Annotated in this window: 67 protein-coding genes (2 of these 67 running past the window's edge); 23 read left to right on the forward strand and 44 right to left on the reverse strand. The window is 58.8% G+C overall.

Annotation, left to right across the window (positions count from 1 at the left end):
- The 33 genes from LOY38_RS18300 to LOY38_RS18460 form a co-directional block, all read right to left on the reverse strand.
- Window positions 1-227, reverse strand: the 5' portion of a protein-coding gene (locus LOY38_RS18300) for a cell wall hydrolase (protein WP_258700751.1). It extends 199 nt beyond the left edge of the window; only the first 227 of its 426 coding nucleotides appear in the window; the start codon lies at window positions 225-227; its stop codon lies beyond the left edge, outside the window.
- Between the two features lie 75 nt (window positions 228-302).
- On the reverse strand, window positions 303-857 hold the full coding sequence (locus LOY38_RS18305) for a tail fiber assembly protein (RefSeq protein WP_258696430.1): 555 nt from the start codon (window positions 855-857) through the stop codon (window positions 303-305).
- A 7-nt stretch (window positions 858-864) separates the two neighbouring features.
- On the reverse strand, window positions 865-2,019 hold the full coding sequence (locus tag LOY38_RS18310; RefSeq protein WP_258700752.1) for a phage tail protein: 1,155 nt from the start codon (window positions 2,017-2,019) through the stop codon (window positions 865-867).
- Window positions 2,020-2,030: 11 nt separating this feature from the next.
- The gene (locus LOY38_RS18315) at window positions 2,031-2,630 is read right to left on the reverse strand and encodes a YmfQ family protein (protein ID WP_258696431.1); all 600 of its coding nucleotides are present in this window, start codon (window positions 2,628-2,630) and stop codon (window positions 2,031-2,033) included.
- Window positions 2,621-3,658 carry a baseplate J/gp47 family protein gene (locus LOY38_RS18320; protein WP_258696432.1) on the reverse strand — a complete coding sequence of 346 codons (1,038 nt, stop codon included), beginning with the start codon at window positions 3,656-3,658 and terminating at the stop codon, window positions 2,621-2,623. Before LOY38_RS18320 ends, LOY38_RS18315 begins: the two co-directional genes overlap by 10 nt.
- Window positions 3,648-4,046, reverse strand: coding sequence for a phage GP46 family protein (locus LOY38_RS18325; RefSeq protein ID WP_258696433.1), 399 nt, complete (start codon window positions 4,044-4,046; stop codon window positions 3,648-3,650). Before LOY38_RS18325 ends, LOY38_RS18320 begins: the two co-directional genes overlap by 11 nt.
- Window positions 4,046-4,552, reverse strand: a complete 507-nt coding sequence (locus LOY38_RS18330) for a phage baseplate assembly protein V (protein WP_258696434.1) — start codon at window positions 4,550-4,552, stop codon at window positions 4,046-4,048. Before LOY38_RS18330 ends, LOY38_RS18325 begins: the two co-directional genes overlap by 1 nt.
- The gene (locus LOY38_RS18335; protein ID WP_258696435.1) at window positions 4,549-5,664 is read right to left on the reverse strand and encodes a phage baseplate assembly protein; all 1,116 of its coding nucleotides are present in this window, start codon (window positions 5,662-5,664) and stop codon (window positions 4,549-4,551) included. Before LOY38_RS18335 ends, LOY38_RS18330 begins: the two co-directional genes overlap by 4 nt.
- 3 nt (window positions 5,665-5,667) lie before the next feature.
- Window positions 5,668-6,927 (reverse strand): DNA circularization protein, encoded by a 1,260-nt coding sequence (locus LOY38_RS18340; protein ID WP_258696436.1) that lies wholly within the window; start codon window positions 6,925-6,927, stop codon window positions 5,668-5,670.
- Window positions 6,928-6,931: 4 nt separating this feature from the next.
- Window positions 6,932-8,986, reverse strand: coding sequence for a phage tail tape measure protein (locus LOY38_RS18345; RefSeq protein WP_258696437.1), 2,055 nt, complete (start codon window positions 8,984-8,986; stop codon window positions 6,932-6,934).
- A 130-nt stretch (window positions 8,987-9,116) separates the two neighbouring features.
- Window positions 9,117-9,413 (reverse strand): phage tail assembly protein, encoded by a 297-nt coding sequence (locus LOY38_RS18350; protein ID WP_258696438.1) that lies wholly within the window; start codon window positions 9,411-9,413, stop codon window positions 9,117-9,119.
- Entirely contained in the window at window positions 9,410-9,757 is a 348-nt protein-coding gene (locus LOY38_RS18355; protein ID WP_258696439.1) for a phage tail tube protein, read from the reverse strand. The genes LOY38_RS18350 and LOY38_RS18355 overlap by 4 nt, the downstream gene beginning before the upstream one ends.
- A gap of 60 nt (window positions 9,758-9,817) precedes the next feature.
- The gene (locus LOY38_RS18360; RefSeq protein WP_258696440.1) at window positions 9,818-11,314 is read right to left on the reverse strand and encodes a phage tail sheath subtilisin-like domain-containing protein; all 1,497 of its coding nucleotides are present in this window, start codon (window positions 11,312-11,314) and stop codon (window positions 9,818-9,820) included.
- On the reverse strand, window positions 11,314-11,520 hold the full coding sequence (locus tag LOY38_RS18365) for a DUF2635 domain-containing protein (RefSeq protein ID WP_258696441.1): 207 nt from the start codon (window positions 11,518-11,520) through the stop codon (window positions 11,314-11,316). The genes LOY38_RS18360 and LOY38_RS18365 overlap by 1 nt, the downstream gene beginning before the upstream one ends.
- Complete coding sequence (locus LOY38_RS18370) at window positions 11,517-12,107, reverse strand: hypothetical protein (protein WP_258696442.1); 591 nt, start codon at window positions 12,105-12,107, stop codon at window positions 11,517-11,519. Before LOY38_RS18370 ends, LOY38_RS18365 begins: the two co-directional genes overlap by 4 nt.
- A 59-nt stretch (window positions 12,108-12,166) precedes the next feature.
- Complete coding sequence (locus LOY38_RS18375; protein ID WP_258696443.1) at window positions 12,167-12,562, reverse strand: hypothetical protein; 396 nt, start codon at window positions 12,560-12,562, stop codon at window positions 12,167-12,169.
- 53 nt (window positions 12,563-12,615) lie between these two features.
- A complete protein-coding gene (locus LOY38_RS18380; protein ID WP_258696444.1) occupies window positions 12,616-13,137 on the reverse strand; it encodes a hypothetical protein in 522 nt (173 codons plus the stop codon).
- The gene (locus LOY38_RS18385) at window positions 13,130-13,492 is read right to left on the reverse strand and encodes a phage head closure protein (RefSeq protein WP_258696445.1); all 363 of its coding nucleotides are present in this window, start codon (window positions 13,490-13,492) and stop codon (window positions 13,130-13,132) included. The genes LOY38_RS18380 and LOY38_RS18385 overlap by 8 nt, the downstream gene beginning before the upstream one ends.
- A gap of 2 nt (window positions 13,493-13,494) precedes the next feature.
- Window positions 13,495-14,046 (reverse strand): hypothetical protein, encoded by a 552-nt coding sequence (locus tag LOY38_RS18390; RefSeq protein WP_258696446.1) that lies wholly within the window; start codon window positions 14,044-14,046, stop codon window positions 13,495-13,497.
- 3 nt (window positions 14,047-14,049) lie between these two features.
- The gene (locus LOY38_RS18395) at window positions 14,050-14,337 is read right to left on the reverse strand and encodes a hypothetical protein (RefSeq protein WP_258696447.1); all 288 of its coding nucleotides are present in this window, start codon (window positions 14,335-14,337) and stop codon (window positions 14,050-14,052) included.
- Between the two features lie 48 nt (window positions 14,338-14,385).
- Window positions 14,386-15,705, reverse strand: a complete 1,320-nt coding sequence (locus LOY38_RS18400; RefSeq protein ID WP_258696448.1) for a phage major capsid protein — start codon at window positions 15,703-15,705, stop codon at window positions 14,386-14,388.
- A gap of 62 nt (window positions 15,706-15,767) precedes the next feature.
- On the reverse strand, window positions 15,768-16,712 hold the full coding sequence (locus LOY38_RS18405) for a S49 family peptidase (protein ID WP_258696449.1): 945 nt from the start codon (window positions 16,710-16,712) through the stop codon (window positions 15,768-15,770).
- Window positions 16,709-17,980, reverse strand: a complete 1,272-nt coding sequence (locus LOY38_RS18410) for a phage portal protein (RefSeq protein ID WP_258696450.1) — start codon at window positions 17,978-17,980, stop codon at window positions 16,709-16,711. Before LOY38_RS18410 ends, LOY38_RS18405 begins: the two co-directional genes overlap by 4 nt.
- A 2-nt stretch (window positions 17,981-17,982) precedes the next feature.
- Window positions 17,983-18,168 carry a PGPGW domain-containing protein gene (locus tag LOY38_RS18415; RefSeq protein WP_258696451.1) on the reverse strand — a complete coding sequence of 62 codons (186 nt, stop codon included), beginning with the start codon at window positions 18,166-18,168 and terminating at the stop codon, window positions 17,983-17,985.
- Entirely contained in the window at window positions 18,165-19,979 is a 1,815-nt protein-coding gene (locus LOY38_RS18420) for a terminase large subunit (protein ID WP_258696452.1), read from the reverse strand. The genes LOY38_RS18415 and LOY38_RS18420 overlap by 4 nt, the downstream gene beginning before the upstream one ends.
- Entirely contained in the window at window positions 19,942-20,475 is a 534-nt protein-coding gene (locus LOY38_RS18425; RefSeq protein ID WP_258696453.1) for a phage terminase small subunit P27 family, read from the reverse strand. Before LOY38_RS18425 ends, LOY38_RS18420 begins: the two co-directional genes overlap by 38 nt.
- A 154-nt stretch (window positions 20,476-20,629) precedes the next feature.
- Window positions 20,630-20,998 (reverse strand): HNH endonuclease, encoded by a 369-nt coding sequence (locus LOY38_RS18430; protein ID WP_258696454.1) that lies wholly within the window; start codon window positions 20,996-20,998, stop codon window positions 20,630-20,632.
- Window positions 20,979-21,323: a phage holin family protein gene (locus tag LOY38_RS18435; protein WP_258696455.1), complete on the reverse strand. Its 345-nt coding sequence runs from the start codon at window positions 21,321-21,323 to the stop codon at window positions 20,979-20,981. The genes LOY38_RS18430 and LOY38_RS18435 overlap by 20 nt, the downstream gene beginning before the upstream one ends.
- A gap of 258 nt (window positions 21,324-21,581) precedes the next feature.
- On the reverse strand, window positions 21,582-22,070 hold the full coding sequence (locus tag LOY38_RS18440) for a hypothetical protein (RefSeq protein WP_258696456.1): 489 nt from the start codon (window positions 22,068-22,070) through the stop codon (window positions 21,582-21,584).
- Window positions 22,071-22,398: 328 nt separating this feature from the next.
- Window positions 22,399-25,098 carry a bifunctional DNA primase/polymerase gene (locus LOY38_RS18445; RefSeq protein ID WP_258696457.1) on the reverse strand — a complete coding sequence of 900 codons (2,700 nt, stop codon included), beginning with the start codon at window positions 25,096-25,098 and terminating at the stop codon, window positions 22,399-22,401.
- Window positions 25,095-25,298 carry a TraR/DksA C4-type zinc finger protein gene (locus LOY38_RS18450; RefSeq protein WP_258696458.1) on the reverse strand — a complete coding sequence of 68 codons (204 nt, stop codon included), beginning with the start codon at window positions 25,296-25,298 and terminating at the stop codon, window positions 25,095-25,097. Before LOY38_RS18450 ends, LOY38_RS18445 begins: the two co-directional genes overlap by 4 nt.
- A complete protein-coding gene (locus tag LOY38_RS18455) occupies window positions 25,291-25,779 on the reverse strand; it encodes a phage regulatory CII family protein (protein WP_258696459.1) in 489 nt (162 codons plus the stop codon). The genes LOY38_RS18450 and LOY38_RS18455 overlap by 8 nt, the downstream gene beginning before the upstream one ends.
- A 318-nt stretch (window positions 25,780-26,097) precedes the next feature.
- Window positions 26,098-26,325 carry a helix-turn-helix domain-containing protein gene (locus LOY38_RS18460; RefSeq protein WP_258696460.1) on the reverse strand — a complete coding sequence of 76 codons (228 nt, stop codon included), beginning with the start codon at window positions 26,323-26,325 and terminating at the stop codon, window positions 26,098-26,100.
- Window positions 26,326-26,424: 99 nt separating this feature from the next.
- On the opposite strand from LOY38_RS18460, the gene LOY38_RS18465 reads away from it, so the two are divergent.
- The 13 genes from LOY38_RS18465 (at window position 26,425) to LOY38_RS18525 (ending at window position 34,520) form a co-directional block, all read left to right on the forward strand.
- Window positions 26,425-27,075, forward strand: coding sequence for a LexA family transcriptional regulator (locus LOY38_RS18465; RefSeq protein WP_258696461.1), 651 nt, complete (start codon window positions 26,425-26,427; stop codon window positions 27,073-27,075).
- A 135-nt stretch (window positions 27,076-27,210) separates the two neighbouring features.
- Entirely contained in the window at window positions 27,211-27,405 is a 195-nt protein-coding gene (locus LOY38_RS18470; protein ID WP_258696462.1) for a hypothetical protein, read from the forward strand.
- Window positions 27,402-27,974: a deoxynucleotide monophosphate kinase gene (locus LOY38_RS18475; RefSeq protein WP_258696463.1), complete on the forward strand. Its 573-nt coding sequence runs from the start codon at window positions 27,402-27,404 to the stop codon at window positions 27,972-27,974. Before LOY38_RS18470 ends, LOY38_RS18475 begins: the two co-directional genes overlap by 4 nt.
- A 10-nt stretch (window positions 27,975-27,984) precedes the next feature.
- Window positions 27,985-28,260 (forward strand): phage antirepressor KilAC domain-containing protein, encoded by a 276-nt coding sequence (locus tag LOY38_RS18480; RefSeq protein WP_258696464.1) that lies wholly within the window; start codon window positions 27,985-27,987, stop codon window positions 28,258-28,260.
- Window positions 28,257-28,640, forward strand: coding sequence for a hypothetical protein (locus LOY38_RS18485; RefSeq protein WP_258696465.1), 384 nt, complete (start codon window positions 28,257-28,259; stop codon window positions 28,638-28,640). Before LOY38_RS18480 ends, LOY38_RS18485 begins: the two co-directional genes overlap by 4 nt.
- A complete protein-coding gene (locus LOY38_RS18490) occupies window positions 28,637-28,882 on the forward strand; it encodes a pyocin activator PrtN family protein (protein ID WP_258696466.1) in 246 nt (81 codons plus the stop codon). Before LOY38_RS18485 ends, LOY38_RS18490 begins: the two co-directional genes overlap by 4 nt.
- Before the next feature lie 59 nt (window positions 28,883-28,941).
- Window positions 28,942-29,286: a hypothetical protein gene (locus LOY38_RS18495; protein ID WP_258696467.1), complete on the forward strand. Its 345-nt coding sequence runs from the start codon at window positions 28,942-28,944 to the stop codon at window positions 29,284-29,286.
- A gap of 51 nt (window positions 29,287-29,337) precedes the next feature.
- Complete coding sequence (locus LOY38_RS18500) at window positions 29,338-30,159, forward strand: YfdQ family protein (RefSeq protein ID WP_258696468.1); 822 nt, start codon at window positions 29,338-29,340, stop codon at window positions 30,157-30,159.
- Window positions 30,160-30,234: 75 nt separating this feature from the next.
- A complete protein-coding gene (locus tag LOY38_RS18505; protein ID WP_258696469.1) occupies window positions 30,235-30,882 on the forward strand; it encodes a hypothetical protein in 648 nt (215 codons plus the stop codon).
- On the forward strand, window positions 30,879-32,126 hold the full coding sequence (locus tag LOY38_RS18510; protein ID WP_258696470.1) for a DHHA1 domain-containing protein: 1,248 nt from the start codon (window positions 30,879-30,881) through the stop codon (window positions 32,124-32,126). The genes LOY38_RS18505 and LOY38_RS18510 overlap by 4 nt, the downstream gene beginning before the upstream one ends.
- A complete protein-coding gene (locus tag LOY38_RS18515) occupies window positions 32,126-34,078 on the forward strand; it encodes a DNA cytosine methyltransferase (protein WP_258696471.1) in 1,953 nt (650 codons plus the stop codon). Before LOY38_RS18510 ends, LOY38_RS18515 begins: the two co-directional genes overlap by 1 nt.
- Entirely contained in the window at window positions 34,075-34,248 is a 174-nt protein-coding gene (locus LOY38_RS18520) for a hypothetical protein (RefSeq protein ID WP_258696472.1), read from the forward strand. The genes LOY38_RS18515 and LOY38_RS18520 overlap by 4 nt, the downstream gene beginning before the upstream one ends.
- On the forward strand, window positions 34,245-34,520 hold the full coding sequence (locus LOY38_RS18525; protein WP_154501318.1) for a pyocin activator PrtN family protein: 276 nt from the start codon (window positions 34,245-34,247) through the stop codon (window positions 34,518-34,520). The genes LOY38_RS18520 and LOY38_RS18525 overlap by 4 nt, the downstream gene beginning before the upstream one ends.
- Here the strand turns inward: LOY38_RS18525 and LOY38_RS18530 are convergent.
- The gene (locus tag LOY38_RS18530) at window positions 34,495-35,646 is read right to left on the reverse strand and encodes a site-specific integrase (RefSeq protein WP_258696473.1); all 1,152 of its coding nucleotides are present in this window, start codon (window positions 35,644-35,646) and stop codon (window positions 34,495-34,497) included. The genes LOY38_RS18525 and LOY38_RS18530 overlap by 26 nt on opposite strands.
- 103 nt (window positions 35,647-35,749) lie before the next feature.
- On the opposite strand from LOY38_RS18530, the gene dusA reads away from it, so the two are divergent.
- The 3 genes from dusA (at window position 35,750) to LOY38_RS18545 (ending at window position 39,152) form a co-directional block, all read left to right on the forward strand.
- Window positions 35,750-36,760, forward strand: coding sequence for a tRNA dihydrouridine(20/20a) synthase DusA (dusA, locus tag LOY38_RS18535; protein WP_258696474.1), 1,011 nt, complete (start codon window positions 35,750-35,752; stop codon window positions 36,758-36,760).
- A 178-nt stretch (window positions 36,761-36,938) separates the two neighbouring features.
- The gene (gene tal, locus LOY38_RS18540) at window positions 36,939-37,865 is read left to right on the forward strand and encodes a transaldolase (protein WP_258696475.1); all 927 of its coding nucleotides are present in this window, start codon (window positions 36,939-36,941) and stop codon (window positions 37,863-37,865) included.
- Between the two features lie 339 nt (window positions 37,866-38,204).
- Window positions 38,205-39,152, forward strand: coding sequence for a transposase (locus tag LOY38_RS18545; protein WP_258696476.1), 948 nt, complete (start codon window positions 38,205-38,207; stop codon window positions 39,150-39,152).
- A 113-nt stretch (window positions 39,153-39,265) separates the two neighbouring features.
- On the opposite strand, the gene rssC is transcribed toward LOY38_RS18545, so the two are convergent.
- Window positions 39,266-39,748: an anti-sigma factor antagonist RssC gene (gene rssC, locus LOY38_RS18550; RefSeq protein ID WP_007935262.1), complete on the reverse strand. Its 483-nt coding sequence runs from the start codon at window positions 39,746-39,748 to the stop codon at window positions 39,266-39,268.
- Window positions 39,748-40,929, reverse strand: coding sequence for a two-component system response regulator RssB (gene rssB, locus LOY38_RS18555; protein WP_258696477.1), 1,182 nt, complete (start codon window positions 40,927-40,929; stop codon window positions 39,748-39,750). Before rssB ends, rssC begins: the two co-directional genes overlap by 1 nt.
- Before the next feature lie 276 nt (window positions 40,930-41,205).
- On the opposite strand from rssB, the gene LOY38_RS18560 reads away from it, so the two are divergent.
- Complete coding sequence (locus LOY38_RS18560; RefSeq protein ID WP_258696478.1) at window positions 41,206-41,505, forward strand: PilZ domain-containing protein; 300 nt, start codon at window positions 41,206-41,208, stop codon at window positions 41,503-41,505.
- A 72-nt stretch (window positions 41,506-41,577) separates the two neighbouring features.
- Here the strand turns inward: LOY38_RS18560 and LOY38_RS18565 are convergent, their stop codons facing one another.
- Entirely contained in the window at window positions 41,578-42,267 is a 690-nt protein-coding gene (locus LOY38_RS18565; protein WP_258696479.1) for a VacJ family lipoprotein, read from the reverse strand.
- A 199-nt stretch (window positions 42,268-42,466) separates the two neighbouring features.
- Here LOY38_RS18565 and LOY38_RS18570 point away from each other — a divergent pair, with 199 nt between their 5' ends.
- Window positions 42,467-43,087 carry an HAD family phosphatase gene (locus tag LOY38_RS18570; RefSeq protein WP_258696480.1) on the forward strand — a complete coding sequence of 207 codons (621 nt, stop codon included), beginning with the start codon at window positions 42,467-42,469 and terminating at the stop codon, window positions 43,085-43,087.
- 109 nt (window positions 43,088-43,196) lie between these two features.
- On the forward strand, window positions 43,197-43,460 hold the full coding sequence (locus LOY38_RS18575) for a DUF4404 family protein (RefSeq protein WP_019649409.1): 264 nt from the start codon (window positions 43,197-43,199) through the stop codon (window positions 43,458-43,460).
- Between the two features lie 171 nt (window positions 43,461-43,631).
- On the opposite strand, the gene queF is transcribed toward LOY38_RS18575, so the two are convergent.
- Together queF and LOY38_RS18585 are read right to left on the reverse strand one after the other, a co-directional pair.
- Window positions 43,632-44,462 carry an NADPH-dependent 7-cyano-7-deazaguanine reductase QueF gene (gene queF / locus LOY38_RS18580; RefSeq protein WP_258696481.1) on the reverse strand — a complete coding sequence of 277 codons (831 nt, stop codon included), beginning with the start codon at window positions 44,460-44,462 and terminating at the stop codon, window positions 43,632-43,634.
- A 61-nt stretch (window positions 44,463-44,523) separates the two neighbouring features.
- Entirely contained in the window at window positions 44,524-45,060 is a 537-nt protein-coding gene (locus LOY38_RS18585; protein ID WP_258696482.1) for a plastocyanin/azurin family copper-binding protein, read from the reverse strand.
- Window positions 45,061-45,214: 154 nt separating this feature from the next.
- Between LOY38_RS18585 and LOY38_RS18590 the strand changes: the two genes are divergently transcribed.
- Window positions 45,215-45,895, forward strand: coding sequence for a heavy metal response regulator transcription factor (locus LOY38_RS18590; protein ID WP_258696483.1), 681 nt, complete (start codon window positions 45,215-45,217; stop codon window positions 45,893-45,895).
- Entirely contained in the window at window positions 45,895-47,244 is a 1,350-nt protein-coding gene (locus LOY38_RS18595; RefSeq protein ID WP_258696484.1) for a heavy metal sensor histidine kinase, read from the forward strand. The genes LOY38_RS18590 and LOY38_RS18595 overlap by 1 nt, the downstream gene beginning before the upstream one ends.
- A gap of 140 nt (window positions 47,245-47,384) precedes the next feature.
- Here the strand turns inward: LOY38_RS18595 and LOY38_RS18600 are convergent, their stop codons facing one another.
- The 3 genes from LOY38_RS18600 to LOY38_RS18610 form a co-directional block, all read right to left on the reverse strand.
- Entirely contained in the window at window positions 47,385-48,629 is a 1,245-nt protein-coding gene (locus LOY38_RS18600) for a lipoprotein-releasing ABC transporter permease subunit (protein WP_258696485.1), read from the reverse strand.
- A gap of 65 nt (window positions 48,630-48,694) precedes the next feature.
- Entirely contained in the window at window positions 48,695-49,378 is a 684-nt protein-coding gene (gene lolD, locus LOY38_RS18605) for a lipoprotein-releasing ABC transporter ATP-binding protein LolD (RefSeq protein ID WP_258696486.1), read from the reverse strand.
- A 7-nt stretch (window positions 49,379-49,385) separates the two neighbouring features.
- Entirely contained in the window at window positions 49,386-50,636 is a 1,251-nt protein-coding gene (locus LOY38_RS18610) for a lipoprotein-releasing ABC transporter permease subunit (RefSeq protein WP_258696487.1), read from the reverse strand.
- A 94-nt stretch (window positions 50,637-50,730) separates the two neighbouring features.
- Here LOY38_RS18610 and LOY38_RS18615 point away from each other — a divergent pair, with 94 nt between their 5' ends.
- Window positions 50,731-51,312 carry a PilZ domain-containing protein gene (locus LOY38_RS18615; RefSeq protein ID WP_258696488.1) on the forward strand — a complete coding sequence of 194 codons (582 nt, stop codon included), beginning with the start codon at window positions 50,731-50,733 and terminating at the stop codon, window positions 51,310-51,312.
- Between the two features lie 13 nt (window positions 51,313-51,325).
- Window positions 51,326-52,048, forward strand: coding sequence for a glycerophosphodiester phosphodiesterase (locus LOY38_RS18620; protein ID WP_258696489.1), 723 nt, complete (start codon window positions 51,326-51,328; stop codon window positions 52,046-52,048).
- 42 nt (window positions 52,049-52,090) lie between these two features.
- On the opposite strand, the gene sthA is transcribed toward LOY38_RS18620, so the two are convergent.
- Both sthA and LOY38_RS18630 read right to left on the reverse strand, forming a co-directional pair.
- Window positions 52,091-53,485 carry a Si-specific NAD(P)(+) transhydrogenase gene (gene sthA, locus LOY38_RS18625; protein ID WP_258696490.1) on the reverse strand — a complete coding sequence of 465 codons (1,395 nt, stop codon included), beginning with the start codon at window positions 53,483-53,485 and terminating at the stop codon, window positions 52,091-52,093.
- Between the two features lie 208 nt (window positions 53,486-53,693).
- Window positions 53,694-53,762 carry the end of an FAD:protein FMN transferase gene (locus tag LOY38_RS18630; RefSeq protein WP_258696491.1) on the reverse strand. 918 nt of this gene lie beyond the right edge of the window, so the window shows 69 of its 987 coding nt (coding positions 919-987); its start codon lies beyond the right edge, outside the window; its stop codon occupies window positions 53,694-53,696.

Here is a 53,762-nt window from a genome sequence, read left to right on the forward strand (position 1 = left end):
CCGCTGAGGTAGGCGTAGTTCGGGTCGTTCTTGTTCCAGCAGCTGAACTGGTACGGCTTCTGACACACGCCGCCATAGCCCTCCCCCCACCATGACTTGGCGCTGCCATCGTTCACACGGTTGCGAATTGTCCAGGCCACGGCGATCTGACCGGCCAGGGTTTCGCCGCGAGCCTCGCCCCATAGCGTGCGTGCAAGGATGTCGCGGTCTTTCTCGGTTATGGTCATCATTTGCTCCGGGCAAAAAAATGCCCGCTCAATGGCGGGCTGGTTAGATCAGGAGATAGTCTCGGCGTACTGCAACTAGCGAGGCGATGTAGGCCAGGTGATTTCGGCCGGGAACCCCGCCTGCTGCTCGATCCGATTCAGGGCAACACGGTGGCGTTTCCAGGCTAACAAGGCCGCCTCCTCCACAGGCGTCGCTTCGCCAAGATCTTGTGCATCCTGCAAAGGGGCAATTCGCGTTGCAGCTTCCCCCAAACGAATGTCCCGCTCGAACAACGCAGTAGCCGCTTGATCCGCCAGCAGCGCCTCCTGATCCAGTTGCCAGCCTCCATCCAGCCAAACGCAGAATCGATCCGGTGGGGCCTCTGTTGTGTAGCCATCCGGCAACTGACCTAACTGTGACCAAGCGACCTGCGCGCCAGTATCTGTTCGATAAACCGTACTCCGTAGGTCGGCCGTCTCTAACGGAATGCCATCGACGAGGGCCCAGACGAAGCCAGGCGGACACGAAGGCAAAGTATCTACTAACTCAACCGCGTTATCGGGTAGCTGTACGCCAACACCTGGCACCACAGGCAAAATGACTGGACCCGAAAGGGCGCCAGCAGAATCCACAAGATAGATAGAACTCATAAACACCTCAGATCAGTTTCAACCGGCTCGGATACGCGATGTTGCGGGGACGTGTTTCAGCGCCGCCGTAAAGCTCGGAACCAGGCAGACCAGAAGTATCGGAGCGGTTGCCCCGGGCAATTTTCCCCGAACCAAAAGCCGTCGGGTTGCTTGGAGAGTCGATGTTGTGGCCGTGCGCCCGAATCAAATCGGTTTGCCAGGAGCCCGCAGCACGGCCCGAATCAACGCTTCTGCCTTCATCAAGTGACCGGACAAACTCGCCACGCATTTCTGGTACTCGGAAAGTCAGCGCGCCATCACCTGAAGTCCAAGCGCCCTCCATCCCCACGCGAGCTGCTTCAGTGGTCAACATCCCCGACTGCTGCGCGTGATCCCATGCCCACGGCCAGTCGGCACGGTTGTAAATCAAACCGTTATGCCCGACCCAGCCTCCGGGAGAAAACGCCGTCGTCGTCTCGAACACCACGCGCCCCATGGGCGTACTGTCCTGTCGTGCAACAGGCCACCAGTTACCTGCTGCATCGCTGCGTAACTTCCACCAGTCACCCGCCCCCATCAGCACAAAAAAGGAATATCCCGTAGGTGAGAGATGGGTATGGAATTTGATTTTGTCTGCACCGGCGGCTGCGACCATCAATCGATTCCCGCCGTTATCGACGCGTCGGATAATCACTTCTCGGATGCCAAGTGCAGCATTCGACGCGGGCAAGGTAATGGTCGTAGCACCGGCCGTACTATCAACCAAAACAAGACCAAGCTCGTTGGCCGCCAATACCTTGGAGACAGCGGTGGAAACCACTACCGGGTTATTCAGGGCAATCTTTGAAATTGCTTGACGGACGCGCAGCGCCGTCATGATCTTGGCATTGTCAGCCCCGCCCTCTGCTTCCTGTTGAGACGCGAGCGGTGCTTTGCCCGCAACTACTTCCGTAGCCTCTGGCACAGCGGCGCCGATAATGGAACTGATCGCCTGCTGTAACTGAGTGGTATCACCTTCGTCCGGAACCAGACCAGCCCCCTCAATCACATTGAGAACTTCAAGCGTCACCGAATTGCCCCACACTGCCGGAATCAGAGAGCCCGGCGTCCCGCCCAACGGGTCTTCATCTACAAACTTGCCATCCACCAACCCAACACTGGGCACACTTTTAGGAAAATCCACGTTCAAACCCCTCAGTCATAATTGATGTGCACGACGGTGTGCGCCGGCGCTGGCCGGCGGATTGAGCATTCCAGCGGGTCGCCCGGGTTTGTGCCGAAACGCTCCCCCCAGTAGCTGACGCCGAAGCGTCTGCCCTGCCGCTGCCGACCACCGGTGTTCAGCGTCCACATGAACTGCGCATACCAGGTACCGAAATGCGCCGAGCCAAACCGAGAACGCCCCATACGGGGCGCTCGATGTTCAGTGATGGTGGCGTTCGGGTAGCCCTGGCTCACGGCTATCTCGATGAAATACGCACGACTCTGGCCACCGACTTCAACCAGACGCCGACGCACCGCCAGGCGTCGATCCTCAAAGGCTGGATTCGGCCCAAGACAAGGATCTGGCAGATTCATCAGCACCTCCCAGTCGGGCACCAGCTCGCTGACACCGGAGGGATCCATTTCATTCAGAAGATCCACAGCGCGGGCATCGAGGCGCGAGAACTCTACGGAGACGCCCGACAACACAAGGTCGATTTCAGGTACCAGTTCCGGGTCCCAGGCCGGGCCAGCGGGCAGTAACCCGCGCAGTTGCCGGCGGTACTGATCTGCGGTTCGCGCTACAGCCATGTGATACCCCCAAAGGTCAGCAGCTGATTGGCCGCAGCGGGAACGTCGGCAGACGGCACGGTCAATGAGTGATCGGTTTCGCCGGCGGCGCCGCTGATGGCTTCGCGGATATGGCTGATCAGCAGCTTGTCACCCAGACCGGCCTCCCGCTCATGAAGATCGATCAGGTTCGCCTGAATCGCCGCGCGCACCGCGCTGGTGTCTGGTACGGGGTGAACGCTGTATGGAACCGGCACTTTCACAGGAGGCAGCACGTACAGTTCAGCGGTGACCGGCCTGAGCGGTTCGATGTAGTCCTTCACTTCCGCCAGCTGCACCGGATTGGGCACCGGCTCCGGATCGTCATCGCGCATAACGAACAACCCCACGGTGCCCGGCCCCATATAGTTGCCTCGACACCATGCGCGGGTGACGCCTGGCACCTCCAGCGCCCAGGTTTCATAGTCGTCAGCGGAGCCGCCGTGCGGAATCACACGGTAGGAACGGATCACCCGTGCACGCAATGACTCGAGGCTTTCCGTGGCGATACCTCCAGTGATGCCTGGGGCAATGACAGTGAATGCGTTGGTCACCCCGGGCACCGGCTGCACCAGCGTCAGCCCCAACCCCGCATCAGCGTTGCCCAGCGCGCCAGCGTCGACCGCTGCAATCGTCGCCGTATTGAGCCCCGCCACCGTGGTGACACTTGCTTTCACTCGATACATGCGCCCATCACCGGCCTGCAAAACAACATCCTGATCAAGCACCGCTCCAGCGGCAGCGGTGAAACTGACTCCGCCCTCGGCGGATTGCGCCGGCTTGCGCGGTTGATTCAGCCGAAGCGTGGCGATCCGCTCCAACGTTTCTTCGTCGGCCTTGTCGGGCAGGACCTGATCGGCGATCCAGTCGAGGTAGCCGTACAGACCATAGGCCGCACCGCTGAGCGTGCGGGCCAGCACCTGGGCGTCCGATCGCCGAAGCGAATCGCCGGCGAGATCGCTCTGGGTTCGGTTGATCAGCACCGGCAGTGAAGGCGTTTCAAACGGCATAGATCACCTGCCAGGAAGAGATGGGTTTGATTTCCACCCGGGCACCGCCGGGCACGGTCAGGATGACGCTCAGGTTCAGCCGGTTGATGTCGCGCTTCTCGCTGCTGATTTCGATGTCGATCACGTGGCCGTCATCGAGCAACCAGCGCAGCGCCTCGGTGGCGTAGAACTCGGCGTCACGTTGCGTGGCGTCCGTCAGCTTTACCCGGCGCAGCAACCAGAGGCGTGAACCAATGCGGTCGTCGGCAATGACCGGGTAACTGTCGCCCCACCATCCGAACAGTTCGTCATCGTCCACCGGATCATCCGTGGCAGCGCGACGCCAGGTAAACAGGCTGATCAATACCGCCCGGGTCAGGGCAGCTTCACGGGTTTGCGAGATGATCATCAGGCCTCCATAGCGGGAGGCCCGCTGTTGCTCGGCCCAGCCAGCACGCCGGTATGCACGTGTTCAATCTGGCTGATGCCACCGGCCACCTGGTCGCCTTCCGAAACGATCTGCCCAGTCTGGGTGATCAGCGGCGTGTCAAAGTTCACGGCGGTGGTGGCCTTGATGTTCAGCGTCTGGGTTTCGATGTCGATGATCCGCCCGCGCTTGAAGTGCACCTTGTCACCTTCATCGGTGTAGATGGCAACCTCGCCCGGCTTCAGTTCCTTTATCCGGTACCGGCGATCAGCGGCGACCAGCACCACCGCGTGTGACCGGTCGCCGCCGAGGAACATCGTCAGCACCTCGGCACCAGGCAACGGGTTACTGGTGATGCCGTAGGGTTCGAAATGCTCGGCGCCGTCCTTCAGTTCACCGGCGGTCAGCTTGACCTGCAGCGTTTGCATCATCTTGCCGGCAGCCGCCAGCACCACGGTGCCGCGGGCCATCATGCTTTTCAGGCTCATTTTTTGGGCTCGTAGTCTGCGGGGATGAGGTATTCGAAGTTGTCGCCCTTGCCGCCCTTCTTCAGCTTGCGGTTCTTGTGCGGGTCATGCGGTTCAGGCTCGAAGCCATCCGGCGGGCCGACCTCCAGCTTGGTGATCATGCCGTTCTCAGCGAGGGTGTACGTAATCCGGGCAATGAGCATCATTCGGTCGAAGCCGATGATGGGATCGATGACCCGCACCAGGGCGTTGTGCCGCCAGAGCGCGCCGTTGGACTGTCGCCAGCCCTGCACGGTGTAGGTCGTGGTGAGCGCCTTGCCCATCCGGGTTCCGCGCTCCCAGTTGGCCCGGGCTTGGGCCAGTTCGTTCGTCATCTGCCCGGATTCCTGGATGATCATCACCCGCTTGCGCGTGGCGCGCGGATCGGTAACCACCGCTGAAACCTCGGCCGCCTGCTCACCGAACTCTTCGTCCGTGCCACTCTTCTGGCCCAGCACCCGGTATTCGGAAAACACCGCCGAGAAATCCAGCGGCGCATCACCGGTCAGGATGTTCTTGCCCACCTCCAACGCATCGAAGGCGTGCACCTCGCTGCCCGGTTTGGCCAGCACAGCCATACCTCGTGCATCGTCCGTAGAGAACACCCGAAATAACGTCAGCAAGCGGTCGATGGATTCGAAGACAGTTTCGCCGGGCTCGAGCGTGTGATCCGACAGCTTTGCCCCTTCCGGGATCTCGCTGCGCACCTTGATTCCATAGGGCGCCGCCAGAGCGCTGACAATTGCCAGCACGCTCTGATTGTTCCACTGCCCGGGATTGTTGATCGCGGCGCAGTCCACGAGGTCGGCCGTTAAAGATCGACCACTGATGCTTCTGCTGACCTGCTGGTGGTCGTAGCTAATGGGCGGAGCGAATACCCACCCGGTCAGCACCAGTTCATCACCGATACGAACTTGGCACTTCGCGCCCTCCCTGATTGGGATCGCAACGTCCTGCCCCGGCCACTTCCGGGTGATACTCAGATTGAAGGATCGGGCTTGATCCTCAAGCCCCGCGGTGATCTCTACGGTTTTCCAGCCGTAGTAATCCAGACCGTCAACCGTAAGGGTGACGGTGTTTTGGTCTTCAACCATATGCTACCTCTGGGCGATCTTGATCGGCCGCGCGGGGACAAAGCCCGGGTGCCGCAGGCGATTGCGCTGCACCACCTCGGATTCGCGGGTGGCATCGCCGAAGCGGCGGTAAGCCAGCACTAAGGCCGAAAGCGTTTCGGGCGGGGTGAAATCCATCAGCCGCACGCCGGACTCTGCGACGGCGGTCAGGTGCTTCACCAGGGTCTGGCGAAGCGTGTTGAGCACCATGTAGTGACCGGGATCCGCCTTCAGTGACGCCTCGAAGATGGCTTCATTGAGGCTGTCGCGCAGCTGTATCACGTCGTCAGCCACTGGCACCTCCGGCCGCACCAGCGGTTGGATAGCCTGCTGTTCTACAGACGGAGCGGTGACCGAGGAAATCGGCTGAGACACGATCGGCATTTCACTGATGATCAACGCGACCTGCACCAGAAGCGCGTCTTGCACCAGGTTGGCCGTAGCCTGCGAGGCCGCCGCAGCATCAACGCCGCCGGCCTGACTGACGGTGTTGATGCTGGACACCGCTTCAGTCTGTTGCGTCGCGGTGGTCACCGTGTTGCGATAGGTCGAACCAGAGTCGTCGCCCAGATAGTCCTGCACCGAAAACTCGCTGAAGTAGCTGGAGAACAGCGACGACAGAGAATCTGGCGCGTTCATCAGCGACTGGACGAAGCCGGTCAGATTGGTGAACACGCCGACAATCGATGAAAACTGTTGCTGGATCACCGTGTATACGCCCGACAGGCTGTTGCGTAGCCGAGCCAGACCCAGACGGGCCTGATCCACTTTCACCATCGCCGCCTTGTACCGGGCCAGCGCCGAGTCCAGCAGACTGTCGGAGGCTTTCACCACCTGCTGCTGGCTGTTGACCTTGGCGGTCGGAAACTTCAACGGGGTGTCCGGATAGAAGGTCACCGAGAAGCTGACCATCCCCCCCTGCTGGAAGTCGTGGGTCATGTCGCCTTCGCCGGCCTTGACCTGCATGCGGCCGAGCCAGGGATGAACCAACTCCCCAGCGCCTGGGGTTTGAATCGCCTCAAGGAACTTGTCACGCCGCTCGAAGCAATCATCCCCAATGATCCAGCACGTCAGCCGATGCACCTGAGACTGCTTGCCCAATTGCTCGAAGAACGGTTCGTCACGCTGCGGGAATTCGTGCAGCTGACCCTTCATGCCGATCGGTACCGATGCCTGGGGAATCAAAAAGCTGATCCCCCGGAACGAGGCCGGCAGCAAATCATCACGCCATGTTCTGTCAGCCATGTGCTTATCCCTTCATGACGCCAACGGTGCGGGTACCGACGTTGGGTTTTATTTTCAGCCCGGCCTGACTGGACTGCGGCTGATCCACGGTGGTGCCCGCCGGCGCACCTTTGATGTTGACGTTGATTTCGCCATTCAGTTTTTGCGCATTGTTTGCGGCGGTCTGCTGGAGCAGACTGCCTGATGGAGGCAACTGACCTGGGGCGCTCAACAACCGGTTGTTGTTGATGCCAAAGGCTTGGTTGTTCCCCGCCTGCCGCGCCTGTGCCGCCTTCGTCGCATCGGCCTGCAACAGCTCACCTGTTCCCCCACCGACGCCGGCATTTCGTTTTTGCTGGGCTTCCGTGAACGCGTTGACCTTGTTGGTTGCCGTCTGGATGATCCCTTCACCGCCCTCCCCGCCGCCGAACCATTTCATGATTGGCTCGATGATGGGTTTCAGCTTTGCCCATAGTTCTTGGAACCATGCAGTGATTGGCCCCCAGTGCTTGATGATCAAACCCAGCGGCGACCAGTCGAACATGGTCTTCAGGAAGTCCATGACCGGCACCGACAGCGCCATCAGCAGGTCCCACACGGCGCCGAAGAATTCGGTTAGCGGGCCCCAGTTCTCGACGATGCGCCCAAGCGGTGTCCAACTCACAAAAGACTTGAACCATCCCCACGTCGCCAGCACCGGCTCGCGAATTTTCTCCCACAGTTTTTCGAAGTACGGCGCAACGACCGACCAGTTGGCAATCAGGATCCCGGCGGCCAGGGCTATCCCGCGGACAAGCAGGCCAACCGGTGACATCGCCATGACGGCGCTCAGGATTTTGGTAGCCACGATTGCGCCCATTACGGCAACGCGCAGCACACCGAAGGCGATACCGGCGCCGAGTACCCCCCTGATGACTCCAGGATGCGCCGCTGCCAGTTTGGAAAGCTGGGAAACAAGCGGGCCAATCTGGGTAAGGACGTCGTTGAACGGCGGCAGCAGTGCGCTACCGATATCGATACCCAGCCGGGTTACTTTGTTGTTCATCAGTTGCAATGCGTTGGCCGTGGTCTTCGACCGGGCCGTGTATTCGGCTTCCATCGAGCCAACAAACTTGCCCTCTTTGCCAACCGCCGAGAAGCTGGTTTTCAGCAGGCCCAGGTTCGTCAGCAACGGGGCAATCGCCGAAACCGACTCGCTACCAAAAAGTTGGGTCAGCAGGCCAGCCTGCTTGGCCGGATCAACCTTTGCGATGCGCTCAAGTACATCCTCGATCGTTCCTTGAGCATCTTTCTGCATGCTCTTGGCGACCTGGCTCGTATCGAGACGTAGCGACTTGAATGCTTGCGACTGCTCTTTCGTTGCTGCCTTACCTTTGGTAAGAGCCAGCATGAAGTTCTTCATACCGGTAGCAGCAACTTCGCTGGGCACACCGACGCCAGCCAGCGTCGCGCCCATGGCGGCAATCTGGCCCGAAGCCAAGCCGGCAATGGAGCCAAGCGGGCCAATGCGAGTGACGATGTCAGAAATCTGTGCTGCCGAGGATGGACCGACGTTGCTCAGGTAGTTGATCTTGTCAGCCAGCGCGACCACTTCGGGCTGGGTCATTTTGAAGGACGTTCGCCACTTCGCCATCATGTCGCCTGATTGCTCGGCAGTCTGGTCAAAGGCGATGCCCATCTTCACCGCGTCCTCGGCGAACTGTTTGAGTTCGCCGCGAGCGAAGCCAGCCTGGCCACCTGCGGCCACGATGGCAGCAATACCACTGGCTGCCATCGGCATCTTTTCCGACATATCAAGGACGTCCTGTCCCATTTGCTTGAACTGCTCGGGGGTTTCGAACGTGACGACCTTCTTCACATCAGCCATCGACGACTCAAACTCAATCGCCGCCTTGGCACCAGCAATAAACGGCGCCGCAAATGCACCGCCCTGCAGGACATCCTGAAATCCGATCTTGCCCAAGCCTGAACTGTTCATCTGCTTGCGGAAGCCCGCAACGTTCTTCGCCGCCCCCTTCAGCGTCGGCGACAGCTTGTCGACGCCGGTGATCAACGCCTTGAGCTGGAACTTGTCCGCCATCACTGCACCTGCTGGGATTGGTTGATACGTTGAGCGTGCTCCAGTGATTCAAGGAGCACATCCAGCGGCCGGGCCATCATCAGTTCCGGGTCGATCTTCCAGAACCACGCCAGGTCATAAGCGACCTCGATCAGTTGCTTGATGGTGTCGACGCCGCACTCATGAAAAAACTGGCCACCGCCCAGCTCAATGCATTGAGGTCGGCCAGATCCAGCTGATTGACCGACGACGGCGGGATGCCCGCGCAGACCGCGATGTACTTCGCCGCGACATCCATATCCAGGCTAACTTCTTCGTTTTTGTCGATCTTGTAGGGCAGCGCCTTAATGGCGCGGACTTCCAGCACCGTCGGACGGCGTATCGTCAGCTCGGTGACCGGCTCGCCGTGAGCCTCAATGGCGACCTGCAACTTCATAGAATCACTCATTGCCAACTCCCATTGACGCCATCAAATTGCAACTCGACTTCGCCTTCATCGCCTTTCAAAGAAGGCTCATCAACCAGGTACGCGCCCGACAGGACGTACACCCGACCATTTTTGAATTCACAGGTGACGGTCATATCCCGACCGTTGACCAGGGTTTTGAGCGGGAAGCCCGCTTCAAAGAGCGTGGTCATCTTCAGGTAGGGCGCCAGCTCTTCTTCCTTGTAGAAACCGGGATAAACCGTTTCCCGCTTTACCGTCATGAGCGGTGCTTCTGCGCCACCCTTAATTGTTAACTGCGTGCCATCTACTTTGACGTAAGCGGTGCCCGCGATTAATTGACCCATGGTCTGTCTCTCCAGAATTAAAAAGCCCGCACAGGGCGGGCTAGGTGTTCGGGGTCAGCGTTACGCCGCGGCGTCGTACTGAAGGCGGAACTGGTTGAGCATCGCGAAGATACGCAGGCCGTTGATGTAGTCCGGCGGGAACAATACGTTCACCCGGCTCGGGTCGTTGCTGTCGCGCTCGACCACCAGGTGTTCGGCGAACAGCTCGGCATTTTCTACGTGGCCTTCATTTTCGAGCTTTGCATACTGCGCGATCAGCTCGCCCCTGATCGTGCTCGGGGTGACGATGGGCTGACCGGCGCCGAACTTCGTGCCGTCGCTCGCCAGCTTGTGGCGTCCGTATTTGCTGGTGATCACGCTCTGCATGCGCCGGACGATGTACGCTGATTGGTGCATGGTTTCGCTGTCCAGGTACGAATTGTCAGCTTGGCCATAGGCGTTCTTCTGGTACGTGGTGATCGACCGCTGAATACGCACGTAACCGCCTTCGTAGTACGCGGTGGCCATGCCGTAGTTCAGCAGCGACTGACGCTCGGTCAGGGTGAATCGGTCGCTGGCCGGCGCCGGGTCGAGTCCTGGCAGACTGCCGCTTTGGGTTGGACGGCTGGCATCGGCCGAGATGAACACTGCGATGCGCGCGGCCAGCGCCGCCGCCTGCACCCAGAACGGTTGCGGCACGCTGGGTTCCATGGCCTGAATGGTCATATGCTGATCGTTACGAGCCTGACCAGCCGCAACCAATGTACCGAGCGTGCCACGCTTCGCGCTGTAAACGTGACCGAACAATTGCTTGGCCCAGCTCCAGCGCCCGGTGCTGTCGTCCATCGCATCCTTCCAGGCATTCAGCGTGGTGACGTCGGACCAGGGCACGCACATGAACTCAAAGGGCTCATCGCCCAACGCCGCAATCGCGTCTAGCGGATCAGGGGCACCGACACCGGCGGCCATCGGCGTTGCCACCAACGCCAACCCGGTAGGGGTCGCTTCGCCATTGGACTTGCCCAAACGGTTCATGGCGATGCTGATGTCGTTGCCGCTCTCGCCCGTCCACTTGCAGGTAAATGTTACGACACCCTCTACAGCCGCAGCCGTGACGGGCAGGTCTGGGGAAGCGTTGATCTTGACCGCCAACGCACTGGCGGCAACTGCCGCCGTTGCAGCGGCAACTACCGTTGACTGTACGCGCACACCGCCGACGTACACATTCAACAGGCCCGCCTCGGTGGCGGTGCCTGTGATCGTGATGGTTGCCTTGGCAACAGCGCCCGCATCCTTGATCAGCGGCAGGCACCAGATCTCGCCAATGGGATCGGTCTTGCGCCAAGTCTCATACATAGCCGCCAGCATCGAACCCTGTCCGCCAATGTCTTTAGCCAGCGCCATGCTGGACACCAGCACCAGCTTGCCGATGCTTTCGCTGGTGGCGTTGTCGTTGACCTGGGCGACGATCAGCCGGCGCATGGCCGACGACGCACTGTTGGCCGCCGAATTATCCATTTCCGCATAGAACAGCGGCACACGGATATCGGCGGGGATGTTGCTGAATCCGATAGCCATTATTGAGCGTCCTCGGTCTTCGCCGCGCCTGCGGCTTTGGTGGATTGTGCTTTCGCGCCTTTGATTGTGACGTCACCATCGGCCAGGCGACGGCGCCACCAGGCGGTGTCGGGAACTTCCCGGCCCTCGGCCGGCAACAGGTCGCAAGCCTCCGGATCGGGCACAGCACGGCCATCGGCCGGCACCACGGTGATGCGCTTGGTCATGGTGTTACGTCTCCAGTAAATTGGACTTCAATGCGCCCATCCGGGCCGGGGCGTTTCTGGTTGGGATCTGCGGGATCGATGCAGTCCATGTTGAACTTCACACCGGTGAAATTGGTGAGGCCGTCGAGTTCGAGTTCGTGCCAGGTTTCGGCGGGGTCGCCTTGGCGATTTCGGCCAAGCCGGAAACGGGAGACGAACGCAAACTGATAGATCACACGGCTCCGGCTGATATGGACTAATACGCCATTGTTGTATTCGAGCGGTTCGTATTCGGCACCAGGCTTCCAGCCGACCAGTGCCCGCCAGAGCTCGGCGCGCAGGTCATGCAGCAAATCATTTGCCTCCTGACCGCGCTCATCGCCGGCGTCAAGAACGATCACCACTGTGAACTGATCCGTGATGTCCTGAATGATCGCGTTTTGGACTTTATTCGGCGTAGCCGCATCGGCCGAGGCAATTACATAAGCGGCTGGCATAGGGAGCTTTGCGCTTTCAACAACGGCGTCCCAGTCGATCCCGCCTGCCACACGTCCGGCAAACGAAGGGCAAGCCGATCTCAAGTGAGCAACTATCGGATTCAACTTCATTGATCAAATCCCAGGTATAAAAAAACCCCGCGTCGGCGAGGTCTTTTTGAAGTGGACATTCAGTCTTCAGTAAAACTTTCCAGTGTCGAGCCGACATCGATGTCAGCCGGTAAGGGGAGCGACATAACTGCAATATCAGGTTCGTTGGAGAACTTTCCCTGGGCCAGCTGGCGGGCGTTACCGTTCACCGACTTAAACTTGCCTGCGTCATAAAGCCAGATATGGGGCGAGCTCTTGCCATTAAGGGTCAGGTTCCAGCAGCCGACCATCGAGCGAGCCCCCACGACTTTCGAATCACATTCGACGGACCCGTTCGGATATATCTTGTGGTCCAGATAGATGAGCGTAATACGGTCGATTGCACTGCTCGGTGCCTCACGAACTGCTTCGGCTGCATGGGCATTCATCACCAACGCCAACATGGCGATAGGAACAAGCGAGATCAACGATTTCATAGGTAACTCCCTGTATTTAAAACAGCAAGCCTATCCCAAAGCAGTTTCGCCAGTCACCCCAACGCAGCCGCGAATGCGGAGAATAGGATGGATTGCACCTGCGCCGATGAGTCCTGAAGAGCATCCGCCATGTAGTTGTCCCGAGGCTTGATACGCCATTCACCAGCTGCGCGCTCGGCAACAAGCCTGGCCCGGGCTCCGGCTGCGCGGCGGTTCTTTCTTCCCTTGCCTTTACCGGGCGCAAGCTTTCCGGGACGCCGACCTTGCTTCACACCGTAGTGCAGGTAGGCCGGGTAGAACTCCCCCATTTCAGGGGTGAGCGTCGGGGAGATTTTCACCATGAATCCCGATCGGGACACCTTGAACTTTATGGACTCGACCGTTGCCCCAGTTCGGTTGACCGGGTATCCATCCTGGCCCTTGCCAAGCACAAGGTTCATTTGAGCATGCTGGGTGACCAACAAACCCGCCTTGCGCATACCTGCGCGGATCTTCCTTTTATCGAAGGCGTCTCTTTCAAAATCCTCGAAGCCTTCAACGTGCAGGTAACTTTCGACCGAAGCCGAGTTAGCCATAGATACCTCCCCCGGGCCGTTCGGGCCCCTGCTCTTCAACTTCAAGAAGGGTGTAACGCCGCGTACCATTCATGTCAGCGACCCTGCACACCCGGTAGATGATGGAGCCATGCAACACTTCGTGGGCGTCGCTCATTCCCTTCAGGTAATAGAAGATCACCCGATGGGTAATCTTCACATCAGTCTGGACGCCGTTCGCGTAAACAGCGGTGCCGACAGGTTCGATCTTTGCCCAGCGTTTTTTCTGCTCGGTGAATACTGAGTCAAGTCCTTGGTCCGGCGCAGGGATATCTGTCCGCAATCGGATCGTGATGCGTCTGTCCAGTTCACCGGCACTCGGTTCGCGCATGGCCATGGTCAGAACCTCGGCGGAACGGTGATATCAGCCACCAGGTGATCAAGAAACGCAGACGGCAGTTCGGCCAATGTCTGACCGACCAGGAACATTTCCGGGTGCCGGTAGATCGTTGCCGCCGCCATCAGCAGCCAATTACGGACGCCAGGGTTAAGTTCAAGATCAAGCCCTGCCTTGTAGCGAATCCGCAGCGGTCCCGCTGGCCGAGTACCTGGGAAGAACAGGAAACTTTCCCGCTGCCCCTGCTGCAACTCGACCGGCACCGTTTGCTCGATCCATGTCCCATCTGGCTGCCGCGACATGATCGAGACGAGCTCGCTGGCCTGCCCAACGTCCAAGGCATGCCCTGACAGAAAGTTAGCCGGCCAGTCTTCTTCGTAAATCGCACCCCGGATTGCAGCGCCCGTCTTCGACTCGCATTGAGCGGTCACGCCGGGGATGATGATCTGCTCGATCAGCGCCGGCTCCATGTCCTCTGACTCAACCCGACATTGGAAGGCCACCTGCTCCAGCGTCAGGACCGGGTCGCCGAAGTACTCGATTCGACGGGCCATGGCTTATGGCTTCGCGCCGTCATCGGTACCCGCATTACCTTCGCCGCCTTCAGCACCATTAGACGTCGCACCGGATGTCTCGGCGGGCGAGTTTGCCGCGCCGGGGTCACCGGTATTTTTTGAACTACTGGTTTTCGCCGCAGCAGTCTTACCTGCTTTCGGCTTTTCGTAGACCTCAGCGAAGCCCTTGGATTTCAGGCCTTCAACAACGTCTGGATCAAACCCGGCCAACTCGTCTGCCGAGTAACCACGCCAGGCTTTCAGAAACCGCACCACAACTTTATCGCTCATCGCTTCGACCTCAGATATGCAAAGCCCCGCCGAAGCGGGGCAAAAGGATTACATGCCAGCGCCCCACTTCACGGCGACGGCGACCACGATGCACTCCACGTGACGTGGACCGAAGTCGTGCTTGGCGATTACCTTTACCAGGGTCTGGTCACGCTGGAAGGCGCTGACCATGTTGCCCTCGGAATCTTTATACGAGGCCTCGCTACTGAACGAGATAGTCAGGTCCATGTCTTCGCCGATCATCATGTCTGCGAAGTTAACGAAGTAGAATTCAGTCTCATTGCCACCGACGCCGAGGTTCACTGGGATCTGGTTGCTCAGACCAACCGGATAGCCCTTGAACAGACCCTGTTCAATTTCCGGATAAGCCTTGTTGCCGTTGCCATCACGCAACGACTGCAACCAACGGAAGACACGCGGATGCATCAGCCAACCGCAGTCTTTCATCATCACGTTGGCGGTTTCGATGCGAAGCATCATGCCGCCGCAGAACAGGTCGATTTGTTCCAGGGTGATGCCAGCAGTGTCGGGAGCCGGCAACACGTTGAACGCCTGCGCCCAATAACGCATGCCCTTGGGAAGCGTGCCGCTACCGTCGGCACGAATGAAGTGCAGGTCTTCCGAAAGACCCATCGACACTGCCAGGTCGGCTACGACGATGTCATCGATTCGCGGGCTGATGCCAGCGTTGGCAATCAGGTCATTGGAGATGGGTACGATCGCAGCGGCTTTTTTCGCCGACAGTTTCGTATCCGCGAACGTCATACCGGTGAGCGGGATGTCGGTTTCGGTACCGATGTAGGTGACAATGGTGTTGCCGGTAATGCGAGGCTGGGTCAGGTTGCCGTTGTTCAATGGCAGACTGCGGGCCCCCATCTTGCGCACCACTGACATCGGGCGCAGAGCCTCGATAATCTCTGTCGCGAAGTTTTGTGGAACCAACACACCGCCGGCACCCGGCGTCACCGTGCTCAATGCCATGGCAACATCAGTGGAAAAACCACCTTGTTCCGCCATTTGCGCAGCCTGATGCTGATTACCTCCCGCGGCGGCCAGCAGCCGGACCATCTGAGCCATGCGCACTCCTGGCGCATCAGCCGGACCCGATCCGGAAATGTAACCTGGTGGCGGGCCAGTTCGGCCTTGCGCCGACTCATTGACTGGGACCGCATTGGCGGCCGCCATTCGCTCAGCCTTTTCCGCCCGACTGATCTTGTCAGTCAGAGCATTGAACTCGGCTTCCAGGCTGGTGAATTGAGTCAGTTGCTCAGCCGACAGCGCCGCGCCGCCGGCTTCGAGTTTAGCCAACGCCTGAAGCGTTTCGTTGATCTTGGCGCGTTCGCTACGCAATTGAAGTACAAGGGACATGGTGCCTCCTGGGCATAAAAAAACCCGCACATGGCGGGCTTCGACGACTGCCGCGAACGCGGTCAGATCTGGGTTTGAAAATTCAGTGCGGCTGCTCGGACCGAAAGACGGCCTTGCTGGCGGTTCGCTCGGCTCAATGCCACCGAGTTGGATAAGTCATCGACGGCTTGTTGCGGGCTCTGCATGCGATCGGCAAGGCCCGCCGCGATACCAGCCTGCCCTCGATACAGACCAGCCTCAGTGGCAATAACCTGCTGTACCGAAAGCCCGCGGTAGTCGGCAATCGCACTGACGAAGAGCTGATAGCTCTCCTGCACAACATCGTTGAGGTACTTGAGCGACTGGTCGCTCAACGGTTCGTGAGGGCTGAGGTCGTTTTTGTGGGCCCCGGCAAACACGGTGGTCACCTTGACGCCCATGCCCTCTTCCATCTTGGAGCGGTCCATGTGACTGGCGATGACGCCGATCGATCCAACGCCACTGGTCTGGCTCACCACCAGTTCGCTACACGCGGCACCGATCAGGTAGCCGCCACTGTAGGCCATGAAGTTGACGATGCCGGTGATGGGTTTCTGCTGGGCCATGGCACGAATATCTGCCGCCAGCTCGAACGCCCCGACGGCAGAACCGCCTGGGCTGTCGATATCCAACACGATGCGTTCGACCATCGGATCCGCAACAGCGTTGCGAATCTGAGCCCGCAGCGTTTCATAGCTGGTCATCGTCTCGCACATGCTGACGTGACTGCCGCGACTGACCAGCACGCCACTGACTGGAATCACTTCAATGCCGGTTCTGGCGATTGCGGTGCGGCGCTCTTCCTCGCGCTGGGCGATTCTGTCCATGCCGTCATCCGACCACAGGCCGGCAACTCCCTGGCCACCGATGTTGACGATGTTCAGGCTCATTGCCTGATTGGCCCAGCGAACGCCGAGGTCCAACATGTCAGGCGTTACCAGCAACGGCTGATTGAACAGCAGGCTGGAGGCTCGCAGGTAGTTTTTCATTGCGCCAGAATCCTCTCTATTTCAGCGTGCTGCAGCTCGAGCTGCGCTCGCACGCTGGGGTTGGTCAAGTCAGGGGCGCCCTTGCCTGCGTCCACCATGTTCAATGGTTGCAGGTAGATGTCACCGCCTGGTACCGGAGGCATGTTCTCCAGCCGGCGGATGTCGTTGACGCTGAGCCAGCCCCACTGGCGGCCGATGGCGTAGGCCTCATAACGACTCTTCTGATCACCGCGCAACAGGCCGGACAAGTTGAACTCGATGAAGTACTCGCGCCGGTCAGCGGGCAACAGGAAGTCGCGCATCATCGACTGTTCGTGACGCTTTACCCAAGGCAACAGGGCGAACACCACGAACTGAATCATCAGCTGCTCAAGGGTGTTGTAGTTGGACTTCTCCAGGTCGTTGACCATGGGTAGCGGGATTTTGTAAATCCGGGCGATATCGGTGCCGGTGGTTTTCAGAATGCCCAACACCTCAGCATCCACGTTGTTCATGGAAACGGGCTTGAAGGTCATGCCCTCCTGCAACAGCGCAACCTTCTTGGCGTTGTCCATGCCGCCAAACTTCTGACCCCACTGATCGACGATCTTGTCGATGCTGCCTTGATCCTTGATCGCCGGGGCTTCACGTGGGCGCTCAATCACACCTGATACCGTCACACCGTTGGCGAAGCTTTTGCCCGTGTATTGCCGCACAGCCTGAGCCAAACCCAACGATTCGGCATGCACCTCAATCGGCGACAGCCCCACGTAATGGTTGGTGCTGAACCACCGCACGTGGTGAATCATGCGCATAGGCAGTGCTTCGCCGCCGCTGATCCGGTAATACGGCAGCATGTCGCCGCCCTTCAGTACCTGCACCTTGTCGTTGCACAACGGCCAGAGCGCCGCGACGTTTCCGTCATCCCGACGATCAATGAAGCTGTAAGCGTTACCCCGCAAGCCGGCAGCACCTTGCGTGCATTCCCTGTATTCATACGGCGTCTGAAATCCGTTCGGCTGGTACCGAAGGACGTCATACGCCGGATGGTTGATGGCCGCTTCACGCTGGCCTTTGTCCAGCCGCCGGTACATCTCACAGGGCAATTGCCCCATGGTCTCGGCCAGCAACGTGACGCAGTTTTGTAGAATCGGCAGGCCCAGCGCCGACTCGGGCGTCACCCTCACGCCCGAGCTGTTACGACCACCACCAAGAATGCCACGCCAAAAACCACCGCCCATTTCTGTCAGATTTCCGCGCCCCTCGCCGAGCACGCTTGAAAAGAACATGCTCAACCTCCTTGGGGTTTGGATTTGGATTTCAGTGCGGCGGATGCGCGATCGGCAAGGAATGACCAGGCCATCAAGCCCAGGCCTGCGACGATGCAGGCAGCTGGCGTGCTGATCATTGCCACGCCGCACACCAGCAGGCCGAAGCCCAGCAGACCGGCCAGCCATGAAAGGATGACCAATTTCATATACCTGCCCCTTCGTCATAGATGGATTTGCCACTCGGCCCAGCAGCCTTGCTGCTGATTCCGACGGCCATGATGGATGCGACGATGCCGTCGATACGCCCGGTCGCCTTGGCCTTGTCGGCCTTGCGGTTATTGGCTGGATCGGAAACGATCACCGCGTTGCCGGCGCACCAGGTCATTACCGGGTTGCCGTCGTGACGCAGCGTTTCAACTGTCTCGCTTTCGATGACATCCCAGTCAGCAGGATCAAGATCGATCACGTCCTGCTCAGGAGCCAAGCCCAGCAAACGGCGTTCAAACTCATCTACCGCTGGCCCCATATCCTTGTAGCCCTGGCCGAAACCCACCATTTCCGGCAGCGCGATGTCGTATTCGGACATCAGCTGCAGCAGGTCTTCAATTCGCCAGCGGTCATAGGCAATTCGCTCAACGTCGAAGTACGCGCAGATCGTGACCAGGCGACGCAGCACATGCAGCTTGCTGATTGCCCGGCCCGGGGTCGTTTCAAGGTGCCCATCTTTAACCCACATGGCGTAGGGCACCTTGTCGCGATCCTCGCGCCCTTGCAGATCGTCGTCCGGGATCCAGAAGTACGGCAGCAGGCGCCAGTGCGGATCGTGTGGGGCGGGCCAGAAGATCAGGACGAATGCGGTCAAGTCCGTGGTGCTGGCAAGATCGAGCCCACCGACGCATCTGCGGTTGCGCAGTAGCCGCATTGGCACGCGTTCTTCTGCTTGCTTCCACACACCCCAGGAAATCCACGGAGCATCGGCTTGCGTCCATTCGCAGAAGTTGAGACGGCGCACCACCGACTCCTGAGCCGGTAACCCTCGGGCCGACTGGACCTGCTCACGCAAGTACTTGCGGCCGGGGATGCCATCGCTTTGCCCTTCAGCGATGTAGTCCAATGAGGGGTTGACCTTGGGCCAGCAGGCCTCATCTTTGAACGGGTCATCGCCTTCATCCAGCGAGCAGATGAACGCGAAAAAACTGTCGTCATCTTCGATGGCCGCACAGATCCGGACGCCCAGGTCATGGTACTGGCCGCAGACCGTCTTCTTGTCGGAGCCACTGTTGGTGATCATCACCACCATGGCTTTGCGGCGGTTCTTTGTACCGGCGCGCATCATGTTCACGGTAGATGCGGTCTTATGCTCGTGCAGCTCGTCGAGCAACCCAACGTGCGGGCGCGGCCCGGACTTGCCTTCGTCGGCGCTGATCGGCCGAAAAAAGGAGTTGGTGTTTGGATAGAACAGGTTCCAGACTTTTTCGTCTCGACCTGATTGCACCAGCCGGGAACGAAGTTTTTTGGACATGTCGACCATCGACACGGCGTCACGAAACAAGATCATCGCCTGATCGCGCTTTGTAGCAGCGGCATAAATTTCAGCGCGTTGCTCGCCGTCTGCGACCAATCCATACAGCCCGATACCGGCAACCAACGGGCTTTTGCCAGAGCCCTTACCGGTCTCGATGTAACCGAGGCGGAAGCGGCGATAGCCATCAATGGTCATCCAGCCAAATAAACTGCCGACTACGAAGGCTTGCCAGGGTGCGAGCAGGAACGGCATACCCTCATAGTCACCACCGTTGAGGCAAAGAACATCCTCGAAAAAGCCGATAGCGCGGTTGGCCGCTTCCAGATCCCAAATCAAACCGCGAGACGGGCCGTGCTCCTGGTCGCGCAGATGGCGCTTACATGCGTTACGAACATGGGGACCGGTGATGATTTCACCAGCCAGGGCGGCGTGGGCAAAGGCGGTAACTCGATCTTCAGCTGAAGTACTTGTCTGCGGCGTCTCGTTGGTCATTTGGGAATAGATCACCTTGCGATGCCGGCGCGGTTTTCAGGTTGCGCCGGGACATTGGCGACATGCCGAACTGGGCGCCGGCGGCATTGGCGCGCTTCTCTGCGTCGTTGGCGAGCTGCCGAAGGACGTGCATCTGTTGCGCGCCGGTCTTGAAGGTCTGGATATCGCCGCCTAATTCGTCGTCGGATGCGGCGTTGCGCTTGGTGATCAGCCGCTGATAGCGCCGCCAATCGGCCACGGCCTGGCAATAAGTGGCCAGTGCCATCGAATCCAACTGAGAAACGATGCCCAGAGAAATCAACGCGGGGACCAACTCATCCCACTCCGTGACCGCTTCAGCGGACAAAACATCGGGTCTTGGCGGTGCGCCCACCGGTACAGCGGGCTTCGCTATCTCCGCGAGCAGGTCATCGCGATTTTCCCGGCCTCGGTTTCCTTGCAAAAGTTTGAGCGCCGCCGGCATTCCGGGGCGACCCGAGTTTCCATTTCCGGCCATAAATAACCCCTACTTGTTGATACCCCCCCTCCCTCATTTTTCCCGACTTTGCGTAAAGAGGGGGGCGAGCGGTCTAGAACGAAGTCCGAAAGAAGTTTTTCACCCCCCCTACCCTCGGAGTGGTGCATTTTTTTGGTGCGCCGGAGGGTGCTGGTCACCGGTTCCAGTGGTGGCCCGGGTCGACTGGCCTGCCGTCAGCACCGCAGCCAGGGAGCCGGCCGCTCTTCTCCATGCGCTGCTTGGTGGAGTCGTGACAGAACTTGCACAGGCTCGCCCAGTTCTTCGGGTTCCAGAACAACTTCCATGCAGCCTTGATGCGAACCGGATCGCCACTGTCCTTGGCGTCCTTCAGCTTGGGTGCGATCTTGTGGTCGACAATGGTCGCAGCCATCGGCCGCTGATCCGTCGAACACATGGTGCAGTAAGGATGTTCACGCAGGTGACCATCGCGAGACTTCTGCCACTTGTAACCGTAACCGCGCTCAGTGCTGCTACCACGTCGATCACTGTTCTGACTGGACATCGGCGGGTGCCTCGTTCACACCAAGCCGCTTCGCGACCCAACGCTCATACAACCCAATCGCCACATCAGCACCGGCCATCGCGGTCAGGCAACCAATCGCACCAGCTGTCCAGACCGACAAACCGGCTCCAATCATCAGCATCATTGCCGACACACCGCAGACGATGCAGGCACCCGAACGCAGAGCCAAGCGCCGCAACAATGCCCAACCGCGCGCGCCGTCTTTATCGGCCCGCCACATCTCACCCGAAACACCACCAACCAAGGCCAAGAGGATCACCAACCAGATCGGCATTTCAGCCAGCGCCTGCTGTTCATTCGTCATGTTCTGTCCTTATGGGTTGCGCCATACGCCGAAAATAAAAACCCCGCCGAAGCGGGGTTAGGTGACCGGCTCAGGGAAGGCCGGGTGAAGCTGCACAGCACGTGCGAGGTCAGCGCCAAGGCGCAAATTCCATATCGTGGGGACTTTTTACCCCTCTCCGGAAAAACCGAAAAGGGGCCATTTTCGGTAGGTCAACAAACGACATGAATACGACCACAATACGACCACAATGCGACAAAGTACCCCGACGAACGGTAGCTAGCATGCCCGAGCGCGCCTGCTCGTTGATGCTCGGGTCAGGTTAGTTTCGAGCGCACCACTGCGTCGATCAAGTCCCCGGGTCGTGGCACTACGAACAGTAAGGATCAATTGCACCTGCTGATGCAGACGATGAACCCAATTCCGGTACGTCCGGTCAGCGTCCTCGCGAAGTCCGAGCAATTGCAGCTGAGACCGCACAGAGTACGCAGGCTGAGGCAAGTAGCGATTGCGAGCCAAGGTTGCGAGCTGAGCCCCTTTCCCTGATTGCCGCTCAAGTTGTGCGAGGGCCGCAGCGACTTCCGTTGCAACATGATCCATACCACCACCCGCCGCCATCAACAGATCACGCGACCCAGGCGTACCACGTGGCGCGCTACCGCCCCACTGCATGATTGTTGCCATCGGGCTGCCCAGCCCAGCGCCGTCGCCGACCTGGCAGTGCTGGCGTGCCCAATGCTGCATCAGCTCTTCAATTTCCTCGATCATCGTCCTGCCCCCCGAAAAACCGAACCCGACACAGAAAACCAGCTACCCAACACAAACCCAACACAAATAAATCCCTTTAAAATCAATATCTTTAATAACTTTGAGTTGAGTGTGTTGGGTTTGTTGGGTTTTTCTGTCCTCGCATAAGAAAAAAATCTACCCATCGCTTTCAATGCAAATAACGTCACGCATGCGCGCACGCGACGCCAAACCCAACACACCCAACACAACAGCCGGAAACCCGCGAAAATAAAGGCCTGAAACTGTGTTGGGTAGCAAAAACCAACCCGACACACACCCGACACACCCAACACACTTTTAGGCGTAGTCATGCGGCAGCCGCCTTGATGTGGTCCCAGTTGTCCACATTCCAGCCTGCCAATTTCGCCTTTGCCCGCCAGGCGACGACCATCGCGCCAAGCTCGGCCGATTTCAGTGATGGGGGCGGGGAAGCATCCTGATCAACAGGAAAGAAGAACGCACCAAACTTGCGATTACTGCCATCTGTCCACGGTATCGAACGCGTCTTTTCCACTTCGGAATTGATGAACAACGAGAACTTCGTCTGACTCATCACGTGTTCTTTGTTGCGCTGACACCACTCCAGGAACAGCGAGTAAAGGTCAGTGGAAAGACACGGCCCCCAGAGCCCCTGACCCAGCTCGCTGTATTTCCACAAGTGCAGGAATGTCTGCCAACCGGCCCGACTCAAGGCCACCAGGCGTTCACGGGCGTCAGTTGATGGCGGGCGCGTCCGCTGATTGAAGTCACCCAAATCAACCGACAACAGCCAGCCATACAGGGCCGCGACTCCACCCTGCTCCAACTCCTGACCTATGGCTTTCTGGCGATCGACCGGCAAAGTCTCGAGCGGCCAAACCACCAGCATTCGGCGGTCGCTGTCGCTGATCGGCCACGGCATGATCTCGTTGCTCAAGAAAACCGCGTTCATATGGTTGGATTCCTCCCAGCCGTTGATGAACTTGGATTCCATCCGCACCGTTTTGCCCGTGACCAGGTGCTTGATCTTGCCCACCTGGTTGTAGCGCTGATCTCGACTCACCACCTCTTCGAAAACTGCCCACAACTTACGGCTTTGCCAGGCGTTGAAATTGCTCTCCAACTGGGTCTGTCCGACTGTCGCGGCGTACTGGCCGTAGAGCTTGCCCAAGGTATCGGCGAAAAACAGACTCTTACCCGATCCCTCCATGCTGGAGTGCATCAGCACCGCGGTATCCATCTTGGCGCCGAGGTGCTGGAGCGGATAGGCCAGCCAGCGAGTCAACCAGATCGCCGCGTTTTCATCATGGTTGCACAGGAACGAAATCAGCCACCGCAGGTTCGCACAAGCCGCATCGTCTCTGACTGGCTCCAATGGCAGACCATCAAAGGTATTGATGTACACCGCCGGATCCTTGGTCATGGTCGGATCGAAGACGATATGGTCCACATCCACAGTGCGCCGCTCGCTGCTGTTCAACCACAGCGCATAAGCGTCACCCAAGGCCATTTTCACAGCACCCTCGGCAACGCGGCGCTTCTTCTCGCGATCCCAAACGTCTTTCGTGCCATCGATGTAGACGTACCGCTCGGTCGGCGGCATCCCGAAGGCACCACCCTTTTTGCCCGCCATCCGCCGCGATTGCTCGATATCGCGCACATGGTCATCGGAAATCAGCTTGCGGCGTTCGGTGTCTTCCAACCACTGCTTTGCCAGGGGCTTACCGACACGCGCCTCAAATGCCGACTTCTTCATCACCCGCGACTGGTCAAAGTCCCACACATGCGTGGTGCCCTCCACCAGTGCAAATCGCCGAAGGATGTGTTCAAACGTTAATGCGTCCCCCGTCCCCCCATCAGGAGCCGGAGCGGCCTCGCTGGTGCCGTCGGGCACAGAGCCCGGCTCGCTCGGGTCACAAGATGGGGACGGGGGAAGATCACGCGGATCCGGGCGCGAAGAATGCTGCATACCCAGCAATCGCGCCGCGTCCTTTACCGCTCGCGACTGATCACCACCATGCTGCAACAAACAGAACACCTCGAACGCATCGTTCTGATGCCCGTTCGCGAGCGGATCAGCACCATGGTGTGAATAAACCTTACCGTCATCGCTGACCGTTACACCCGGCATTCCAGTGCTACTGTGCGGATACAACCACTTACTGCCGCGCTTGATGTAGTCGTGCGCACGCAACAGCTCTTCAACGTCGTGGCTGCGATTGAATTCATCAATAACCGACGGCTTGCCTGCGGCGGGCGGCGGACGTTTGATGACTTTCGCCGGAGGTGTCTTCGGTTTGGGTGCCCATGGGCACGCGGCCTCAGCATCGCGTTTGAAGATGTCCCAGTTATTCCAAATCTTCAGCAACTCAGGCGCAAGCACCGGCAAGCCATCAACAGAGCTCGGAGGCGTGCGCCAGGTGTAGGGCTTGCCAGTACCTGGGTGAATAGATGGTGGCAATACGTCTTGCACCAGCCCACCACGCAATTCGAACACAGTTATGCGCTGATACTCATCGGCCTCCGCACGCGCCTCGGCCTCACCTACTGCATCACCAGCGTCCTTGGCAGCTTTGGCCTTTGCGGTCAGAGCCTTGTGGATCGAACCATCAGGGTCTTTTTCATTGGGCCACGCAAGTGCAACCCGGCTCAACTCAACACCATCAGGAACGCGGAACATAATGCGGAAGCGAGCCGGGTTTCCAACTACAGTCGGAAACACCAGAGCCATTGCATCAAGGTCAATTTCCAGCAGGTCATACAGCACGTGCCGAGTCCACTGAACATCATCGACATCTAGAGAGCAGATGCGGCTCGGCCCCAAAACGACGCCGAGGTTGTGCTGGGGCTTCTTTTCCCAGAACTTGGCAGCTTTCGCCGACTCCGTGAAGTAGCCACCGGGCTTGTTCCACCCCTTCCCCTTCGGACCCTTCTCACCGGGCTCTATCGGGACGAGCGCCAAACCAAATGTGTCGATGTAGAACTGAGCCCAATCAGCAGTAGGCAATCGATTGTCGTGATCACTCATCTGCGCCGCTCCCGCAACCCCTGACAACTGACGCAGGTCGCACAACCCTGGATCGTCTGTTGACGAAGTAACGGGATAGGTTCGTCGCAATCCTCACAGATTTGGGCGCTGACGGCGCACGTTGGGCGCTGACGGCGATCCAACGCCACCTGTAGGAAGTACTCGGCCTGGTCGTTGGCGATATCGATAACATCAGTCATCTTGGCGGGCCTCCATCGCTTCCCTGGCCCCGGCCATGATGCCCAACACCGCACGGATTACGTCGTTGCCGTGCTTCTCCAGGCATTCAACTTCGCGCGGCTCCCAGACGTTGTCGGCGGCACCTTCGTGCATGCTGGAAACAAACAGGCCGGTCTGGTGTAGCACCTTGCTGACCGCCAGCAAAGCTTCCTTGGTCGGCGCCGCCGCTTCCGGCTTGTACCAGACCATGCCAGCGGGCCGCATCAGGGCATCCAGCAACAAGGGATTTGCCGTCAGGCGTATCACCTCCTCCAGCTCATCAGGATCAAGCCACCGGCGCTCTTCGTCGTGCTTTAGTTTCTTCTGGAGAGTGTCGTAATCGATGACCATGTCCAGCGCCAGAGCAGTTACACCGCCCCGATAATCATGGCCTGCCCGGTAAAGGGCTTTGCGCAGCGAAAGGACCGGGCCGGCGCCCGGCAAAAGATCTGTGCGACTCATAACCGTAAATCCCCTGTTTACGGTGTGGCCGTAGAGCCAAACACGCTCTATTCTACGACCACGACCGATGTGCTGTGCGAATCGTGCTGTGCAGCACGGTTCATCGTTCCAGTCGGCCCAGGGGATCTTATGGTGAGAGGTCCTGGGCCGACGCGCTATGTAGCGACTTGCATGTACGTGTAGCTCGTTACTTCCGGCCTGGTGTTTCTTTGGTGAGAGGTTCCAGGCAGGTGTTTCATGTGGCGTTATGGTGTGTGCTGCGTATCGCCACTGCTGGGCTGGGGGATTCTTATGGTGAGAGGCCCCAGCTCAGCACTTTTATGCACCCTTTGAGCCTCTCAAATATGCCCAATCTATGTCTGGGCGAAGCTGCTCACAGGTAACAACACCTTGACTCTCACGTTCGATACAAACAGCCAACGCGACGCTAGCCCTTCGGTTTCCATATGCGACTTGTCTCAGCTGCCCTGCGGATGTGAGACAGCGGGCAGCAAACGCATCAAGCGCATTCTTATCTAAAGCTTTGATGTAGTCGTGCAAGGTCATAGCCGTCTCCTGTCATACGACAAGATTAGCAATTGCTAAACATCAGAGCAATAGCAATCTGTAATTTACTAAGTGCTAAATGGGCGTAAAAATTCAGGGATGAATATCAATGAACTCCGCGTGGAAGCTTTGAGGCGCCTGATTGGCAACCTGAAAGCCAAAGAATTCGCCGATAAGCATGATCTCGATGCTTCTTACATTTCCCAACTCTTGAATGGCCATAGGCCTATGGGGGAGAAAGCAGCGAAGACTCTGGAGCAGAAAATTGGCTTAACTGCCGGCACGTTGGTCATGCCATCGCTCTCCATTGACGCACCAACAGACTCCAATCTGCACCCGGGTCCAGAGTTCACTAGGCCCTTTCGTCGAGCCACCATTCGAGGTACAGCGCAGTTGGGTCCAAGTGGATATTGGGAAGCTCTAGAAGCAACAGATGGCTGGATTGACGTCCCTACCGCAGATCCTGGCGCCTACTCATTAAGAGTTAAAGGCGAGTCAATGGCACCAGCCATCCGGAATGGCTGGGTCGTTTGGTGCGAACCAAATCACAACCTAATACCTGGTGAATATGTGATGGTTCGACGCGTGAACGGCGAGTGCATGGTGAAAGAGCTTTTGTATGAGAATCACGAGGAGGTCAGCCTAATGGCCGTAAACGACGGCTATGGCCGCCTGACAATCCCCCGTAATGAGATTGAGCAGATTCATTATGTTGGCGGGATTGTTCCACCGAGCAAAATCAAATATTGATCGTCCCTCTTGATTGAAACCCGCATCCAGCGGGTTTTTTTTGGGCTGAATCAAAGTAAATTAGCATCTGCTATTGCTAATTTATTTAGCTATTGCTAATTTTGCCTCGTACCCCTCTCACCAAGAGTACGAGACATGCAAACCACACAGCACAGCAACACCCGCTGCCCCGTCTACCTGCACCCGGCAGCAGCCTCCAATCGCGCAGCAGTAATCGCCATTCAGCAGACCACCGGACTGCTGGTCATCACTAATGCGCGCAGCAAAACCTCCCCTGCCCAGCTCATCGGCACTTCGGACACTTCCCCATGGGGAGGTGACGCAGCATGAAGCAGCTCTTGATCGGCCTCGCCGGCCTCGCTCGCTCTGGCAAAACCACCGCAGCCAATCACTTGGCGAACATTCACGGCTTTCAGACATATGCATTTGCCGATCCGCTCCGCGACGGACTGATGAACATCCTCAACCTGAGCCCATGCGATTTCGACGGCGCCCGCAAAGAGCAACCGATTGATTGGCTGGGACGTTCCCCGCGAGAGCTTATGCAGTCCCTCGGGACTGACTGGGGCCGCAACATGGTTCACCCGGAGCTCTGGCTTCTACTGGCCGAACAAAATCTCGAATTCCTCGGCCAGACCCACGACAACGCCACTGGCTTCGTGATCAGCGACCTACGATTCGAGAACGAAGCCGACTTTGTCCGCCAGCGCGGCGGGATCGTTCTCCACATCATTCGCCCTGACGCAGCCGAGGTGAACCCACACGTGAGCGAATCGGGCGTTGGCATTCAGGACAATGATCTGGTGTTGCACAACGACGGCGCACTCGACGATCTGTTCGGCCAGCTTGATGAGTTCTTCACGGCCCTGACCGCTCGCTTCGAAAGCCACGCAGCCTGAGGACCGCGCTATGAACCGCACCCTGGACGAAACGGCCGCCGTGCTCGGCCTCAAACCCCGGAAGTTCCGCGAGCAACTGCGTGAGCTTCGCGTGCTGACGCAAAGCGGCGACCTGGCCAGCCATCACCGTGGCGGCGGCAATCTGTTTTCAGACCCGCGCAGCGTCCAGATCGGAACCACCAACCGCTATAAGCACTATGCCGTGGTGATGGTCACAGAGGCTGGCGTGCAATGGCTGGCAAAGAAACTTGGCATCGCCATCACGCACAAGGACGCCGCCGCATGAAAACCAACTACTTCAATGCCTACACCCAAGCTCTCGGCGCTCTACGACTGATTCCAATCTATCTGGACAGCCCAGGGGTGGTAAGCCGCGCCACGCTTATCGGCGCCGCAAGCGAAGCCATTGACCTGTTGGACAGTATCCCTTGCCGCACAGTGGAGCTAGCTGAGGTCTTTCGCTGCGTGAACGACGTGATTCAAGAAGGCCAGACGGCCTACGTCACCCCAACCAACTCACCGGAGTATCCGTTCGGCGCCGTCGTCGCTGACGAAAAAGGCCAGATCTGCGCTGCGGCCATGGGCAAGAGCAAAGAAGGCCTCGCCGAACTGATCCGCCTCAAGTTGGTGCCCCGATCGGAGGGGTTCGGGGAGGACGCGGCGTGAGCGACACCATTGACCAACTGCGAAAGGAATGGGCGACACCATGCCCAACGCTATCGGCCATCCGCGAGCGTTACTTCTCCCACATATCTAGCGATCGCTACCTACTACGCCGCATCAGCGCCGGGCGGATTCAGTTGAAAGTGACCCGCCTAGGCGGAGCAGGGAATAAAGGCACAGCAGTTGTGTACCTGCACGACCTGGCCGCCTACCTAGATGCCCAAGCGGCCAAGCAAGCAGCCTAATCCACCGGTAGCCCCTGCCGTCCAGGGGCAAACAACCAGCACGCAATGAGGCACAGCACATGAGCAAAGCACGTCCCTTCATCGACACGCTACGGGATATCGAGGCCGGAGGTCTACTCGATGAACTCAGCGAAACCCAACACAGCCTGATCGATGCTATCCGCCAGACCGGCAAGAGCGGAGAGCTGAACATCAAGCTGATTTATAAGCCTGACGGCAGCGGCCAGATGACAATCAAGGCCGACGTCAAAGCGAAAGAACCGATCCTGTCTCGCGGCACATCGCTGTTCTTCCTGACGCCCGAAGGCAACCTGACCCGCCGCGACCCACGCCAACAAGACTTGCCGCTGCGCACCGTCAGCGAAGAGCACGCGCCCGACAAATTGCGCCACGTCAGTCAATAACTTCTGACTTCAAAACCTCTCACCACAGCATCACCCAATGGAGCACATCCAATGCAAGAAGCCCTACAGCAACTGGTCACCCTCGCGCAGACCATCGGCAAGCCAGTCGATCATGCCGCCCTGTCCGCGCCATACGCCTTGATTCCAGCCGGCGTGAAGCTGCAAGACCTGGAAGGCCTGCTGCCAGCACCGACGCGCATCCGCCAGGGCATCACTGTCCTCGATGCTGACACCTTCATCGCGTACGTAAACCGCTTTGCTAGCCCGGCAGCCGCAGTGTTCTGCAATGGCCCAGACGGCCGCACCTTCACCGCCGTGCTGGACTACCACCAACCTGAAACGCCGGCGTGGGGTCAGCACAAAGCCGAATACTGCTGCCCGATCAGCATCGAGTGGGGTCGATGGAAGGCCGGGGATCGCAAGCGCATGAGCCAAGCTGAATTCGCGGAATTTATCGAAGAGAACATCAAAGACATCACCAGCCCCGCCGACCTGCCGCAGGCACCGAACTCCGCAGACATGCTGGAGATCAGTCGAACCCTCGAAGCTAAGAAGAACATTAGCTTCCGCCAAGGCACTCGCCTGGACAACGGCCAGGTGCAGCTGACTTACAACGAAGAAATCGACGGCCGCGCCGGTGAAGCTGGCCAGCTCAGCATCCCTGAACAATTCTTCATTGCCGTGAAACCGTTCCTTGGTGGCGACGCGTTCTGCGTCCCTGCCCGCTTCCGCTACCGCATTCTGGAAGGCCGCCTGCAAATGTGGTTCGAGCTGGTGCGCCCTGACAAGGTGCTTGAGGAGGCCTACAACGCCGTTCGCCAGAAGATCCAAAGCACCATAGGCGAAGTACCGCTGTACGAAGCCACCCTGTAACTAAACCCCAAGCAACACCCCGCCGCCGGCCTCTCACCAAGAATCCCGGCGGCGGGCTCTACCGGAGCACAGCACATGCACGCACAGAACACGATCATCTTCATCGGAATGGCCTTCGGCCTGGCCTTGTTGGGGTATTACATCCGCAAGCTCATTCTTCGGGCAATGGCTCGCAGCTATGAAGCCGGACTGGCCGAGCGCAACGGGCTGCATAGTCTGCGAATCACCGCACTGAATAGTGACCTGGCCACCATCACACAACTCCGCAACCAAGAAGCCCAGGAACTGACCAATCTGCGGAGGCGATTGAACGGCATCAAGGCGACTGTCTTCATATCGACCGACTATCGCAATTTGACGGAGATCACCAAGTTCCTGGCACTCGCGCTTCAGACCTGGAAGGCACTGAAAGGCACCGAATCCACCCAGGCGAGAGCCAAACAACTGATCAAGATCTCCCGCGCCTTGGAGCACCGCGTCTTTCACACCGTGGAAATGGCGAACAGCCTCAACGCGCAGCCTCTGGATACTCAGCTCATTGAATGGCTGGACAAGCGCGGCAGCTTCTACGCAGAGCCCGAGCTAAGCTCGATCAGTTTCCCCCACAACTCTGACCTCGAAGGCTACAACCATCTGCGCGATGCACTGCGCGAAGCCTATGAATTGGACATGAAACGTCAGGCTATCGAACTCGGCCAACTGCCCGCGGAGAACGCAGCATGAGCGACCAAAATAAAATCACTCTCTGCATCTATCACGGCAACTGCGCTGACGGGTTCGGCGCTGCCTGGGTTGTTCGCAAGGCCTTGGGCGCCGATATCGAATTCCACGCAGCCACGTACGGCCAACAACCGCCCGATGTAGCGGATAAAAACGTGATCATCGTCGACTTCTCGTATCCCTACGAAACGCTTGTCGAAATCGCTGACCAAGCTGCATCGGTGCTGATCCTCGATCATCACAAAACGGCGCAAGAAGACCTTAAAGGGGTGTTTGCCGCTGGCGAGAACTATGAACAGTTCAACCGCGAATGTAAGGCCGAATGCTTAATCTGCAACGCACCTCATATCGGACAGCATTTCGACATGACCCGTAGCGGTGCCGGCCTCACTTGGGACTTCTTCTTCCCCGGCCAGCCGCGCCCGCAGCTGATCAACCACATTGAAGACCGCGATCTTTGGCAATTCAAACTGCGCGGCACCCGCGAGATCATGGCGGACCTGTTCAGTTACCCGCAGGACTTCGCGATTTGGGACCGTCTCTTCGCCGATGACATCAACGCACTGCGCCTCGACGGTGTGGCCATCAATCGCCAGCATCAAAAGACCGTAGCCGACCTGGTGCACGCCACCAAACGCCGCATGCTCATCGGCGGCCACGACGTACCTGTCGCAAACCTTCCATTCATGTTTGCGAGCGATGCCGGGGCTGTTATGGCTGAAGGCGAACTCTTCGCCGCCTCTTACTTCGATACTCCTGATGGCCGAAGCTTTAGCCTGCGCAGCACAGACGCCGGCATGGACGTGTCCGAGGTTGCCAAACAGTACGGTGGTGGTGGACACCGCAATGCCGCAGGGTTTCGGGTGGCTCTCGATCATGCTCTGGCATATCCCACAGCCCAGCCCGAGAACGAAGCAATTCTGCAGCAGCTGGACAACCTCGCATGGATACTCGCCGAAGGCGTACTGATACTAAAAGAAGAAAACCCCGGCGCCGCCGATTGGTTCGCCGAAGCCGAAGCCGCAGTGAATGCTCTCCCACTTCCACCACCAGATCCCTCCACTGCTGCAATTGCTTTCGCACTGGACAACACATCCAGCGATCACGACGGCATGGAGTTCCTTCGATGCTGGAACGAAGGCGACTTCGACACAATTCGGGACCAGTGGCCTGAAGCTCCCGAAGAAGTGTTCATTGGTGCTGATCCGCTGTATTGCAAGAAAGCTGATAGCCAGGAGATCAACTAATGACCTCCTTTAAAAAACACCCCTTCGACTTCAAAACCCAATACGGACTTGGCTTCAGTGCTCAGGACGAAGAAATCGTTGTCGACTTTTTCTGTGGTGGCGGGGGCGCCGGTACCGGTCTGGAAATGGGACTGGGCCGCGCGGTGAATGTCGCGAAGAACCACAGCGCTCAAGCTATCAGCATGCACACGGTGAATCACCCGGGCGCTGTGCACTACACCACCGACGTGTTCGACGGCGATCCGGATACCGAGTGCGGCGGCAACGCTGTTGGCTGGTTTCATATGTCACCAGACTGCACGCACCACAGCCAGGCCGCTGGCGGCCAACCGCGCAAGCGGGAGATTCGCAACCTGTCGTGGATCGGCCTCAAGTGGGCAGGCAAGAAGAAGCCCCGCGTCATCAGCTTGGAGAACGTGAAACAGATCCTTCAGTGGGGACCGCTGATCGCGAAACGCTGCAAAGCCACGGGCCGCGTCGTGAAGTTGGGCGGCGGCGTCGCTGCACCTGGTGAGGTGGTTCCGGTCCACCAGCAGTTTCTGGTGCCAAACCCGACGCGACGCGGCCAGACTTGGGCCGTGTTCGTTGCCGAACTTCAGCGTCTGGGCTACGCCGTTGAGTGGCGAGTATTGAAGGCCTGCGACTTCGGCGCACCGACCAGCCGTGAACGCCTGTTCATGATTGCTCGCTGCGACGGGCAGCCGATCGTCTGGCCTGCCCCAACCCATGCGAAGCACCCAGTGAAGGGCCAGCAGAAATGGCGCACCGCCGCCGAGTGCATTGACTGGACGATCCCGAGCAAAAGTATTTTCGACCGACCAAAGCCTCTGGCACCAGCTACCCTGCGCCGGATCGCCAAGGGCATGAAGAAGTTCGTCATTGATGCCGCGGACCCATTCATCGTACCGATCGCGAACTGGTCTGGCGAAAGCGTGCAGTCAGCCCACGATCCACTGCGCACCGTGACCTCTTGGCCACGCGGCGGTTCGTTCGCAGTGGCCAGCCCGATCATCGCGCCTGCCACGCACCAGGGCAGCGATCGGATCAACGACCCAAGCGAGCCTCTGCCAACTGTCACCTGCGCTAACCGCGGCGAACTGACACTTTCAACTGCCACGCTTGTACAACTGGGCAATGGTGACAAACCAGGATCTGCCCCACGCACTGCCGATCAGCACGAACCGCTCGGCACCATAATGGCTTCCGGTGGAAAATACGGCGTGGCCGCTGCTCACCTGGTGAAGTTCCGGTTTGCTGATGAGGGGAAAGCGCTAAACGAGCCGCTGCCGACCATCACCAGCGGCGGCAACTACCAGCGTCCGGCCGGGGCGGCCCACGCAATGGGTATCTCGACAATATTCATGGCCCAGATGAATGGTGGCTTCAACGCCACCTACGCCAAGAGCATCACCGCCCCGATGACTACCGTGACCAACACCGGCAGCCAACAGCAGCTGGTAACAGCGAACCTGGCAACACTGCGTAAAAACTGCATCGGCCGCGGGATGGAAGAGCCAGTACCGACAATGACTGCCGGTGCTGAACACCACGCACTAATCCAGTACACGCTCTCCCCAGAGCATGAAGAAGGCGCGCTGCGGGTCGCGGCCTTCCTGATCAGCTACTACGGCACCGAGAACGTGAGCGGCGCCGGTGTGCCAGCACCAACGATCACCACCAAGGATCGCCTGGCACTGGTCACCGTGACGATCAAAGGTACGCCATACGTGATCGTCGACATCTGCTTGCGCATGCTGCAACCGGCCGAGCTGTACAAGGCTCAGGGCTTCCCGGCCGACTACATCATCAGCTACGGCGCCGACGGCAAGCCGTTCACTAAGACTCAACAGGTCCACATGTGCGGCAACAGTGTCAGTCCCCCGCCGATGGCGGCGCTAGCCCGGGCGAATGATCCATGGCGGCAAGCGGAAGTGCTGAAGGAGGCCGCATGACAGCCCTTCGTCGAACAGTCCGACTCCGACGCGGCCAAATGCCGCCCCTTGATTTACAAACCATCTGCGACAAATGCAACAAGTCGCGGGCACATGGCAACCATCAGAAATGCAGCAAGCAGCGCCAGGACGAAGGCATCGAGCGGCGTGCCAAGGAAATCAATCCATGAACACAGCCTTCATCCTGATGGCGCAATACAATGGCCGGGCCATCATCCCTCTGGACCAGGTGTGCAAGGACTACTTCACTCACCTAACCACCGAAATGTTCCAGCGCAAGGTGCTGGCCGGCCAGATAAAAATCCCGATCACTCGCTTGGAGCCCAGCCAGAAAAGCGCCAAAGGCATCCACATCACAGACCTGGCGGCCTACCTCGACTTGCAACGGGAAGCCGCAGTCAAGGAATGCAACCAGCTCAACGGCTTAAAACGCGCCTCTTAAGCCACTTCATTGATGCGGCGCCCAGTTGCACGGGCGCCTTCAATATCTTGTCATGCCACTCCCAGCCAGCGTATCGATCCCCTCTGCCACGCAGATGGGTATAGCGCCTCAGCGAGTTCCAGTCTCGGTGTCCTGAAACACTCGCTACACGTGGAATATCCCAGTCCATTTCAAACAAACGACTAACACCGTCGTGCCTCAGATCGTGGAAGTGCAAGTCTTCAATATTTGAAAACTTGCAGGCTTTCGCCCAGGACGTAGAAATAGACTCAGGGCTATACGGGAATATATCGTCGCCAGCTTTGGGCATTGTCTGAAGTATCTTCCACGCCTCATCCGGCAAGTAACACCAAACATCGTTGCCGATCTTCTGGCCAGGATTCTTCATATCCCGGACCATTACCCGCTGACCGGCCTCATCAATATCAGCCCAGCGAATGCGCGTGATCTCATCGAGTCGCCGCGTGGAAAAGATTGCGAAACCCACAACCTTGAGCATATTGATCGAACTACGCCGACGCCCCTGCATTTCCTCGTAGTAACCCAGTATCTTTTCCAGCTCAACCAACGACGGACGACGATCCCGCTCCCGGCTCTTCATGTTGTAACCGAGTTTGCGCAGTACCTTACGTGCATCACCCATTGCATGCGGATCAACTTGATACCCCCACGCGGGCCGGGCAATTGATAACACTGCACCAAGGTGGGCAAGATCATTGCCGGCAGTCTGAGGCTGCACCCCGCCACCTTCTTTACTCATACGCCAAAGTGCGTAGTCCACCAACTGCTGACTGTTCAGTTCAGAGTCAACCAACTTACCAAAGTCTGTTTCCGCAATGGCGTTCAACGTGGCCTTCTTGGTTTTCCCCAACGGCCGGGCTTTCTCCATTTCATCCAGGTAGCGGGTGATCATGTCCTTGACTGTGATGCCCGTTCGGTTCGCCCGCTCAATTGCTCCCGGCTCATCCAACTCCGCACCGCGCTTTCGCGCCCAAGCCTGAGCCGCCTGTTTTCGGGCGAAGGTCTGGCTCTCTTGGTAGACTTGCATTCCGTTGCGCTTGATGCGGATCTGAGCCGTGTAACTCACAGTCCCATCCGCCAGTTTTCTTGCCCTGATAGTCGCCATGTCGAAAGTGGTACGCGTCAGTTTTGAAGTGGTACATCGTACCACCGATACTTAAAAAACGCCCGAAAACACCCTAAAACACGCTGAAAACACGTAGAGCAAAATGGTACATAACACCCACTCCAGACCAGCAAACTCAAGCCCTGCGCTATCTAGACGGTTCAGTGTTGCGCCGATGATGGATTGGACCGACCGCCACTGCCGCTTTTTCCTACGCCTACTCTCCAAACACGCCCTCCTCTACACCGAAATGGTCACCACCGGCGCGCTCCTCAACGGCGACCATGACCGTTTCCTGCGTCACAACGAAGCCGAACACCCGCTAGCTCTCCAGCTCGGCGGCAGCGTTCCATTGGACCTGGCCGCCTGCGCACGCATGGCCCAGGATCACGGCTACGACGAGGTAAACCTGAACGTCGGCTGCCCGAGTGATCGGGTGCAGAACAATATGATCGGTGCGTGCCTGATGGGGCATCCGCAGTTGGTGGCCGATTGTGTGAAGGCGATGCGGGATGCGGTGTCGATTCCGGTGACGGTGAAACATCGGATCGGGATTAACGGGCGGGACAGTTACGAGCAGTTGTGTGATTTCGTCGGCACGGTTCGGGATGCCGGGTGCACGAGTTTTACGGTGCATGCGCGGATTGCGATTCTGGAGGGGTTGTCGCCGAAGGAGAACCGCGACATTCCGCCCTTGCGCTATGACGTGGCGGCGCGGTTGAAGGCGGACTTTCCGGAGTTGGAGATTATCCTCAACGGCGGGATCAAGACGCTGGAGGCTTGTCACGAGCATCTGCAGACGTTTGACGGTGTGATGCTGGGCCGTGAGGCGTATCACAACCCTTATGTGATGGCTGAGGTGGATCAGCAGTTGTTCGGCAGCACGGCGCCGGTGATCAGCCGGGCGGAGGCGCTGGCGCAGTTGCGGCCTTATATCGCCGAGCATTTGCTGGCGGGTGGCGCGATGCACCACATCACTCGGCATGTGCTGGGGTTGGGCACCGGGTTTCCGGGGGCGCGGAAGTTTCGGCAGTTGTTGTCGGTGGATATTCACAAGGCTAAAGAGCCTTTGGCGTTGCTGGATCAGGCGGCGGAGTTGTTGGAAGGGCGTTAATGGTCAGTTGCTTTGAACCTGCCCCCCATTTCAGCATCGTATCTACCAACACCACGCCCCACCTTTCAAACATCCATTTTCAGGATGTTGCCGCTGGGGCCATCGATACGTACATGCACCCTTGAGTGGCTGTCAGCGCTCGGGTAATGTCATTAGACCCATAGGACAGAGCACGCCCATGACTTCCAAGCTGGAACAACTCAAACAAATGACCACCGTGGTTGCCGACACCGGCGACTTCGAAGCTATCGCTCGCGTTAAACCCGTGGACGCTACCACCAACCCTTCCCTGCTGCTCAAAGCGGCGGCCATTCCGGGTTATGCCGAGTTGCTGAACGCTTGCGTCAGTGACTGCAAGGGCGATGTGGGCCTGGCCAGTGACCGTTTTGGCGTTGCGGTGGGGCAAGAGATTCTGAAAGTGATTCCTGGCCGTATTTCCACTGAGGTGGATGCACGCCTGTCGTTCGACACTGACGCCGTATTGAAGCGCGCGCACCGTCTGATCGACCTGTACGAAAAGGCCGGCGTTGGCCGTGACCGTGTGCTGATCAAGATCGCTTCCACCTGGGAAGGTATCCGCGCTGCCGAGAAGCTGGAAAAAGAAGGTATCCAGACCAACCTGACCTTGCTGTTCTCTTTCGCTCAGGCGGCGGCGTGTGCTGACGCCGGGGTTTTCCTGATTTCGCCGTTCGTGGGTCGTATCTACGATTGGTACAAGAAGGCCAACGGCAACGACTACACCGGCGCGGGTGATCCGGGCGTGCAGTCGGTGACGCGCATCTACAACTACTACAAGGCCAATGACTACAAGACGGTGGTCATGGGCGCGAGCTTCCGTAATCTGAATCAGATCGAGCAGTTGGCCGGTTGTGATCGGTTGACCATCAGCCCGGATCTGCTGGAGAAGCTGGCGGCGGATACTGGCAAGCTGGAGCGTAAATTGGCGCCGGGGCATGCCGGTGAGGCGCGTCTGAGCTTGAATGAAGCGCAGTTCCGCTGGCTGTCCAACGAGGATGCCATGGCGACCGAGAAGCTGGCTGAGGGGATTCGTCAGTTCGCTCGGGATCAGGAGAAGCTTGAGGCGTTGTTGCAGGCCAAGCTGTGATCTAGTTTGTAGTGTCAAAAAGGGCGAACCTTAGCGGGTTCGCCCTTTTTTGTGCGCGTTTGGTAGTGAGGATTGGGTTGGCTTCGCGCTGGCGGCCGTGGTGGGTGTACGGACGCCTTCGCGGGCAAGCCCGCTTGTATGGTAGGACTTGAAGGGAGGAGGAGGGACAAAGCCCGATTCTGACTGTTGACGCAGTACAGATCCGTGGGAGATTTCGCCCCTCCTCCTTTCACCCAAGCGCCGATAAAGAATGCATCTGGCTAGACCGACGATAGGAACAAGCCTGCGCCTCTGAGTGAGCCCTTCAAGTGTTCAAAACCATATCCCGGAGGAAATACAATGGCAATGCCGGTTTCTGTCACACAGCCGATCGTAGGCGTGGATGTCGCCAAGAACGAACTGGTGATCTATCGCGCCGAACTTGACCTGCTTGAAGAGATTCCCAACAACAAAGCAGCCATCAAGACGTGGTTGAAGGCCTTGCCAGGGACAGTCGCGGTAGCTATTGAATCGACCAATATCTATCACCTGGAGTTCGCTGATCTGGCCTATGAGGCCGGCTGCACGATTTACATGGTGGGTGGCTATGAGCTCAGCCATTACCGCAAAGGGGTGAATGTCCGTGCCAAAACCGACGCGCTGGATGCCAGGCTGCTCGCTCGCTATCTGAAGAACGAAGGTGATGATCTTCATCCATGGACCCCGCCATCACCGCTGTACCGCCAGCTCCTGAGCCTCTTCCGTCGTCGCGCAGCCTTGGTTCAGGCGCGGGTCGGCCTGGTGCAAAGCTGGGCGAATGAGCCACTGTTGAAGACAGCTTTTGCCGAGCAAGTGAAATCCATGCAGCAGCTTGAGGCGCTGGTCGAAAAGACGATTAATAATCATCTGAAGGAAGCCGGCTTGCTCGGTCAGTTGAAGCGTTGCGTGAAAGTTGAAGGCATTGGATTTTTGACCGGAGCCCGCTTGCTCACGGCGTTTCAGCGGGGCGACTTCAGAAACGCGGATGCCTTTATTGCCTTCCTGGGAATGGATCTGCGCGTGTCGAAGTCAGGACAAAAGGATGGTCGTCGGAGTCTGACCAAGCGAGGTGACCCGGAAGCCCGCCGGCTTTTGCACAATGCAGCCATGTCGGCCAGCCGTACGCCTGCCTGGAAAGGCTTTTACGAAGAGCAAAGAGCTCGGGGCTTCAGCACCACTCAGGCGCTGGTGATACTGGCTCGCAAGCTTGCTCGGATCGTATTCGCTCTGCTGAAAGGGCAGAGCGAATACCAACCAAAAGCCGGTTGAGGGCTTCCCCTCAACCATAGAATCTCCCACAGGATTTATGGTATGGCTGAGATTGGTGTGGAAGCGAGCCTGCTCGCGATGGGGGCAGAGCGACCCTCCATCACTTCAAAGGATCAATGCCGCTCCAGCGCATTCACCAGGTCATGAAACGCCTCACGATTGGAGTCGTTCAGGCCCATGAGGATTTTGTGCGCTTCGAGGACTTTGATCCGCACCACTTCTTCAGACTGGTCCTGGTCTGGAAGGTCGGTCAGGCATTCAGGGCATGGAATCGGGCGGTCAACGATGTTGAACACTTGCTCGAAGCCCATGGACTGCAGCAGACGGGTGATGTCTTCGTGGGTGGTGACGACGGTCGGCAGCAGGCCGACCTTTTGCCGCGACAGGATCGACAGTTTGGCCAGCAGCCCCAGGGTGGTGCTGTCGATGCTGCGGGTTTCGGTCAGGTCGATCACGATGGCGTTGAAATTCAACGCGGTGAAGATCCGCTCAATAGTCGCATCCAACGCCGAACACAGGGTCAGGCGAACTTCACCGACGAACTTCAGGACGAAGGTGCCGTCCTGCTCGGCGAACTGGATTCTACCGGTACTCATTAAAGATTCCTGCTCAACACCAACAGGGCGATATCATCCGGCATCTCCCCTAGCGTGGCCAATCCGAAAACCTGGCGCAGACCATCCAGGCTGCCGCCCGCCGCCTTAACCCGTTGAGGCAAGGCAGCTTCTTTATCTTTGAGTGTGGGTTCTGGCAAAAGGTCCAAAATGCCATCAGACATCAGCGTCAGGCTGAACACTGGTGGCAATTCCAGTACGTGGTCTTCGTAGGTGGCTTCATTGAAGAGGCCCACCGGCAGACCGCGCCCTTCCAGGTAACGAACACTGTCTGGCGTGTACAACACAGGCAACGGCAGATGACCGCCGATGCTATAGGTCAACAAACCTGTCTCCTCGTCGATGACTCCACCGACCATTGTGACGTGTTTGCCCAGCTTACAACTGATCAGGCCCCGGTTGATATGACCAAGGACTTCTGAAGGCTTGAATTCCGGCAATGTGCCATTGCGCTTGGATTCGAACAGCAAGCGCGTGGTCATGAATTTCAGCAGCACAGTGACGAAGGCTGAAGAGGCGCCATGACCGGAAACGTCTGCCAAATAGAAGGCTACCCGTCGCTCGTCGACCCGAAAGTAGTCGACGAAATCGCCCGACAGGTACAGTGACGGGATGATCTGGTGGGCAAACTGGAACTCGTTGATGCTCCAGGGGCTGACCGGCAGCATGTTCATCTGCACCTGGCGACCGGCGTTCTGGTCTTCCTGGAGCAGGTTCAGGCTGGCTTCGAGCTCGCGGTTGGCCTTTTCCAGCTTCTCGCGGTAGCGCTGGTTTTCCAGCAGCAGACGCGCACGATCCAGGGCCCGGCGCACGGAGTGCTCGAGCACGGCCAGATCTTCGAGAGGCTTGATCAGGTAGTCCGCCGCGCCCAGGCGCAGGGCTTCGACGGCGTCGTTCATCACGCCGGCGCCCGAAACCACGATCACCGGGGTTTGTGGCGACAGCTCGGTGACCTGGCGAATGAGTTCGAGTCCGCCCATCTGTGGCATGCGCAGATCGCAGATGACCAAGTCGGGCTTGTTTTGCTCGAATACCTGAAGACCCTGCTGGCCATTGCTGGCCTGCAGGACACTGAAACCACTGTCTTCCAAGTAGGCCGCGAGGCTCGCGCGCACTACCTCGTCATCATCGATTATCAGCAGCGTGGCACTGGTTTTTGGCATGTGGGCAAACGGCGCCAGAATTAGGTTGGCGTAGCAGGCTGGGCATTTGGCCCTGCGCACACTACTGGATTCGCTTTCTAGCCTCTCTGCCGCACCGTTTTCGAGCGTTTGCCCTACTCACAGGTCCACCAGAGGTGCCCTTCTAAGGCGCAGACGGTACTCCCATCCGCGAGGTGTTTCAAGCTCACGCCGATGGTCGCTTGACGTCTTTACTTGTCAAATCACCGGGAGTTATAAGAACAGGCAAATCCGTAACCCAAAGGAAGGACCGAGCCCATGAGCCAAACCGATCGGGACTACAGCGAAAAGCGCGATTTCATCCGCATGCGGGTTGATGCCGATGTGTCGCTGATTCATGAAGGCGATGAGGTGCAAGCCGTCTGTATTGACCTTTCCAGCAGTGGCATGCAGGTTGAGACGCCCCGCTTGTTCAAGGTCGGCGACCGGCTCAGCGTGCGGATCGATTCCGATCACGCAGCGCTGAAAGGCCTTGAGGCCGACACCGAGGTGGTGTGGGTGAAAGAACAGGACGGTGGCAGTCAGAAACTCGGCCTTACAATCCTGAAGATGAAATAACCCGATTCAACCCGCAAACCAAACGAAAGAAGGCGGCCAAAATGGCCGCCTTCCTCATTTTACCGGTCGAGATTAGAAATCGTCTTCGACCTTACCGTCTTTGACTTTGAATTCGCGGTTTTGCAGGTACGCATTGCGAATAAAAGTGTATTTGTCGCCGCTGACCAGTTTCTCGGCCGACAACAGGCTGGCGCGAGTGTCGGCGATGTTCAGGCCGAAAATCGAGTTACGCACCGGCACGTCGTTGATGTAAGGGTACGGACCGGTATAGCCGTCGACATACCTGGAAGGCGCATCACGCAAGGTGCTTGGGCCCAGGAGCGGCAGCATCACGTACGGGCCGCTGCCCACGCCCCAGTAACCGAGGGTCTGGCCGAAGTCTTCGTCGTTGCGATGCAGCCCCATTTTGGTGCCCACGTCGAAGAAGCCCAGCAGGCCAAAAGTGGTGTTGAAGATCAAACGCGCGGTGTCGACGCCAGCCGCAGCGGGTTTGGCCTGCAACAGGTTGTTGGCGAGGTTGGTCACGTCGCCGACGTTGCGGAACATGTTGTGGATGCCGTCTTCCAGAAACTGCGGCGTGACGAACTGGTAGCCCTGAGCCAACGGCTTCAGTGCGTAAGTGTCGACAAAGTCGTTGAATTTGTAGATCGGGCGGTTGATGCTTTCCCAAGGGTCTTCTTCCGTGGCAGCCTGAGCCGCGAACGGAACCAGCAATACACTGGCACACATACAAAGCTGAGCGAGATGATTGCTCCAGCGCATAGAAAACTCCTTGGATTTGTACTGGCGCGGGCGCTTGGCCCAGTCGCAAAGGTCGCTAGTATATGACGGAAAACCCTGTTTAGGCAGCATCGTACGCGAGGCCCTACGGATGATACGTTTGACTGCGCGCCATTCATATCCGTGTCACTCAACTGTCACCGTCCACGAATAGTCTTGTTACTATTTCAAGGATGTTGATATGCCACGCGCCGAACCGTCGCCTCTCATTGCACCCAGCCTGACCGCTGTACTGTTCGGCCTCAGTGGATGTCTGGTGGATTTCGGCGCACGCACCCGCCAATCCGGCACACTGACTGCCGAGCATGCCGAAGCCACGCTCGGCGCTCTGGATAGCCTGTCCAGCTTGCAGCGCCAACAGATTCCTTGCGCCTGGCTCGATGAACTGCCCCCCGCCCTCACCCACTCTCTGGCCGCAGCACTCCCGGACTGGATCAAACCTTCGCAACACCCGGCAACAATCAATCCATGGCCGGCCCCGAACGCCTGCTGGCAAGCCTTGATGGCGTTGAATGTCGAACGTCTGGACGGCTGCGTGCTGGTCAGCGGCGAACCGCGATTGCTGCAATCGGGCCTGAACGCCGGGTTGTGGACCATTGGTCTGGCGTCCTGCGGCTCGCTGTGCGGGCTGGCCCCGAGCGAATGGCAGGCCTTGAGCCAAAAGGAACGGGAATACCTGCGCGGCAAGGCGACGATGCAGTTGTTCGGCCTGGGCGTGCATTCGGTGATCGATCATCTAGGCGAACTCGACACTTGCCTGGCCGATATCAGCCTGCGCCGTCTCAAGGGCGAAAAGCCCTGATCGAGATCATGCAGTTTGCCCGGGAGTGGATTAATCTAAAGGTCAGCCATAGACCTTTGGCGCGCCGCTGCGGTCTATGCCAGTGCCTATCGATAAAAGGAAGAACGCCATGCCTGCCCGCGAACTGCAAGAACAGCTCAACAAACTGCGCGAGCAATTGGAACAGAATCCACCACTGACCGAAGCCGAGCGCGAAGACCTGCACGCGCTGATGCAACAGATCCAACTGGAGCTTGAGCTGGAAACCAAAACCCAGGACACCAACCTCGCCGACAATGTGAACCTGGCCGTCGAGCGCTTCGAACTCGAACATCCCACCCTGGCCGGCACCTTGCGCAACATTGTGCAAGCCTTGGGCAACATGGGGATCTGAACTCCCGGATGCAAAAAAGCCCCGCTATTGATAGCGGGGCTTTTTAATGTCTGCAACCTGAAATGCAATCCCTTGTGGGAGCGAGCCTGCTCGCGATGGCGGAGTGTCAGTCAACATCAATGTTGAATGTAACGGACTCATCGCGAGCAGGCTCGCTCCCACATTGGATATTTACTGACGTACCAGGCGATGGTTCGGCAATTGCACTTCTTCGGTGCTGCGATACGGGTTGATGTCCAGCCCGCCGCGACGCACATACCGCGCATACACCGTCAGTTTCTCCGGTTTCAGCAACCGCTGCAGGTCGAGGAAAATCCGCTCCACACACTGCTCATGGAAATCCGAGTGCTGACGGAAACTCACGATGTATTCCAGCAAACTGGCGTGATCCAGCGCCGCGCCACGATACTCCACCGCCACGCTGCCCCAGTCCGGCTGACTGGTGACCGGGCAGTTGGATTTGAGCAAATGACTGTGCACACACTCTTCAACAATGCGCGACTCATCGCACCGCAGCAGCTCCGGACGCGGATGCTCATAGTTGCTGACGCTGATGTCCAGGTCATCGATGCACACACCCGGCAACGCCACGACGCCTTCTGCCTCAACATCTTTCAGGCTGCGAACCCGTACGCCCACCGGTTTGCCGGCAGCGGCCGAGAGGTCTTTTACCAGCGTCGATTCAAGGCTCGCGGTGTCGGCAAACACCGTTTGGTTCAGCGAGTTGAGGTACAGCTTGAACGACTTCGATTCGATGATATTCGGCGAATCCGCCGGAACGCTGAATTCGCCGATCGCCACCACAGGCTTGCCGGACGGCAACAGCCACGACAGTTCGAAGCAGTTCCAGAAGTCCACGCCCTTGTACGGCAGGGTTTCAGCCGTCAGGCCCAGCTCGGTCCATTTCGCGGTGCGCGGGATCGGGAACAGCAAGGACGGCGTGTAGGTGGCGATGTATTCGCTGGATTTGCCCAGCGGCGAATGTTCGGCTGCGGGATGCATGGCGGAAACCTGACTGAAGAATCAGCGGATTCTACCAGCCTTTGCTCCCGCCTTTGAGTGCTTACTGACTGACTGTCAGATTGCCGACCATACCAGCCTGATAATGGCCGGGGATGTTGCAGGCAAATTCCAGGTTAGTGGCCTTGGTGAAGGTCCAGGTCAGCTCGGCGGTTTTACCCGGCTCCACCAACACGCTGTTGGGGTCGTCGTGCTTCATGTTGTGATCCATGGCGCCGTGATCCATTCCAGCCATGGAGCCGTGGTCCATTGCCTTCATGCCTGTAGGCATCAGCATGCCGCTTTGCTGCATCTGGAGCATTTCCTGCTGATGCTTGGCATGCATCGCTGCGTCGCCGAGGTTGAATTCATGCAGCAACTGGCCTTTATTCACCAGTACCAAACGTACGGTTTCCCCGGCCTTGATCTCGATCGCCTTGGGGGTGAAGGACATGTCGCCCATCACCACCTCAATGCTGCGGGTAGCCTGGGCGGCCGAGGCCGGTTGACCGAATTCGTAGGACTGCGCCGGCGAGGCCTCTAGCCCTACACTCAGTATCAGCAAGCAAGCGGCCAATCCCAGACGATTTCGCAAAAACATAGTCGCACTCCAACAAGATGAGGTTCAGCTTGTGGGAAACTCTAACCAGCGGGCTCTGCCAGCCACCTGACAGGCAGATTACAACTTTGTCAGGTTGGCCTGCATCGTCGCCGCCCACGGTATAACGCACCTGTTCCAACTGCCCGAGTCGCCCATGAAACTGCTGATTGTCGAAGACCAACCGAAAACCGGCCACTACCTGCGCCAGGGCTTGACCGAGGCCGGTTTCAATACCGAACTGGTGGCCGACGGCAGCACCGGCCAGCAACTGGCCTTGAGCGGCGATTACGCCTTGTTGATTCTCGATGTGATGCTGCCCGGTCGCGACGGCTGGCAGATTCTGCAAGCGGTGCGCGGTGCTGGCCTGGACACGCCGGTACTGTTTCTTACAGCGCGAGACGCAGTGGAGGACAGGGTCCACGGCCTCGAACTGGGCGCCGACGACTATCTGGTCAAACCTTTCGCCTTCTCCGAACTGCTGGCCCGGGTTCGCAGCCTGCTGCGTCGCGGCAGCGCCACACCTCAGGAAACCAGCCTGCAACTGGCCGACTTGCGTCTGGACCTGATCCGCCGTCGGGTCGAACGCAACGGTCAGCGCATCGACCTGACCGCCAAGGAATTCGCCTTGCTGGAAATGCTCCTGCGGCGTCAGGGCGAAGTTCTGCCCAAGTCTCTGATCGCGTCTCAAGTGTGGGACATGAATTTCGACAGCGACACCAACGTCATCGAAGTGGCGATCCGCCGTTTGCGCCTGAAGATCGACGACGATTTCCCGAACAAGTTGATCCACACCGTGCGTGGCATGGGTTACGTCCTTGAAGAGCGCCCCGCCTGATGCGCCGACTTTCATTAAGCAATCGCCTGGCGCTGCTGTTCGCAGCCTGCACCGCGGTGGTGTCGTTGTTCGCCGGTGTATTGTTCAGCCGCGCCAGCGAGGCGCACTTTGTCGAGCTGGATCAGCAGTTGCTGGACGGCAAACTGATTGGCTTGCGCCGGGCGCTGGATGACATTCGGTCCAGCGAAGCCGAGGCCAGGCTGGCCGATGAATTGAGCCGACAAGCCGATCTTTCGCTGCGCATCATTGGCAGTGACGGCCAACGGCTGTACGACAGCTCGGCCCGCATACCCAAAGACTTGCCACGCCAGCCAGGCCTGTCGACGATGAGCGACGACGGCACGGATTACCGCGTCTTGAACGCGCCGTTGCACCCCGACAAAGCTGATTCGCCGCAACTGACCCTGCTGCTAGACATCACCCATCACCAGCATTTTCTACAGCGCATGCAGCATCTGATTTGGCTGACGGTCGGCTTGTCGGCCCTGGCCACCGCCCTGCTCGGTGCCTGGGCGGCGCGCAGTGGTTTGCGCCCGTTGCGACGCATGAGTGCGGTAGCCAGCGGTGTTTCCGCACAATCGCTTAACGCACGGCTGCCAGAAGCAGACATGCCGCCGGAGCTAGCGGAGATGGCCCACAGCTTCAACGCCATGCTCGGACGCCTCGACGACTCTTTTCAGCGGCTTTCGGCCTTCTCTGCCGACATCGCCCATGAACTGCGTACGCCGCTGTCGAACCTGCTGACCCACACTCAGGTCACGCTCACACGCCCTCGCCCCCTTGAGGATTACCGCGAAGCGCTGCACAGCAACCTCGAAGAACTGCAATGGATGGCGCAACTGGTCAACGACATGTTGTACCTGGCCAAGGCTGACCACGGCTTGCTGATGCCCAAGCGCGAACCGCTGGAACTGGCGCAAGAAACAGACGTGTTGCTGGAGTTTTTTGCGCCGCTGGCCGAGGACGCTCAGGTGAAGTTGAGTCGTGAGGGCAGCGCAAGCATGCAGGGCGACCGTAGCATGTTGCGCCGGGCGCTTTCCAACTTGCTGGACAATGCGTTGCGGTTTACACCGGTCGGTGGCGAGGTGCGGGTGAAGATTGTCGAGCAACCGAACGGCTTGAGCCTGACCGTTGAAAACAGTGGTGAAGGGATTTCTGAAGACTTGTTGCCGCGTTTGTTTGACCGTTTCTACCGGGCCGACCCGGCGCGCCGGGAAGGCAGCAGTGAGCATGCGGGGCTGGGGTTGGCGATCACCCAATCGATCATCCGTGCCCATGGTGGGCAGATTCGTTGCGAATCGGATAACGGATGGACGCGGTTTGTGATTGAGTTGCCGAAGGGGGATTGAGGGCCCCAGGGCCGGCCCTATCGCGGGCAAGTCGGATCGCCGCATCGCCGCTCCCACAGGGTTTCGAGTCGTTCACAGCATTGTGATTCAACTCGGTCACTGTGGGGGCCGGCTTGCCCGCGATAGCGATCTACACAGGCTTACGAATACCGCAACGCGGTAGCCGGCTCGACCTTCGCCGCCCGCCACGCCGGATACAGCGTCGCCAGAAAGCTCATGATGAAACCGGCGGAACAGATCAACAACACATCCGCCCCCTGCAATTCGGACGGCAAGTTACTGACGAAGTACACATCGGAACTGAAGATGTGCTGCCCGCTGACCCGCTCCATCCAGCCCACCAGTTCACTGACGTTCAACGCCGCGATCACGCCCAGCACGCCGCCAATCAAGGTGCCGACAATCCCGATCACCGTGCCCTGCACCATGAAGATCGCCATGATCTGCCGAGGTGTCGCGCCGATGGTGCGCAGGATCGCGATGTCCGCGCCCTTGTCGTTCACCACCATGATCAGGGTGGCGATGATGTTGAACGCCGCCACGGCCACGATCATCAGCAACAACAGGCCGATCATGGTTTTTTCCATCTTCATTGCGCTGAACAGACTGCCCTGGGTGTGGGTCCAGTCGTCAGCCTTGTAAGCGGCGCCCAGGCCCGTCGCGATATCGCTCGATACTTGCGGCGCAGCGTACAGATCCTTCACCGCCAGACGCACGCTCTGCACCTGATTCGGCTGCCAGTGCTGCATCTGCGCGGCATCGGCCATGTGAATCAGCGCCATCGAACCGTCCAGCTCGGCGCCGACCTTGAACACGCCCACCACGTTCAGCCGCTGCATGCGCGGGGTGATGCCGCCTGGTGCGGTGCTGACTTCCGGCACGATCAGGGTGATCTTGTCGCCGACATTCAAACGGAAGCGGCGAGCGGTGATCTCGCCGACCACCACGCCGAACTCGCCCGGCTTCAAGGCGTCGAGACGTCCCTGAACAATGTGCTTGGCAACGATCGACACCTTGCCTTCCAGCGCCGGGTCGACACCGCTGACCTGGATCGGCTGCATCGTGCCCTTGTAGGACAGCATGCCTTCCATCTCGGTGAACGGCACGGCGGCGGTGACTTCAGGATTCTTCATCGCCGCGGCGGCCACCGGCTGCCAATCGTCGATAGGGTTCACGCCGACGATGGTCGCGTGGGGCACCATACCGAGGATGCGCGAACTCATTTCGCGCTGGAAGCCGTTCATCACCGACAGCACCACGATCATTGCCAGCACGCCGAGGGCGAGACCGATCATCGAGGTCATCGAGATGAAGGAAACAAAGCGATTGCGGCGCTTGGCGCGGGTATAGCGCGTGCCGATAAAGATCGATAACGGTCTGAACATTCGCTGGGGCACCGTATAAAAATAAAAGACCCGACGCACTGTTCAGTGCGCCGGGTTTCAGCCAATCAGATGGGGGTCAGGCAACCTTCCTGCAAATGCAGGACGCGATCCATCTGGCGAGCCAGGTTCATGTCGTGGGTCACCACCAGGAACGCCGTGCGCATCGAGGTGCTGAGTTCCAGCATCAAATCCTGAATGCCCTGGGCGGTGTGGGAGTCGAGGTTGCCGGTCGGCTCGTCGAGCATCACCAGGCCTGGCTTGTTCACCAGGGCACGGGCGATGGCCACACGCTGGCGTTCACCACCGGACAATTCCGCCGGTTTGTGCTCCAGACGATGACCCAGCCCTACCCGCTCCAGCAACGCCGTCGCACGCTGACGCGCTTGCGGGATCGCGGTTTTACCGATCAGCAGCGGCATGCAGACGTTTTCCAGCGCGGTGAACTCAGGCAGCAAGTGGTGGAACTGGTAAACGAAACCCAGCGACCGGTTGCGCAACAGGCCACGGGCCTTTTCGTTCAACGCCGAGAGCTCTTCACCGGCCAGCCAGACGCTGCCCTTGGTCGGTGTATCGAGGCCGCCCAGCAGGTTGAGCAAGGTACTTTTGCCCGAACCCGACGTACCGACGATCGCCACGCGCTCACCCGGATGCAGTTCCAGTTGCAGGCCGGCCAGAACCTCTACCGATTCCGGGCCTTCCACGTAGGATTTGCCCAGGTTGCGGCAGCTCAAGATTGCTTTATCACTCATGCCCGACTCACTCATAACGTAGCGCCTCCGCAGGCTGGGTGCGCGCGGCACGCCAGGCTGGATACAGGGTGGCGAGGAAACTCAGGACCAACGCGGCGGCGCAGACCATCAACACATCCTGGCTCTGCACTTGCGACGGCAGGTAATCGATGAAATACACGTCGGCGTTCAGGAACTTGTGGCCAATCAGCCCTTCAAGGGCCGAGATCGCGGCGCTGACGTTCAGCGCGGCGAAGATCCCGACCACGGCGCCAATCAGCGTACCGACCACGCCAATGACCGTGCCCTGGACCATGAAGATCGCCATGATTTGCCCCGGCGTGGAGCCAAGAGTGCGAAGAATCGCGATATCGCCCTTCTTGTCGTTCACCACCATCACCAGCGTGGAAATGATGTTGAACGCAGCGACGGCGACGATCAGCAGCAACAGCAGGCCGATCATCGCTTTCTCCATGCGGATCGCCTGATACAGATTGCCGTGGGTGCGGGTCCAGTCGCGGGCGTAATACTTGTCTTCGCCAAGCTGCTGGGCGATGGTCCACGCGGTGCGCGGCGCCTGGAACAGGTCGTCGAACTTCAACCGCAGGCCCTGGACCTGATCCGGTTGCCAGCGGTGCAGCTTGGCCAGATCCTGCAGGTTGGTGAGGCCCAGATAGCCGTCCAGCTCACCGGCGCCGACATGGAAGATGCCGACCACGGTAAAGCGTTTCATGCGCGGGAACATCCCGGCCGGGGTCACGGTGACTTCCGGCGCGACAAACGTCAGCTTGTCGCCGACCGCCACGCCGAGCTTGGCCGCGGCCTTGTCGCCGATGACGATGCCGAAACTGCCCGGCGCCAGGTCGTCGAGTTTGCCCTGCTGCATGAAGTTATCGATGATCGACACCTGCCGTTCCTGCACAGGATCGATGGCATTGAGCAGCACTTTGGACACCCTGCCGTTGTTGGTCAGCAGGCCCTGCATCTGGACGAAGGGCGCAACCGCCGCCACCTGCGGGTTCTGCTTGACCTTGGCGGCCAGGCTTTGCCAGTCGCTGATCGGCTCGCCAGACTCGATGGTCGCGTGGGGCACCATGCCCAGCACGCGGGTGCGCATTTCATGATCGAAGCCGTTCATGACCGACAGCACGACGATCATCACGACCACGCCGAGGGCGAGTCCGATCATCGAGGTCAGGGAAATGAACGACACAAAATGATTGCGACGCTTTGCACGGGTATAACGCGTGCCAATAAATACGAAGAGAGGTCTGAACATGTCGGGGCTTGTTCGGAGGGAAAAGGAACGTCCTTGTGGCGGGGGTCGATAACCAGCTTTACACTCAGACCACCGCCGCTACCATGGGTTCGCCATGTCGACATTAGATGAAGAAGATCGCCGCGAATACTACCGTATCGAGGACACGATCGCACTGGAAATTAGGTCCCTGTCTGCTCCCGAAGCCGCAGGCCAGGAAGTGTTGCAGGATGCTTCCCCACTGTTCAACCTGCTCAGCGAACTGCACCTGAGCGAATTCGAGTCCCAACACCTGCTGCGCCAGATCAGCGAGCGCGACCGCAACACTGCCGCTTTCCTGAAATCACAGAACAAACGCATCGATCTGCTAAGCCAAGTGGTCGCCCTGACCGTACTCGGACAGATCGGCGAACCACAGCCAGTGATCATCTCCGAAGGGGGCATCGACTTTCAGCATCCGACGCCCATCGCCATCGGCGCGCACCTGTCGGTCAAACTGGTGCTGATGCCGCAAGCCCTCGGCCTGTTGCTGCGGGCCCGTGTCACCCATTGCGACCGCAAGGGCGACGGCTATGACATCGGCACCGAGTTCGAATACTTGTCCGATGCCCAGCGGCAATTGCTGGCCCGCTATATCTTGCAGCGTCAGGCACAAGAACGACGCCTGGCACGCGAACAAAACGAAACCGGCCATTAATTAAGGAAGAACCGTGACTCTCATCTACGGCCATCGCGGCGCCAAGGGCGAAGCACCGGAAAACACCCTGACCAGCTTTCAGCAATGCCTCAAGCACGGCGTGCGCCGCTGCGAACTGGACCTGCACCTGTCCAGGGACGGCGAGTTGATGGTCATCCACGACCCGACCCTCAAGCGCACCACCGACCGCCGCGGCAAAGTGGCCGAGCACACGGCCGCGCAATTGGTGACCTACGACGCGCGCAAGGGCGGCCCGGGCTGGATCAAGCCCTGCCCGATTCCAACGCTGGAAGAATTATTCGAGAAATGCGACTTCGAGCATTGGCAGCTGGAAGTCAAAAGCGCTTCACGCACCCGTGCCGCGACCACCGTGCTGGCGATCCGTGAAATGGCGCAGCGTTTCGGCATGCGGGACAAGATCACGATTACGTCGAGTTCGCGCGAAGTGTTGAAAGCCGCGCTGGACCTGGTGCCGGACGTGTCTCGCGGACTGGTGGCCGAGTACGCCTGGCTCGACCCGCTGAAGGTCGCGCAAAACTATGGCTGTGAGATGCTGGCGCTGAACTGGACCCTGTGTACGCCGGAACGCCTGCAGAAGGCGCAGCGTCAGGGGCTGCATGTGTCGGTGTGGACAGTCAACGAGCCCGCGCTGATGCGCAGGCTCGCCGACTTCGGCGTTGACAGCCTGATTACAGACTTTCCCGGTTTGGCCACTGCCACGCTCGAGAATTGCTGAAATCGGTCTCCCCGGCCGGCTCAGGCCACCGGCCGGAGCCGCTCAAAAAAGCCGGTTGAGGCCATCGTACGCCGCTACCCGATAGGCTTCGGCCATGGTCGGGTAGTTGAACGTCGTGTTGACGAAGTACTTCAGGGTGTTCTGTTCGCCCGGCTGGTTCATGATCGCCTGACCGATGTGCACGATCTCCGACGCCTGATAACCGAAGCAGTGAACGCCCAGCACTTCCAGCGTCTCGCGGTGGAACAGGATCTTCAGCATGCCTTGCGGCTCGCCGGCGATCTGCGCACGCGCCATGCTCTTGAAGAACGCCTTGCCCACTTCGTACGGCACCTTGGCCTGAGTCAGCTCCTGCTCGTTCTTGCCGATCGAGCTGATCTCCGGAATGGTGTAGATGCCGGTAGGCACGTCGTTGACGAAGCGCCAGCTGTTGTTATCGACAATGCTGCCAGCGGCCGAACGGCCCTGGTCGTGAGCGGCACTGGCCAGGCTCGGCCAGCCAATCACGTCACCGGCACCATAAATGTTCGGCACGCAGGTGCGGTAGTTCTCGTCGACTTCGATCTGGCCACGGCTGTTGACTTTCACGCCGATGTTTTCCAGACCCAGTGCGTCGGTGTTACCGGTTCGACCGTTGCACCAGAGCAAGGCGTCGGCCTTGATCTTCTTGCCGGATTTCAGGTGCAGGATCACGCCGTTGTCTACGCCTTCGACGCGGTCGTAGTCTTCGTTGTGGCGAACCGTGATGTTGTTGTTGCTGAAGTGGTAGCTCAGGGCCTGGGAAATCTCCGAGTCGAGGAAACTCAGCAATTGACCACGGTTGTCCACCAGCTCAACCAATACACCCAGACCACTGAAGATCGACGCGTATTCGCAACCGATCACGCCGGCGCCGTAGACGATGAGTTTGCGCGGTGTATGGCCGAGGCTGAGGATAGTGTCGCTATCGTAGATACGCGGGTGATGGAAATCGATGTCTGCCGGGCGATAAGGACGCGAGCCAGTAGCGATGATGATGTGCTTGGCCACCAGTTTTTCGACCACGCCATTGGCGCACACCACTTCGATGGTTTGCTCGTCGGCGAAGCTGCCGGTGCCGAAGAACACGTCGACGCGGTTACGGGCGTAGTAGCCGGTGCGCGAGGCGACTTGTTTGGCGATGACTTTTTCAGCGCTTTTCAACACGTCCGGGAACGAGAACCAGCGCGGTTCGCCAATCGCCCGGAACATCGGGTTGGTGTTGAACTGCATGATCTGCCGGACCGAGTGACGCAAGGCCTTGGACGGGATGGTGCCCAGGTGGGTGCAGTTGCCGCCGACCTGCCGACGGCTATCGACCATCGCCACCTTGCGCCCTGCCTTGGCGGCGTTCATTGCCGCGCCTTCCCCCGCCGGGCCGGAACCCAACACCACCACATCGTAGTTGTAGACAGCCATGCGTACTCCTCAGAACAGGCCGCGGCGCCCTCGGCACCTGCGGCTAAATCACGCCGATCGGCGGCGCGAAGGAACAATTTGGGGCCAGTGCAGAACCCGGACACAGTCTATAGAAGCGTCAACGCCGCGCACATTAACCCTTGGTCGCGTCGTAGGCTAGTTTTGCCTGCACTACAACGCCATCGAAAAATGCTTTTTGATGCCGCAATCACTCGGTTTTCTCACCCGCCAGGCGTTCAAAAGCCTGATTGGTGCGTGTAACAAACCCTGTATCGGC

The sequence above is a fragment of the Pseudomonas sp. B21-015 genome (genome assembly GCF_024749285.1).
GTDB lineage: Bacteria > Pseudomonadota > Gammaproteobacteria > Pseudomonadales > Pseudomonadaceae > Aquipseudomonas.

Excerpts from the sequence above, each read along its gene's own strand:
- LOY38_RS18305 (WP_258696430.1), bottom strand. The coding sequence starts at position 857 with ATGAGTTCTATCTATCTTGTGGATTCTGCTGGCGCCCTTTCGGGTCCA.
- LOY38_RS18315 (WP_258696431.1), bottom strand. The coding sequence starts at position 2,630 with ATGGCTGTAGCGCGAACCGCAGATCAGTACCGCCGGCAACTGCGCGGG.
- LOY38_RS18320 (WP_258696432.1), bottom strand. The coding sequence starts at position 3,658 with ATGCCGTTTGAAACGCCTTCACTGCCGGTGCTGATCAACCGAACCCAG.
- LOY38_RS18325 (WP_258696433.1), bottom strand. The coding sequence starts at position 4,046 with ATGATCATCTCGCAAACCCGTGAAGCTGCCCTGACCCGGGCGGTATTG.
- LOY38_RS18330 (WP_258696434.1), bottom strand. The coding sequence starts at position 4,552 with ATGAGCCTGAAAAGCATGATGGCCCGCGGCACCGTGGTGCTGGCGGCT.
- LOY38_RS18335 (WP_258696435.1), bottom strand. The coding sequence starts at position 5,664 with ATGGTTGAAGACCAAAACACCGTCACCCTTACGGTTGACGGTCTGGAT.
- LOY38_RS18340 (WP_258696436.1), bottom strand. The coding sequence starts at position 6,927 with ATGGCTGACAGAACATGGCGTGATGATTTGCTGCCGGCCTCGTTCCGG.
- LOY38_RS18345 (WP_258696437.1), bottom strand. The coding sequence starts at position 8,986 with ATGGCGGACAAGTTCCAGCTCAAGGCGTTGATCACCGGCGTCGACAAG.
- LOY38_RS18350 (WP_258696438.1), bottom strand. The coding sequence starts at position 9,413 with ATGAGTGATTCTATGAAGTTGCAGGTCGCCATTGAGGCTCACGGCGAG.
- LOY38_RS18355 (WP_258696439.1), bottom strand. The coding sequence starts at position 9,757 with ATGGGTCAATTAATCGCGGGCACCGCTTACGTCAAAGTAGATGGCACG.
- LOY38_RS18360 (WP_258696440.1), bottom strand. The coding sequence starts at position 11,314 with ATGGCTATCGGATTCAGCAACATCCCCGCCGATATCCGTGTGCCGCTG.
- LOY38_RS18365 (WP_258696441.1), bottom strand. The coding sequence starts at position 11,520 with ATGACCAAGCGCATCACCGTGGTGCCGGCCGATGGCCGTGCTGTGCCC.
- LOY38_RS18370 (WP_258696442.1), bottom strand. The coding sequence starts at position 12,107 with ATGAAGTTGAATCCGATAGTTGCTCACTTGAGATCGGCTTGCCCTTCG.
- LOY38_RS18375 (WP_258696443.1), bottom strand. The coding sequence starts at position 12,562 with ATGAAATCGTTGATCTCGCTTGTTCCTATCGCCATGTTGGCGTTGGTG.
- LOY38_RS18380 (WP_258696444.1), bottom strand. The coding sequence starts at position 13,137 with ATGGCTAACTCGGCTTCGGTCGAAAGTTACCTGCACGTTGAAGGCTTC.
- LOY38_RS18385 (WP_258696445.1), bottom strand. The coding sequence starts at position 13,492 with ATGGCCATGCGCGAACCGAGTGCCGGTGAACTGGACAGACGCATCACG.
- LOY38_RS18390 (WP_258696446.1), bottom strand. The coding sequence starts at position 14,046 with ATGGCCCGTCGAATCGAGTACTTCGGCGACCCGGTCCTGACGCTGGAG.
- LOY38_RS18395 (WP_258696447.1), bottom strand. The coding sequence starts at position 14,337 with ATGAGCGATAAAGTTGTGGTGCGGTTTCTGAAAGCCTGGCGTGGTTAC.
- LOY38_RS18400 (WP_258696448.1), bottom strand. The coding sequence starts at position 15,705 with ATGTCCCTTGTACTTCAATTGCGTAGCGAACGCGCCAAGATCAACGAA.
- LOY38_RS18405 (WP_258696449.1), bottom strand. The coding sequence starts at position 16,712 with ATGAAAAACTACCTGCGAGCCTCCAGCCTGCTGTTCAATCAGCCGTTG.
- LOY38_RS18410 (WP_258696450.1), bottom strand. The coding sequence starts at position 17,980 with ATGTTCTTTTCAAGCGTGCTCGGCGAGGGGCGCGGAAATCTGACAGAA.
- LOY38_RS18415 (WP_258696451.1), bottom strand. The coding sequence starts at position 18,168 with ATGAAATTGGTCATCCTTTCATGGCTGGCCGGTCTGCTGGGCTTCGGC.
- LOY38_RS18420 (WP_258696452.1), bottom strand. The coding sequence starts at position 19,979 with ATGACCAACGAGACGCCGCAGACAAGTACTTCAGCTGAAGATCGAGTT.
- LOY38_RS18425 (WP_258696453.1), bottom strand. The coding sequence starts at position 20,475 with ATGGCCGGAAATGGAAACTCGGGTCGCCCCGGAATGCCGGCGGCGCTC.
- LOY38_RS18430 (WP_258696454.1), bottom strand. The coding sequence starts at position 20,998 with ATGTCCAGTCAGAACAGTGATCGACGTGGTAGCAGCACTGAGCGCGGT.
- LOY38_RS18435 (WP_258696455.1), bottom strand. The coding sequence starts at position 21,323 with ATGACGAATGAACAGCAGGCGCTGGCTGAAATGCCGATCTGGTTGGTG.
- LOY38_RS18440 (WP_258696456.1), bottom strand. The coding sequence starts at position 22,070 with ATGATCGAGGAAATTGAAGAGCTGATGCAGCATTGGGCACGCCAGCAC.
- LOY38_RS18445 (WP_258696457.1), bottom strand. The coding sequence starts at position 25,098 with ATGAGTGATCACGACAATCGATTGCCTACTGCTGATTGGGCTCAGTTC.
- LOY38_RS18450 (WP_258696458.1), bottom strand. The coding sequence starts at position 25,298 with ATGACTGATGTTATCGATATCGCCAACGACCAGGCCGAGTACTTCCTA.
- LOY38_RS18455 (WP_258696459.1), bottom strand. The coding sequence starts at position 25,779 with ATGAGTCGCACAGATCTTTTGCCGGGCGCCGGCCCGGTCCTTTCGCTG.
- LOY38_RS18460 (WP_258696460.1), bottom strand. The coding sequence starts at position 26,325 with ATGACCTTGCACGACTACATCAAAGCTTTAGATAAGAATGCGCTTGAT.
- LOY38_RS18465 (WP_258696461.1), top strand. The coding sequence starts at position 26,425 with ATGAATATCAATGAACTCCGCGTGGAAGCTTTGAGGCGCCTGATTGGC.
- LOY38_RS18470 (WP_258696462.1), top strand. The coding sequence starts at position 27,211 with ATGCAAACCACACAGCACAGCAACACCCGCTGCCCCGTCTACCTGCAC.
- LOY38_RS18475 (WP_258696463.1), top strand. The coding sequence starts at position 27,402 with ATGAAGCAGCTCTTGATCGGCCTCGCCGGCCTCGCTCGCTCTGGCAAA.
- LOY38_RS18480 (WP_258696464.1), top strand. The coding sequence starts at position 27,985 with ATGAACCGCACCCTGGACGAAACGGCCGCCGTGCTCGGCCTCAAACCC.
- LOY38_RS18485 (WP_258696465.1), top strand. The coding sequence starts at position 28,257 with ATGAAAACCAACTACTTCAATGCCTACACCCAAGCTCTCGGCGCTCTA.
- LOY38_RS18495 (WP_258696467.1), top strand. The coding sequence starts at position 28,942 with ATGAGCAAAGCACGTCCCTTCATCGACACGCTACGGGATATCGAGGCC.
- LOY38_RS18500 (WP_258696468.1), top strand. The coding sequence starts at position 29,338 with ATGCAAGAAGCCCTACAGCAACTGGTCACCCTCGCGCAGACCATCGGC.
- LOY38_RS18505 (WP_258696469.1), top strand. The coding sequence starts at position 30,235 with ATGCACGCACAGAACACGATCATCTTCATCGGAATGGCCTTCGGCCTG.
- LOY38_RS18510 (WP_258696470.1), top strand. The coding sequence starts at position 30,879 with ATGAGCGACCAAAATAAAATCACTCTCTGCATCTATCACGGCAACTGC.
- LOY38_RS18515 (WP_258696471.1), top strand. The coding sequence starts at position 32,126 with ATGACCTCCTTTAAAAAACACCCCTTCGACTTCAAAACCCAATACGGA.
- LOY38_RS18520 (WP_258696472.1), top strand. The coding sequence starts at position 34,075 with ATGACAGCCCTTCGTCGAACAGTCCGACTCCGACGCGGCCAAATGCCG.
- LOY38_RS18525 (WP_154501318.1), top strand. The coding sequence starts at position 34,245 with ATGAACACAGCCTTCATCCTGATGGCGCAATACAATGGCCGGGCCATC.
- LOY38_RS18530 (WP_258696473.1), bottom strand. The coding sequence starts at position 35,646 with ATGGCGACTATCAGGGCAAGAAAACTGGCGGATGGGACTGTGAGTTAC.
- dusA (WP_258696474.1), top strand. The coding sequence starts at position 35,750 with ATGGTACATAACACCCACTCCAGACCAGCAAACTCAAGCCCTGCGCTA.
- tal (WP_258696475.1), top strand. The coding sequence starts at position 36,939 with ATGACTTCCAAGCTGGAACAACTCAAACAAATGACCACCGTGGTTGCC.
- LOY38_RS18545 (WP_258696476.1), top strand. The coding sequence starts at position 38,205 with ATGGCAATGCCGGTTTCTGTCACACAGCCGATCGTAGGCGTGGATGTC.
- rssC (WP_007935262.1), bottom strand. The coding sequence starts at position 39,748 with ATGAGTACCGGTAGAATCCAGTTCGCCGAGCAGGACGGCACCTTCGTC.
- rssB (WP_258696477.1), bottom strand. The coding sequence starts at position 40,929 with ATGCCAAAAACCAGTGCCACGCTGCTGATAATCGATGATGACGAGGTA.
- LOY38_RS18560 (WP_258696478.1), top strand. The coding sequence starts at position 41,206 with ATGAGCCAAACCGATCGGGACTACAGCGAAAAGCGCGATTTCATCCGC.
- LOY38_RS18565 (WP_258696479.1), bottom strand. The coding sequence starts at position 42,267 with ATGCGCTGGAGCAATCATCTCGCTCAGCTTTGTATGTGTGCCAGTGTA.
- LOY38_RS18570 (WP_258696480.1), top strand. The coding sequence starts at position 42,467 with ATGCCACGCGCCGAACCGTCGCCTCTCATTGCACCCAGCCTGACCGCT.
- LOY38_RS18575 (WP_019649409.1), top strand. The coding sequence starts at position 43,197 with ATGCCTGCCCGCGAACTGCAAGAACAGCTCAACAAACTGCGCGAGCAA.
- queF (WP_258696481.1), bottom strand. The coding sequence starts at position 44,462 with ATGCATCCCGCAGCCGAACATTCGCCGCTGGGCAAATCCAGCGAATAC.
- LOY38_RS18585 (WP_258696482.1), bottom strand. The coding sequence starts at position 45,060 with ATGTTTTTGCGAAATCGTCTGGGATTGGCCGCTTGCTTGCTGATACTG.
- LOY38_RS18590 (WP_258696483.1), top strand. The coding sequence starts at position 45,215 with ATGAAACTGCTGATTGTCGAAGACCAACCGAAAACCGGCCACTACCTG.
- LOY38_RS18595 (WP_258696484.1), top strand. The coding sequence starts at position 45,895 with ATGCGCCGACTTTCATTAAGCAATCGCCTGGCGCTGCTGTTCGCAGCC.
- LOY38_RS18600 (WP_258696485.1), bottom strand. The coding sequence starts at position 48,629 with ATGTTCAGACCGTTATCGATCTTTATCGGCACGCGCTATACCCGCGCC.
- lolD (WP_258696486.1), bottom strand. The coding sequence starts at position 49,378 with ATGAGTGATAAAGCAATCTTGAGCTGCCGCAACCTGGGCAAATCCTAC.
- LOY38_RS18610 (WP_258696487.1), bottom strand. The coding sequence starts at position 50,636 with ATGTTCAGACCTCTCTTCGTATTTATTGGCACGCGTTATACCCGTGCA.
- LOY38_RS18615 (WP_258696488.1), top strand. The coding sequence starts at position 50,731 with ATGTCGACATTAGATGAAGAAGATCGCCGCGAATACTACCGTATCGAG.
- sthA (WP_258696490.1), bottom strand. The coding sequence starts at position 53,485 with ATGGCTGTCTACAACTACGATGTGGTGGTGTTGGGTTCCGGCCCGGCG.